This is a genomic window from Micromonospora sp. WMMA1947 (assembly GCF_027497355.1).
GTDB lineage: Bacteria > Actinomycetota > Actinomycetes > Mycobacteriales > Micromonosporaceae > Micromonospora.
Window position 1 is genome coordinate 5,808,427 of record NZ_CP114909.1, and the last position, 57,671, is coordinate 5,866,097.

General features: G+C 68.1%; 49 protein-coding genes and 2 pseudogenes (1 of these 51 running past the window's edge). 23 read left to right on the plus strand and 28 right to left on the minus strand.

Annotated features, from left to right (window positions below; translation table 11 throughout):
* Both O7604_RS27245 and O7604_RS27250 read left to right on the plus strand, forming a co-directional pair.
* Positions 1–278, plus strand: the 3' portion of a protein-coding gene (locus tag O7604_RS27245; RefSeq protein ID WP_281578235.1) for a CATRA system-associated protein. 2,542 nt of this gene lie to the left of the window's left edge; the window shows 278 of its 2,820 coding nt (coding positions 2,543–2,820); its start codon lies off the left edge, out of view; the stop codon is at positions 276–278.
* Between the two features lie 4 nt (positions 279–282).
* Complete coding sequence (locus O7604_RS27250) at positions 283–1,770, plus strand: CATRA conflict system CASPASE/TPR repeat-associated protein (protein WP_281578236.1); 1,488 nt, start codon at positions 283–285, stop codon at positions 1,768–1,770.
* A gap of 252 nt (positions 1,771–2,022) precedes the next feature.
* Here the strand turns inward: O7604_RS27250 and O7604_RS27255 are convergent.
* Both O7604_RS27255 and O7604_RS27260 read right to left on the minus strand, forming a co-directional pair.
* Positions 2,023–3,308: pseudogene (locus O7604_RS27255) on the minus strand (IS256 family transposase).
* 176 nt (positions 3,309–3,484) lie between these two features.
* Positions 3,485–4,253 (minus strand): annotated as a pseudogene (locus O7604_RS27260) (transposase family protein).
* Positions 4,254–4,445: 192 nt separating this feature from the next.
* Between O7604_RS27260 and O7604_RS27265 the strand changes: the two are divergent.
* The 3 genes from O7604_RS27265 (at position 4,446) to O7604_RS27275 (ending at position 10,441) form a co-directional block, all read left to right on the plus strand.
* Entirely contained in the window at positions 4,446–4,769 is a 324-nt protein-coding gene (locus O7604_RS27265; protein WP_281578237.1) for a CATRA system-associated protein, read from the plus strand.
* The gene (locus O7604_RS27270) at positions 4,766–6,361 is read left to right on the plus strand and encodes a CATRA conflict system CASPASE/TPR repeat-associated protein (RefSeq protein ID WP_281578238.1); all 1,596 of its coding nucleotides are present in this window, start codon (positions 4,766–4,768) and stop codon (positions 6,359–6,361) included. The genes O7604_RS27265 and O7604_RS27270 overlap by 4 nt, the downstream gene beginning before the upstream one ends.
* 105 nt (positions 6,362–6,466) lie before the next feature.
* Positions 6,467–10,441 carry a CHAT domain-containing tetratricopeptide repeat protein gene (locus O7604_RS27275; protein ID WP_281578239.1) on the plus strand — a complete coding sequence of 1,325 codons (3,975 nt, stop codon included), beginning with the start codon at positions 6,467–6,469 and terminating at the stop codon, positions 10,439–10,441.
* A gap of 111 nt (positions 10,442–10,552) precedes the next feature.
* Here O7604_RS27275 and O7604_RS27280 read toward each other — a convergent pair whose 3' ends face one another.
* The 3 genes from O7604_RS27280 to O7604_RS27290 are packed head-to-tail and all read right to left on the minus strand — an operon-like array spanning position 10,553 to position 11,759.
* On the minus strand, positions 10,553–10,834 hold the full coding sequence (locus O7604_RS27280; protein WP_281578240.1) for a hypothetical protein: 282 nt from the start codon (positions 10,832–10,834) through the stop codon (positions 10,553–10,555).
* Positions 10,831–11,163, minus strand: coding sequence for a hypothetical protein (locus O7604_RS27285; RefSeq protein ID WP_281578241.1), 333 nt, complete (start codon positions 11,161–11,163; stop codon positions 10,831–10,833). The genes O7604_RS27280 and O7604_RS27285 overlap by 4 nt, the downstream gene beginning before the upstream one ends.
* 2 nt (positions 11,164–11,165) lie before the next feature.
* Entirely contained in the window at positions 11,166–11,759 is a 594-nt protein-coding gene (locus tag O7604_RS27290; protein ID WP_281578242.1) for a hypothetical protein, read from the minus strand.
* A gap of 766 nt (positions 11,760–12,525) precedes the next feature.
* Here O7604_RS27290 and O7604_RS27295 point away from each other — a divergent pair.
* On the plus strand, positions 12,526–13,152 hold the full coding sequence (locus O7604_RS27295; protein ID WP_281578243.1) for a hypothetical protein: 627 nt from the start codon (positions 12,526–12,528) through the stop codon (positions 13,150–13,152).
* Between the two features lie 13 nt (positions 13,153–13,165).
* On the opposite strand, the gene O7604_RS27300 is transcribed toward O7604_RS27295, so the two are convergent.
* From O7604_RS27300 to O7604_RS27365, 14 genes are all read right to left on the minus strand, one after another.
* Complete coding sequence (locus tag O7604_RS27300; protein WP_281578244.1) at positions 13,166–14,530, minus strand: hypothetical protein; 1,365 nt, start codon at positions 14,528–14,530, stop codon at positions 13,166–13,168.
* The gene (locus O7604_RS27305) at positions 14,527–14,907 is read right to left on the minus strand and encodes a hypothetical protein (protein WP_281578245.1); all 381 of its coding nucleotides are present in this window, start codon (positions 14,905–14,907) and stop codon (positions 14,527–14,529) included. Before O7604_RS27305 ends, O7604_RS27300 begins: the two co-directional genes overlap by 4 nt.
* A gap of 108 nt (positions 14,908–15,015) precedes the next feature.
* Complete coding sequence (locus O7604_RS27310) at positions 15,016–18,468, minus strand: LysM peptidoglycan-binding domain-containing protein (RefSeq protein ID WP_281578246.1); 3,453 nt, start codon at positions 18,466–18,468, stop codon at positions 15,016–15,018.
* A gap of 20 nt (positions 18,469–18,488) precedes the next feature.
* Complete coding sequence (locus O7604_RS27315) at positions 18,489–18,911, minus strand: TadE/TadG family type IV pilus assembly protein (RefSeq protein ID WP_281578247.1); 423 nt, start codon at positions 18,909–18,911, stop codon at positions 18,489–18,491.
* Positions 18,908–19,342: a TadE/TadG family type IV pilus assembly protein gene (locus O7604_RS27320; protein WP_281578248.1), complete on the minus strand. Its 435-nt coding sequence runs from the start codon at positions 19,340–19,342 to the stop codon at positions 18,908–18,910. Before O7604_RS27320 ends, O7604_RS27315 begins: the two co-directional genes overlap by 4 nt.
* Positions 19,339–19,680, minus strand: a complete 342-nt coding sequence (locus tag O7604_RS27325) for a TadE family protein (RefSeq protein WP_281578249.1) — start codon at positions 19,678–19,680, stop codon at positions 19,339–19,341. The genes O7604_RS27320 and O7604_RS27325 overlap by 4 nt, the downstream gene beginning before the upstream one ends.
* 83 nt (positions 19,681–19,763) lie before the next feature.
* Positions 19,764–19,964 (minus strand): hypothetical protein, encoded by a 201-nt coding sequence (locus O7604_RS27330; protein WP_281578250.1) that lies wholly within the window; start codon positions 19,962–19,964, stop codon positions 19,764–19,766.
* Between the two features lie 33 nt (positions 19,965–19,997).
* Positions 19,998–20,855, minus strand: a complete 858-nt coding sequence (locus O7604_RS27335; protein WP_281578251.1) for a type II secretion system F family protein — start codon at positions 20,853–20,855, stop codon at positions 19,998–20,000.
* Positions 20,852–21,757, minus strand: coding sequence for a type II secretion system F family protein (locus O7604_RS27340; RefSeq protein ID WP_281578252.1), 906 nt, complete (start codon positions 21,755–21,757; stop codon positions 20,852–20,854). The genes O7604_RS27335 and O7604_RS27340 overlap by 4 nt, the downstream gene beginning before the upstream one ends.
* Positions 21,754–23,322, minus strand: coding sequence for an ATPase, T2SS/T4P/T4SS family (locus O7604_RS27345; protein WP_281578253.1), 1,569 nt, complete (start codon positions 23,320–23,322; stop codon positions 21,754–21,756). Before O7604_RS27345 ends, O7604_RS27340 begins: the two co-directional genes overlap by 4 nt.
* Positions 23,276–24,082, minus strand: a complete 807-nt coding sequence (locus tag O7604_RS27350) for a ParA family protein (RefSeq protein WP_281578254.1) — start codon at positions 24,080–24,082, stop codon at positions 23,276–23,278. Before O7604_RS27350 ends, O7604_RS27345 begins: the two co-directional genes overlap by 47 nt.
* 1 nt (position 24,083) lies before the next feature.
* On the minus strand, positions 24,084–24,761 hold the full coding sequence (locus O7604_RS27355) for an SAF domain-containing protein (protein WP_281578255.1): 678 nt from the start codon (positions 24,759–24,761) through the stop codon (positions 24,084–24,086).
* A complete protein-coding gene (locus tag O7604_RS27360) occupies positions 24,758–25,651 on the minus strand; it encodes a hypothetical protein (RefSeq protein WP_281578256.1) in 894 nt (297 codons plus the stop codon). Before O7604_RS27360 ends, O7604_RS27355 begins: the two co-directional genes overlap by 4 nt.
* The gene (locus O7604_RS27365; RefSeq protein ID WP_281578257.1) at positions 25,645–26,223 is read right to left on the minus strand and encodes a hypothetical protein; all 579 of its coding nucleotides are present in this window, start codon (positions 26,221–26,223) and stop codon (positions 25,645–25,647) included. The genes O7604_RS27360 and O7604_RS27365 overlap by 7 nt, the downstream gene beginning before the upstream one ends.
* Positions 26,224–26,791: 568 nt before the next feature.
* Here O7604_RS27365 and O7604_RS27370 point away from each other — a divergent pair.
* The 5 genes from O7604_RS27370 to O7604_RS27390 all read left to right on the plus strand — a co-directional run bounded on the left by O7604_RS27370 (position 26,792) and on the right by O7604_RS27390 (position 30,801).
* Complete coding sequence (locus O7604_RS27370; protein ID WP_281578258.1) at positions 26,792–27,313, plus strand: hypothetical protein; 522 nt, start codon at positions 26,792–26,794, stop codon at positions 27,311–27,313.
* Between the two features lie 2 nt (positions 27,314–27,315).
* Positions 27,316–27,888, plus strand: coding sequence for an ImmA/IrrE family metallo-endopeptidase (locus O7604_RS27375; RefSeq protein WP_281578259.1), 573 nt, complete (start codon positions 27,316–27,318; stop codon positions 27,886–27,888).
* Between the two features lie 5 nt (positions 27,889–27,893).
* Positions 27,894–29,132, plus strand: coding sequence for an MAB_1171c family putative transporter (locus tag O7604_RS27380; RefSeq protein WP_281578260.1), 1,239 nt, complete (start codon positions 27,894–27,896; stop codon positions 29,130–29,132).
* Positions 29,129–30,001: an oxygenase MpaB family protein gene (locus tag O7604_RS27385; protein ID WP_281578261.1), complete on the plus strand. Its 873-nt coding sequence runs from the start codon at positions 29,129–29,131 to the stop codon at positions 29,999–30,001. Before O7604_RS27380 ends, O7604_RS27385 begins: the two co-directional genes overlap by 4 nt.
* A 248-nt stretch (positions 30,002–30,249) precedes the next feature.
* Complete coding sequence (locus tag O7604_RS27390; protein ID WP_281578262.1) at positions 30,250–30,801, plus strand: A24 family peptidase; 552 nt, start codon at positions 30,250–30,252, stop codon at positions 30,799–30,801.
* Positions 30,802–31,027: 226 nt separating this feature from the next.
* Here the strand turns inward: O7604_RS27390 and O7604_RS27395 are convergent, their stop codons facing one another.
* The 3 genes from O7604_RS27395 to O7604_RS27405 all read right to left on the minus strand — a co-directional run bounded on the left by O7604_RS27395 (position 31,028) and on the right by O7604_RS27405 (position 37,571).
* Positions 31,028–35,497 carry a hypothetical protein gene (locus O7604_RS27395; RefSeq protein WP_281578263.1) on the minus strand — a complete coding sequence of 1,490 codons (4,470 nt, stop codon included), beginning with the start codon at positions 35,495–35,497 and terminating at the stop codon, positions 31,028–31,030.
* Between the two features lie 644 nt (positions 35,498–36,141).
* Positions 36,142–37,200, minus strand: coding sequence for a C40 family peptidase (locus O7604_RS27400; protein ID WP_281578264.1), 1,059 nt, complete (start codon positions 37,198–37,200; stop codon positions 36,142–36,144).
* On the minus strand, positions 37,197–37,571 hold the full coding sequence (locus O7604_RS27405; RefSeq protein ID WP_281578265.1) for a hypothetical protein: 375 nt from the start codon (positions 37,569–37,571) through the stop codon (positions 37,197–37,199). Before O7604_RS27405 ends, O7604_RS27400 begins: the two co-directional genes overlap by 4 nt.
* Positions 37,572–37,908: 337 nt before the next feature.
* On the opposite strand from O7604_RS27405, the gene O7604_RS27410 reads away from it, so the two are divergent.
* From O7604_RS27410 to O7604_RS27455, 10 genes are all read left to right on the plus strand, one after another.
* Positions 37,909–38,274 carry a hypothetical protein gene (locus tag O7604_RS27410; RefSeq protein ID WP_281578266.1) on the plus strand — a complete coding sequence of 122 codons (366 nt, stop codon included), beginning with the start codon at positions 37,909–37,911 and terminating at the stop codon, positions 38,272–38,274.
* 423 nt (positions 38,275–38,697) lie between these two features.
* The gene (locus O7604_RS27415) at positions 38,698–39,036 is read left to right on the plus strand and encodes a hypothetical protein (protein ID WP_281578267.1); all 339 of its coding nucleotides are present in this window, start codon (positions 38,698–38,700) and stop codon (positions 39,034–39,036) included.
* Between the two features lie 101 nt (positions 39,037–39,137).
* Positions 39,138–40,478, plus strand: a complete 1,341-nt coding sequence (locus tag O7604_RS27420) for a hypothetical protein (protein WP_281578268.1) — start codon at positions 39,138–39,140, stop codon at positions 40,476–40,478.
* The gene (locus O7604_RS27425; protein ID WP_281578269.1) at positions 40,475–41,965 is read left to right on the plus strand and encodes an SCO6880 family protein; all 1,491 of its coding nucleotides are present in this window, start codon (positions 40,475–40,477) and stop codon (positions 41,963–41,965) included. The genes O7604_RS27420 and O7604_RS27425 overlap by 4 nt, the downstream gene beginning before the upstream one ends.
* 21 nt (positions 41,966–41,986) lie before the next feature.
* A complete protein-coding gene (locus tag O7604_RS27430; protein WP_281578270.1) occupies positions 41,987–43,429 on the plus strand; it encodes a hypothetical protein in 1,443 nt (480 codons plus the stop codon).
* Entirely contained in the window at positions 43,426–45,261 is a 1,836-nt protein-coding gene (locus O7604_RS27435; protein ID WP_281578271.1) for a type IV secretory system conjugative DNA transfer family protein, read from the plus strand. The genes O7604_RS27430 and O7604_RS27435 overlap by 4 nt, the downstream gene beginning before the upstream one ends.
* 27 nt (positions 45,262–45,288) lie before the next feature.
* Positions 45,289–46,437, plus strand: a complete 1,149-nt coding sequence (locus O7604_RS27440; RefSeq protein WP_281578272.1) for a toprim domain-containing protein — start codon at positions 45,289–45,291, stop codon at positions 46,435–46,437.
* A gap of 254 nt (positions 46,438–46,691) precedes the next feature.
* Positions 46,692–47,057: a hypothetical protein gene (locus tag O7604_RS27445; protein ID WP_281578273.1), complete on the plus strand. Its 366-nt coding sequence runs from the start codon at positions 46,692–46,694 to the stop codon at positions 47,055–47,057.
* Entirely contained in the window at positions 47,024–47,860 is an 837-nt protein-coding gene (locus O7604_RS27450; protein ID WP_281578274.1) for a caspase family protein, read from the plus strand. The genes O7604_RS27445 and O7604_RS27450 overlap by 34 nt, the downstream gene beginning before the upstream one ends.
* Positions 47,857–49,434, plus strand: coding sequence for a hypothetical protein (locus O7604_RS27455; RefSeq protein ID WP_281578275.1), 1,578 nt, complete (start codon positions 47,857–47,859; stop codon positions 49,432–49,434). The genes O7604_RS27450 and O7604_RS27455 overlap by 4 nt, the downstream gene beginning before the upstream one ends.
* Before the next feature lie 76 nt (positions 49,435–49,510).
* Here the strand turns inward: O7604_RS27455 and O7604_RS27460 are convergent, their stop codons facing one another.
* The 6 genes from O7604_RS27460 to O7604_RS27485 all read right to left on the minus strand — a co-directional run bounded on the left by O7604_RS27460 (position 49,511) and on the right by O7604_RS27485 (position 55,092).
* Entirely contained in the window at positions 49,511–50,020 is a 510-nt protein-coding gene (locus O7604_RS27460) for a DUF4913 domain-containing protein (protein WP_281578276.1), read from the minus strand.
* Positions 50,017–51,195, minus strand: a complete 1,179-nt coding sequence (locus tag O7604_RS27465) for a hypothetical protein (RefSeq protein ID WP_281578277.1) — start codon at positions 51,193–51,195, stop codon at positions 50,017–50,019. The genes O7604_RS27460 and O7604_RS27465 overlap by 4 nt, the downstream gene beginning before the upstream one ends.
* On the minus strand, positions 51,176–52,618 hold the full coding sequence (locus O7604_RS27470; protein ID WP_281578278.1) for a relaxase: 1,443 nt from the start codon (positions 52,616–52,618) through the stop codon (positions 51,176–51,178). Before O7604_RS27470 ends, O7604_RS27465 begins: the two co-directional genes overlap by 20 nt.
* A complete protein-coding gene (locus O7604_RS27475) occupies positions 52,615–53,031 on the minus strand; it encodes a hypothetical protein (RefSeq protein WP_281578279.1) in 417 nt (138 codons plus the stop codon). Before O7604_RS27475 ends, O7604_RS27470 begins: the two co-directional genes overlap by 4 nt.
* 430 nt (positions 53,032–53,461) lie before the next feature.
* Positions 53,462–54,295, minus strand: coding sequence for a PIN domain-containing protein (locus O7604_RS27480; protein WP_281578280.1), 834 nt, complete (start codon positions 54,293–54,295; stop codon positions 53,462–53,464).
* A 161-nt stretch (positions 54,296–54,456) separates the two neighbouring features.
* A complete protein-coding gene (locus tag O7604_RS27485) occupies positions 54,457–55,092 on the minus strand; it encodes a hypothetical protein (protein WP_281578281.1) in 636 nt (211 codons plus the stop codon).
* A gap of 448 nt (positions 55,093–55,540) precedes the next feature.
* Here O7604_RS27485 and O7604_RS27490 point away from each other — a divergent pair, with 448 nt between their 5' ends.
* Together O7604_RS27490 and O7604_RS27495 are read left to right on the plus strand one after the other, a co-directional pair.
* On the plus strand, positions 55,541–56,143 hold the full coding sequence (locus O7604_RS27490; protein WP_281578282.1) for an SLATT domain-containing protein: 603 nt from the start codon (positions 55,541–55,543) through the stop codon (positions 56,141–56,143).
* Positions 56,140–57,429 carry a hypothetical protein gene (locus tag O7604_RS27495; protein ID WP_281578283.1) on the plus strand — a complete coding sequence of 430 codons (1,290 nt, stop codon included), beginning with the start codon at positions 56,140–56,142 and terminating at the stop codon, positions 57,427–57,429. The genes O7604_RS27490 and O7604_RS27495 overlap by 4 nt, the downstream gene beginning before the upstream one ends.
* The last annotated feature ends 242 nt before the right edge of the window (positions 57,430–57,671 follow it).

A 57,671-nucleotide genomic window follows, 5' to 3' on the forward strand; every position in this document is an offset into this window, starting at 1 on the left:
GGCTCGATCGGCAGACAACTGTCGCCGCCACAACGATGTTGCGGGAGGTCCAGACGTGGCTTCTCGATCCGACTGGCTGGGGTCTGGTGGAGAGCGCGTTGAGCGCCGCCCTGGATTCGGTTGAGACCTTCGACGCCCCAACGCTGCGAACCGCGCTCGCTGCTCTGCGATCGTCCCGGGCCCAGCCTGAAGCCACCCAGCACATGGCCGCGCCAGCGGTAGTTCGTTTCCGGATCAACCGACTCGCCGCCGCTCTTCAGCAGGCCACTGAGGGGTGACTGCATGGCGCCTAGCATCATTGATCCGGAGCTCGTAATTCACCTCTTCGCCTCGATGACCAGCCCTCGCGCTGCGGAGGCCCACACAGAACTCCAACGTGTCTGGTTACGGTGCCAATCGGAGCTCGCCATGGACGCGGAAATCGCAAACTTCTCCTGCTCTTTACCATCAACTGTCAGGGATACAGCGACGGTTCCCGAGGGGGTGATTGCGGCTCAACAGCGGCGTGACGGCTACCTCCAAGGGGTTGCTCGCCGGTGGGGCGACGTCCTAATGGTGTCGATCATAATGTCGGACGCGGATGACCGTCACGTCGCAGGCTGGGACCGTCTCAGCAGACGATGGGACGAGGTCGTCGACGTGCGGCCGAAGGCCCTGCTCGGATCTGTGACTATCTTCCAGGCTGGGATTCTCGATTCGGAGGATCGGCTCGCACATGCCGATGCCCAGCTTGCCCGAGCCGCCGCCGCACTGCTACCGACATCCGGCGCAGGCAGAGCCGCTACGATGTTCGACGCCTATGCAGAGACCAGCTTGGGTTCACTAGTCGGCCGGGGAGGGCCCCGCCCGGCCGGGGAGGACTTTTCCTGGTGCGACAGGCCCATCCGGGCCATCCCTGGCTTCGGCTTCTGGGAGAGAACAGCGCCACCGACCCAATCTCGTCAGCTGATGCTCCTCGCCCCAGCGAATGACCGCCTCCAGCTGACGGCTTGGTCGTGGTGGGACGGCGACCCCACAAGCACCCCTCCGCTCGCTCGTTATCTGATGCACGCCGCATACACCAGGGACATCCTGCGTCCACATCTTGGATCTCTGGCCCTCGGGCCCCGAAGGGAAAGGCTTGAGCGCGCGCGAAAGGGCATGCTCGATGCTCTCCAAGTCGACGATGAGGAGCATCTTTTCCCGACGGACCGCACGGTGGTCGAACGTGTTGAGGATGGGCTGACTCGGATCGGGAAGCCGAGCCTGCCAGCCTCACGCTCAATGTCGCCGCCGGAGGCACGGCGGCAGGTATTCCTCGTCTCGGGCGCTTTCCCTGAGGCAGCTCAGCGCATGCGCGGCTTTTTGCGACGGCTCGGACTCAGACCGCTCGAGCTCGAGGACTGTGTACGGGAGACTCGCAAGCCTACGCCAAGCCCTTTGGAGGTGTCTCTCGCCGGCGTGCGGATGGCCCGGGCGGCATTAGTCCTACTGACGTCGAACCAGAGGTATCAATCTTCCGCCCACGAGGAGGGCAGCGGTCTGCACCCGGACGCCGAAGTGACGTTCCAAGCCGGAGTCGCCATCGCCCTTCGCCCGCAGCAAACCGTCTTCGTGGTCGCGGGTCGAGTCACCTTGCCCAGACACTTGACCGGTCTTGAGATCATCACGCTCGACGATACAGCGCTATGCAAAAACATGATCGCACAGCGTTTGCGACTCGCCGGGTGCGATGTGAACACCAGCGCCGCCGACTGGCTGGAGCCCGGCCAGTTCGACTTGAAGGCATGACTGGTCAACAGCGGCGCATACCCTGAACCGTTCCAGGTCACCCCCTAGAGAATGCTGTCCATCGCCGCTGGACCTCAACTGCGGCCACGGTCGCTGATCGTCGACCTCTCCAGCCTCTGACACGGCAGCGACTGCCCGGGTAGACGTCATCTTGATCCAGCGCTCAGGTACCAACTCACACAGCATCCAATCTTGCAGCACGCGGGGCGCATGGGTCTGTCAAACGAACGGTGTAACTCGGGTTGTTGATGGCTACTTGCGGCCTGCGGACAGGCGTCCTTCGAAGGCGATGTCGAAGGCGTTCAGGGCTGGTTTCCAGCGCATGGTCCACCGCCGGCGGCCCTGCCCGGTGGGGTCGAGGCTCATCACGGCGAGGTAGACGCATTTGAGGGCGGCGGCCTCGTTGGGGAAGTGGCCGCGGGCGCGGACGGCGCGGCGGATGCGGGCGTTGACGCTCTCGATGGCGTTGGTGGAGCAGACGACGGTGCGGATCTCGGCGTCGAAGGCCAGGAACGGCACGAACTCCGCCCATGCCTGCTCCCACAACCTGACGATCGCCGGATACTTCCCGCCCCAGGCCTCGGTGAACTCGGCGAACCGGGCTCGGGCAGCCGGCTCGGTCGGCGCGGTGTAGACGGGCTTGAGAGCTTTGGCGATGGCGTCCCAGTGTTGCCGGCCGGCATACCGGAACGACGCCCTCAGCAGATGGATGACGCAGGTTTGCACCACCGCTTCGGGCCACACCTCGCCGATCGCGTCGGGCAGCCCTTTGAGCCCGTCGCAGACCACCATGCACGCGTCCGCGACGCCGCGGTTGCGCAACTCGGTGAGGACCTGCAGCCAGAACTTGGCGCCTTCGCCGCCGTCGCCGGCCCACAGGCCGAGGATGTCCCGGGTGCCCTCGACGGTGACGGCCAGGGCCAGGTAGATGGGCCGGTTGGCGACCTTCCCGTCGCGGATCTTCACGTGCACCGCGTCCAGGAAGATCACCGGGTAGACCGGGTCCAGGGGCCGGTTCTGCCACTCGGTCATGCCCTCGATGACCTTGTCGGTGATCGTTGAGATCGTCTGCCGTGACACCTCGGCGCCGTAGACCTCCGCCAGGTGGGCCTGGATCTCCCCGGTGGTCAGGCCTTTGGCCGACAGGGAGATGACCATGTCGTCAACCCGGACAACCTGCGCTAGCGCTTGCGGACGATCTGCGGTGTGAACGACCCGTCGCGGTCGCGAGGCACGTCAATCTCGACCGGGCCGACATCGGTGAGCACCGTCTTGGCCCGCACACCGTTGCGGGAGTTCCCGCCGTTCTTGCCCGCCGGGTCGCCCTTGTCATAGCCCAGGTGATCGGTGATCTCACCCTCGAGCGCTGATTCCAGGACCCGCTTCGTGAGCTGCTGCAGCAGACCACCGTCCCCGGTCAGCTGCAGACCCGCCGCACGGGCCTGCTCCACGAGCTGGGCGACGAGCTCCGCGTCGAGACCCTCCGCCGGTTGTCCCGGCCCGTTCTTCGCCACCGCGGCAGTATCCACCGCGGCCATCGATACATCAGACATCAGGTGCTTGCTCCTTGATCAGGAGTTACACCGTTCGTCTTACAGTCCCGGGCGCATCGCTGGCGGTCTCGGCGTGAGAGTCGTCGCGGCAGTTCATGGCAATTCACGGTCGTTTGCCACGTCGAACCGGTAGGCCACCCAAAGCACTGACTGAGCCATTTTCAGCGTGAGTAGCGGACGTCTTCGGCGACTTGGAGGACGAGGATGGCCTGCATGATCGAGGTGGTTCGGCGGGGGCAGTAGCGGAGCTTGGTCAGGATTTTTCAAGTCTTGAGGGCGGAGAGGGCGCGTTCGCCGAGGGCTCGGATATTGTCGTGGTGCCGGTTGACGGACTTCTGCCTTCGGGAGAGGCGGGGTGCGGCGGCGTTTGAACGGGGCCCAGATGGCGCCGCGGGCGCCGTGGTAGCCCTCGTCCGCGAAACGTCAGCACGTTGTTGCTGGTCAGTGCGTCGATCAGGCCATGGGTAGGGGCGGCGGCTAGGTCGTGAACGGAGCCGGGCGAAGCGGGCGACGCCCAGATCAGCCGCCCGGCGGCATCGGCCAGGACCTGCCCGTTCACCCCGTGGCGCTTGTGCTTGCCAGCGTAGTCGGGCCGCTGGTCGGCGACCCGGTCCATCGGGATCAGGGTGTCGTCGACGATCGCGTACGCCAGTCGGGTAGCTCGGGGCATCGCGGTGTTGAGGTCGTTGGCGCAGGCGGCAAGCAGGTCGACGGCCTCGCGCAGATACCGCCACACGGCGGTGACCGACACCTAGAAGCCGGCCGCGAGGCGGGCAAGGGTGTCGCAAGTGAACCAGGGCCATCAGCGCCTGCTGCCCCGCGGGCAGTCTGCGCCAGCGGCTGCCGAGCGCGGCGCTGGCCGCGGATCAGCTCGGTCAGGCGAGTCAGGCTGCGCGTGGACAGTGGGATGTCGGCAGGACAGGTCAGCAACGAAGCCCCAAGCCGCGCGGCCGTCCTTGGTCGACTGATCTCCTACCGTGCGCCTTGTCTTATCTGGTGCGACGACACGCCCTGTGACTCCTCAGGCAACCTTGATCACGATGAAAGTGGCTCACTTCTTCCGCTTCAGGACCCGGCCGCTGGTGCGGCTGCCGCATGCCGCCCGCCATTAGGATCGGCTTCATGTCCGACCGCTCGCTTCCGCCCGACCTGTTAGACGACCTCCGCAACTTGCTCGACGACATGAACATGTGGAGCCTAGACCCCTCAGGCTGGGCGTACGTCGACACGCTGCTCGGACAGGTGAAGGTCGCCTTCTCAGCCGGAGAAGCAGATGCGATCCGGAAGGCCGTGGCTGACCTAGAACTAAGCGGACCGACTAGGGCAAAGAGCGCGGACAGCGGCGCGACGGGTAGGCAGCCGCCGAAGACCCGCGACAAATTGGCTTCACTCAAGGACACGCTCAACGCCCCGAAGCGGACCGGCCCAGGGAAAGCCCAGCGGTGAGTCCGGCGGCCGCTGACCAGGAGCTGGTAGTTCACCTCTTCGCTCGCGGGGACGGTCCGTATGCCGAGGCGGCCTATGGTCAGCTGAGGGAGGTCTGGCAGCGCTGCCGCGACGTACTGGGCATGACTGCCCTGCTTGAGCGCTCGGGGCTACCGGCGAACCTGCCGGTGGCACTCGGCGACCTCCCCCGGGACCCTGGCGGCGGGGAGCTCGTCGTGGCCGCGCAGCAGCACCCCGACGTCCTGTACCAGGCGATCCTGCGCCGATTCGCCACGATGATCAACCTGTCGGCTGTGCTCTCCCCCAGCGCCTTGAGGGCCGACGCGCCCGGCTGGAGTGAGCTGTACCGCCTGTGGAAATCGGTTGCCGGGCCCTGGTCGGACCTGTTTCTTGGGGCGGCGTACCTGTTCCTCGGCAAGATCGAGCTGTCTGACTCGGTCGACCCTCGACTGGCGGAGGGGGTGGCACCCGATCTCCCGGTCACCGGGCCGGGCGGCTGGTGGCACGACGGGGTGCTGACCACGGGTGGCTTCGCACTGTGGGAGCCCGGCCTACACGGCTCCGACGGCCGCCCGGAACGCTCGTTCCTGATCCTCGCCCGTCCGGACCGCGACGACGCGCTGAGCGACTGGACGTGGTCGAACGGCTTACCGGTCTTGCCGCCGCTCGGCCACCACCTCCGGCACGCTGCCGCGGTACGCCACCAGCTGCGAGTGTGGCAGGAGGCCGACGACATGCGCCGGGTCCAGCAACAGCTCGACACCGCCGGTCCCAGCGACCTGCCGGCGATCCAAGCCGATATCGCGTACTGGCGGGCAGCTCTGCGCGACGTGCGCCAAAGCATGAAGAACACGGAAGCCGCCATGCGTCTCGCCTTGGGCCCTGATGGCCGCGCCAACGCCGGTCCACTCGTCGACGACCTGTCGCTGGTCGCATGGCTCCGACGCGGCCTCAAGAACGACCTGGCCACCCTGGAAGTTGCCGCCGACCGGGCCCACACGCTTACCGGTCTCCGACCCACCTCGCACCCCACAGGAGAGTCTCCACCGATGCCCAACCTGCGCGACGTCTTCGTGATCCACGGCCGCGACGACCAGGCCCGCCGGGCCCTCTGGAGCTTCCTGCAAGCTATCGACCTGCACCCGCTCGACTGGGAGGAGGTGGTGCAGGAGACCGGCCGGCCCTCGCCGTACATGGGCGAGGTCCTGGAGAAGGCCTTTCAGACCAACCAGGCCGCCGTCGTTCTGATGACTCCAGATGACGGCGCGGTCCTGCACGAGAGCCTGCGTGACAAGGGCGATCGATCTTTCGAGAGCCAGCTCACGGGCCAGGTCCGCCCTAACGTCCTCCTGGAGGCCGGCATGGCCCTGGGCCTGCAACGCGATCGCACGGTCGTCATCGAAATTGGCAGGCTGCGCCCGGTCTCCGATCTGGCAGGCATCAACACCATCCACTTCGACGGAACGGTCGTCAGCCTCCACAAGATTGCTCAGCGCCTCCGCGCCGCTGGGTGCGCCGTCAACACGACGGGGACCGACTGGCTGGACGTGAGCCGCTTCAAGGACCTAGCAGCGTACGACCGGACGTTTTGAGCGCGCCGCAAAATGCCCGGAGAACGAGCAGAGCTATGGCAGCAGCTGGCTGTCGCGTACCAAGCGATTGCCGGGGCAGCTGAGTTGTCGGTTCGACGCGATGTCTTGGCCTGGTTCAATCAGGTCTGGCCGCGACTGCGGCAGGATCTCGAGACCTTGTCCGGCGACGACGCCGTGATGGCCATGCAGACGGTGACGCCTTTCCTGGCTGGGCTTGAGGACTGGGCGGCTTTGGCGGAGCTCAGCCGTCGTGGCCGAGCGCTGGTTTCCCGCTCTGATCAGCTCCGAGACTATCTCATCTTCACCCACCACCTTGGGATCTCACTTCAGAGGCAGTACGACGCACGGGGTGCCGAGCAAGCATTCGAGGAGGTCGCCCGCCGAGCGGATGCGGCAGGCGACCTCGGCCTGCGAGCCAAGGCGCTGGCTCACCAGGCACAGCTCCGCCGCGAAGCGGGCGAGCCCGGTGAAGCAGCTATCTTCTTCCACAGGGCCGCGGAAGCCTATCGCCTCACCACCGACGAACTCGGCGAAGCCCGGACACTCGGTGACCTGGCCACGGCGGTGCACGCGCTCGGAGATCAAGCCAGCGCTGTGGAGTACACCCAGCGCGCCCGAACATTGTTCCTCATTCATGGCGCCTACCTAGCAGCAGCACGCGAAACCCAAATACTAGGCGGCATTCGAGCAGCGGGCGGTGACCTCGACGGCGCCGTGGCACTGTTCGACGAGGTGATTCACCTCGCCAGTGCTGCGGGCAGCCTGGTCGCCGCAGGAAAGGCCGCTTACGACGCGGCACACCTTCTCGCAAAGTCCGACAGCCTAGACCACTGTGTCCGGTATGCAGCGTTGGCCGCCGAATGTGCCGGCGGCCTCGACGAAGGACTGGACCGCGACGTGGCCGAGATCCTCGATTATGTCCGCACTGAGGCTGCTGTCCGTCAGCTCGCCGCCGCCGACTCGGACGGGGCTGCGGACCACCTCATCGCGACGCATCCGGAGCTCCGCACCGTCATGGGACTGGCCCTCGCACTGCGGGCCGAATCAGGCTTCCTGCATCGCATCGCCGAGCACCCGGATTCGGCAGCACGGGAGTTCGTGGATAGCCAGTGGCGGGCGATAGTGGAACTCGCCCGCGGATCCATACTTCCCGATGAGCTGCCAGCATTGATCAGGCAGCACAGTTTGACCGTTTCCGAAGACCAGGACGACGTTCTGGAGCGGATCCTGGCGATAACCCCGGCCGCCACGTTGCCCGGCGTCCGCGGTCGTTACCTTGTGTTACTGGCCCAGCGAACGTCCGACGACCAGCAGGTGATCCAACTTGCGACAGAGGCGGCGACCCTGCTGAACGCAGCCGGTGCTCGAACGCTCGCTGCCGAAGCCCTCATCGAGGCGGGCATGGCCTGGCGACGCTTGCGCACCGGTGATCTGCGATACAACAAGGATCAGGCGCTCTCGGCTCTGCGGCGCGCACTGCGGATGCTGCGTCGCCGAATCGACTCTATCGAATGGAGTCGAGCGATGGTCGCACTAGCAAACGCGTACCTCGAATACCCGGTGGACCGGCGGCGCAACCTGACCCGCGCGGTCCGCCGGTTTGCAGCGGCGCTTACCGTTCTCACACCCGAGAACTACCCCGAGGGCTACGCCACTGCTATCGCCGGCCTAGGTCTGGCACTATCTGATCCCGCCATGGCAGACGACAGCCAAAATCTGGAGGCTGCCCGCCGGCATCTCGAGCAGTCCATCCAGATACTCGGTGACCCGGCAACCAGGTCAACTGTGTTTCTCAATCTCAGCCACTGTTATCGCCGACGGCAGGTGGGAGATCAAGACGCCAACCACGACCTCGCGCTGCTGTACGCGCGGCAGTCGTACGAGCTCTCCCAAACGATCGGGCTACACCTGCAGACAGCAGAGGCGGCGACAGCGACGGGCGATTTGCTCGCTACTAGCGCCCGACGCTCCGACACCAGCGGATGGATCGAGGCCGTCAATTGGTATCGACGGGCACTCGAGTCTCTTCCGGTCGAGGAGGCACCTGCGGCCCATGCGGCGGCCGCTGACAACCTAGCCAACACTCTGTCGCAGGCACCCGGCGGGCTGGAGTCTCTATTCGACGAGATCGTCGCGCTGCATCAGACCGCCATCGAAACCTTCCGCTCGCTGGGCGACTTCGGAGAGGAAAGCCGGGCCCGCTACAACCTCGCCCACACACTCTCCCAACGGTCAGCCGCCGACCACGACGGTGTCATCGAGCTGTTCGAGGAAAGCATGGCGGGGCGTCCGATCAGCGAGGTGCCGGCGGAGTGGGCGCAGTCGGCCACCGCGCTTGCCCAGGCTCTGTTCCGCCGAAACAAGCCCGGTGACGTGGATCGTGGCATGGCGCTCCTAGAGCAGGCGAGCGCCGTCGTGCCGCGTGAGCAGGCGGACCAAGTGGAGGCGGTCCAGGGACGCGAGCTTGGGCGGCGCGGCGAATGGCCAGGCGCCGCCCGCCTCCTGACCCAGGCCGCCGCTGCCGCGGACTCCCGCTATCTCGCCACGGTGCTCTCGGCCGGCCAGGAGGCAGTCCTGACCCGGACCGCCGGGCTTCATCGCGAGGCGACGTACGCTCTCTCCCGCGCCGGACAACCCGCTGAGGCGGTGACCCTGATTGAGGGTGCCCGTGCCCGGGAACTCGGGCGGATCCTCGAACGGGACCGCTCAGATCTGACGCAGCTGGAGGCTGCCGCACCGCGGGCAGCCATAGCGTTCCGGGGTGCCGCGCGCCGTCTCATGGAGGCGGAAGCGTACCAACGCGGCAACCTCACGTTGGACTTGGACGAACGCCGCCGGCTACGAGGTGGTCTGGCAGACGCCCATGCTCAGTTCCTCGCCGCGACCGAGGCGGCCCGGGCCGTGCCGGGATTCGCCGAGTTCGGCTTACCGCCCTCCAACACCGCACGGCAAGCGGCACACGTAGGTGTGCCGCTCATCTACCTGATCACAAGCGAGTTCGGCAGCGTCGCCCTGCTGGTGAAGGATGACCATCCGGTCGAGGCCATCTTCGGACCGCTCACCGAGAACGAACTGGTCGAGGCGCTGCAAGCTGCGCAATCGCTGACCGCCGACCCTGCTCTGCTGCCCCGCCTCCTGGATCTGCTCGGCGAGCGGTTCCTGAGCGAGGTGGCACGGCGTCTCGTCGACGCCGGCATTCCGGAGGTGGTGCTGGTGGCCACCGGTCTGCTCGGCGTACTTCCGATCCATGCGGCGCGGTACCGGCGGGCCGGTCAGGCAAGGCACCTGCTGGATGACGTCGTGATGTCGTTCATCCCGTCGGCCCGGTCGCTGCTGGCGGCTCGACGCCCTGACGAGCGGCACCCCGACGCGCGGCTCATCAGCGTTGCTGAACCATCGTCGACGCAGAGCACCCTGCCGCACGCTGCGGCCGAGACGGCCTCTGTCCGACGTCTGTTTCCGGGGCTCGGTACCGAGCTCGCCGGCCCGGATGCCACCAAAGCGGCGCTGATCCAGGAGCTGGCCGGAGCCACCCACGTCCATCTCGCATGCCACGGTACTTTCGACCTCGAGGAACCGCTGCGGTCCGGCCTGGTGTTGGCCGATGACAGCATGCTCACGCTCCGGGAACTTTTTGACGAGCGGCCACTGGACGGGGTGCGCCTTATTGTCGCGTCGGCGTGTCACAGCGCTGTGAGCGATATTGCGCATGCGCCCGACGAAGCTATCGGTCTCCCAGCGGGTCTCGTGTACGCCGGCGCGGCAACCGTTGCCGGCACCCTATGGAGCCTGAATGACCGCTCCGCTCCCCTTCTCGTCAGCCGCTTCTACGCGTATCACTTCCGGGGAGACCCGGAGACTGGATCGGGACCGATGCCTGTAGCGACGGCCATGGCCCGTGCCCAGACCTGGCTCCGCGACTCAACCACAGACCAGCTCAACCGCTTCGCGGAGGAGACAGGCCTGCCTCGGGTGAGGGCTGCTGCTACATTCGCGAACCGCCCCGAGCACTGGGCACCGTTCGTGGTGGTCGGCCCGGGAGCCTACGACACTCCGCAGCCATCCGAGGCTGATAGGTAGGTTGCAGCCGTGCCGCTCTACTGAAGGCAGGCCTTCGGTTCCTTTGTCAGGTCATAGGGCTGAAGTAGTAGGTGACTGGCTTCGAGGACAATTCGCAGGAGAGGTGGCCAGTCAGACCGATCTCCGTACCGCCGCAACTCCGCAGGCCACCAAGAACGTAACCGCGATCAATCCGATCCGCAGCCAGGGCACATCCCGGGTCGGCCGCACGCCGATCGACACCGCCAAGCCGAGCTGTGCCAGCAGAGCGAGGCAGATGACGACGCTGAGCGACCGGTAGGTGTTTCCGAAGTCCGACCAGAACACCCAGGTGCCGTAGACGGCCGGGACCACCATCAACAGGCTCAGGCCGATCAGCGGGACGGCCAGTTTCCATCGCATGCCGGCGTTCACCGCCGCTCCTCCCGGTCTTCGGTGGTGGCACCACCCCGCGGCTCCACCTCGACAGTCAGCGCTGCGCCCGCGTAACGAAGCAGCTGCGCCTGCTGCTCCCAATCGGCGCGCTCCTCTCGGCTGAGGGCCTCCCGCTCGCGCAGCGACGCCGCGAACGCGTCGTCCAGCGCCCGGCCGTGCCAGGAGAACGCCGCCGCCGTACGCAGGTCCGCCTCGCCACTGAGGACGGTGTGGGCCAAGGAACCCAGCGGGTCGTCGCGGCCACGGCTCCTGGCGAGTGTCGTCAGGACCGCGCGGGCCAGTGGCTGGCGGTGAATCTCGTCGGTCATGCCTATCCCTGCTGTCCGGGGTGCTGATAGGGCTTGAGGTCGGGAAGCGCGGCGACGGCCGCGCCTGCCTGAATCATGCCAATGGTGCCGGCGATGCCCTTGAAGGTGGCCTCGGCGTTGCCGTAGAAGGTCGAAATCTCGTTGTAGAGGTCGTAGGCCTGCCAGGCGTAGTAGGCGGCCACGCCGTAGCCGATGACCGGTCCGACCCCGGTCTCGATCGTCGCCGTGCCGACGGCAGAGGCCAGGTTGATGACGATCAGCACGTCGATGAGCTTGGTGATCAGACCACTGACCACGTCGAAGAGCTGCTTGGCCGCCTCGGCCGCCTTGGTGTAGAGCTCGGCGTACTGGTCACAGGTCGGGTGCAGGGCCACGGCGGCGGTGCCGAGCTTGAGTTGGAACTCCTGCTCGCCCTCCGCAGCGTTCCCGCGCCAGACCTCGGGTACGTCCCCGGCGGTGGTGACCAGGTTCCGGCCGACGTCGAGCAAAGTGTTGCCGATGATTCGCCAGGCTGCGGCGCAGTGGATGTAGGCGTCCCAGTCGCCGCTGAGTTGCTTCGTCCAGTCCTCGAACGGGTCGTATCCGAACAGCCACACGCTGACCTGCGCAGCCAGGCGGCGGGGCTGACCAGATCCGCGAGTGGATTGATCTTCCACATCTCCACCGCGGTCGCGTAGTTGGGCGGTACCAGCCTGCTCGTCGGCTCGGTCACGTCCGCGAACGGGGCGCGAGGCGCGCCAGGCCAGAGGTCAGGGCGGCCGGTGCTGAAAGCGCTCCGCATCGCGGCCGGGTCCTTCGCGCCCGGATAAGTCTGGTCGAGCCGGCCCGCCGACTCCGCGTCGGAGGTGGCGTATGCACGCTGAGCCAGGTTGACCTGGGTGGCAGCACCCTGCGCCACCGACTGCAGGCGCTGCAGGCCTTCTGTCATCCGGTCGTAGACCAGCTGGTGCGGGCTCGCGAAGATGACCAGCAGACCTTCCACGCCGAAACTGAGGTCGCAATGCCGCTTGACGTAGCCGAGCGTGTCCTCGACATCCCCTGACGCCCGGTGCAGCACGTTGTACAGCCCGTCCATGCCGGCCGGATCTACGTAGAAGCCGCTCATGTTCCCCCGCTGAACGTTCGGCTCTTTCGCGAACACGAACCGTACTGGACGGTGATCAAGAGCGTCAACGGACACATGGCGAGCAGTCAGCCACCCGACACGAGGGGTAGTGCCGGGGTGGACGGCCGTACCTGAATCGATGTGGGCCGAAAGCAGGAGGGGTGCCGAGACGCTTTCAGGACCGACGCGGCCCGGCTGCGCACATACAGTCGAGCTGCCTTCTACCAACGGTGTAGAGCGCAGGGAGGACGGTCTCGTTGAAGCCCAGAAGGGTTAGCCTGCTGGATCTGGGGTTGGATTCCTCGTTCGACGCCGCGATGACCTTCGTGCAGTCGACCCTGCAGAACATCAATGCCGGCAGCGAGGAACCAGTCGTCGACATCGACTTCGTCCGCTCACGGGATCCGGACACCGTGCTCTCCGCCTTCACCGCATCGTGCGACGTTCTACACGTCATGGCGCACGGGGACCACACTGTCACGCCGACGTTCAGCAGCACGGACGGCACCATCGAGATCTCATTGGAGCAGCTGGGAGAGGTCGCGGCGGGCCAGGGCAAGGGGATCTCGACGAGCGCCATCATCGCGGACGGCTGCAAGACCGGCACCGGCGTATGGCAGAAGGCGGTGCGGGACTGCCTGCAGGGAGAAGTCACCTACATCGGCACCTCGGCGATCATCGGCTGGCACGAGAGCGGCGTCTTCTGCTCCGCGTTCTACGGCGCCCTGTTCCGCAACCGGGGGCGGGGCATGACACCCGCCGAGCAAGCTCGGGATGCCGCCGATCGCGCCATCCGGGCGTACACCTTGCTGACCGACAGGAACTGTCCGTTCAAGGTCATGACCCTGAAGCCGAGCCAGCGAGCCCGTACGCTGCTGGGTTAGTTCTGCTCAGCGGTCAGCGCGTTCGGCCCCGACTACGTCCCGGCAATCCATCGGTCGCTGCTCGAGCCTGCGTCTGGGCCATCAATGCTCTTGGGCGGGGCGGGTTGGGAAATGCCCGAGACGCAGTCTCCGGGCCGTCGTTGCCTGGCTGATGCCGCTGCGCCAGCCCACGATTTAAGTCCTGGACCACGTCGTCATCGCTGACGGCCGGTCTCCACCGCTCGGCGGCACGGAAGATGAGCGAGCCGGCTGGACGCGCCAACGGCATCTCGGCCTTGACGAACAGCTCCCCCCGTCGGAGGGCGGCGGACAGCCCCCGGTGGAGAGTGGCCGCCAGGAACGGAAGTTCGGAGCTGAGGCGTACGGCCTGCTTTTCGCCCAGCTGCGCGCCCTCGCTGCAGCCGACCGCCGTCTGTGACCGCGCCCAGCGAAGGACTTCCGCCAGCTCAGCGGCGGCGTCGCGGGCCGGACCGACCGGCGGGGTGGCCCTCAGGTCGGCGGCCGCGATGGCCGCCTGCCGCCAGCCGCCCACCATCGTCGGGGTGCCGTCGCTGATCAGGATGTGCGCGGCGAGTCCGAGCTGGGTTCCGAGCTGTAGATGGGACCCCGTGATCTGCCCTGGGTTCTGCCACATCCAGCTCCGCGCGGCGGCCACAGCCCCGATCGCGTCGTCGACGGTACGGACGCTGGGGGCGGGGTTCAGCGGGGAGCGTGCGAGGTCGAGTCCGTTCAGCGGAGGTTGGTCTCGCCCAGCGGCGATCAGTTCGCGGGCGATCACGCTGAGGCCACTGCTGGCGGTCCACCTGGCGGTCTCCGCCACCGGTCGGTAGATCTCGGTCAGGTGACCACGCCCGTGGCTGAGCCATCCGGGCAATGCGAGATCGACCATGACAAGCCTTGACGTGAGACTGGCGACGTCGGCGATGCCCGACTGAACACCGCCACCCGCTCGAATAGCGAGCCCTTCCGGTGTCCGGGGACCTTGGCCCGGAGGAACGTGGCTGGCGAGGATGTCGCCGATCACGCCGACGGCGTCCGCAGCCCGGTGCAGCGAGCGTGCCGGTTCGGCGGTCACTGGCGCGGCAGACGGCGGAAACTGCCGCTCGACGATCGTGGCGGCCCGAAGCCCGACGTAGAGCTGGGTCAGCCGCTGCCCGCGTCGCCTCAGGATGGTCGAGGCGCCGGCCCGATCCGGCACCTCGGGTACCGGGCGGCCACCGACCAGCAGTTCGGTCGCTCGGGCCAACTGTGTGTAGACCGCAGACCTCGCTATGACGGCGGCGTTGATGTCGGAGGCGTTGTCGGCGGGCCGTCCCATGGCCGATGCCGCCGCGCATAGGGCCTGATACGCCTCCCGGTGCCAGTGGCCAACGGTCATGCCAGAGCCGCCGCCGCACGTCGTAGCTGCTGGGCGCCGGCGTCGTGACTAAGGCGACGAGCCAGGTCGTCTCGATCGTCGACCGCCAGACGCTCGTGGTACCGCGCAAGCTGCTCCACCAACGCCGTCAGGGCCAGTCGGGTCTCGGCGTCATCGCGGACCGGTGCTGCAGCGTTGACGACCACGTCGTCGTATTCCGAGTAGAGCCTCGCGCGGATGTCGAGCAGCTCCAGGCCGAATTGGTCCCAGGCGAGGTCACTTCCAGCCAGGGATTTCCACGCCTCGATCGCCAGCTGGACGGCTCCCGCCGCCGCAGTGTGGTCTGCAGCGTCCGCGAGGCGAGCTCCGACCTGCCTCGTTGCCTCGATGTATTCCATGCCGTCAGCTTTGTTCGATGTCAGCAAGGCCGTCCACTCCGTTCAGTCGGTTGTTCAACATGCCGGTTCCCGGATCGCCACGCCCCCGGTCGGGTAGGCGCAGTCGTTCTATCCGGCGCCGCTGGTCGCGGCGAGCAGGTCGGGCAGGAGCTCGCGCAGCAGGGCATACGTGACCGGTGCAAGGTCCTCCGGCACCTCAGCCTCGCGGACCCGCATCAGCTCCCCAAGGAGGTTGCGCAGCTCTGCGGTGTGCCCCTCGGCGTGGGCGGCTCGCAGGATGTCGTGCCAGGGCCCGTCATCGCCACGCTCCGGGTCGGCGAGCCAGGCTTGCTGTACGGCCCACCGCGCGCCGGTGATGTCGCCAGCGTCGAGGTAGAGCCCGGCAAGTTCGTGGGCCGTATCCACAATTGCGGAGGTGAGATGGCCCGGGTAGATGTCCGACTCGGGCAACCAGGTGAACGGGTTGCGGGCGCCGGCCGCGTACGCGCGCTCAGCACCGTCGAGCGGCACGCCCCGAACGAGCTCCAATGCGGCTCGTAGATCTTTGACTCCGCCGGCGCCCCGACTCTCGCCGCGGCTGCGCAGACGGCGGAAGAGGTGCCAGTCCAGCAGGTAGCCGGATTCCAACCGGTAGAGCCGATCGGCCCCCATCTCGGGCAGCCAGGCAGTGCCGTCCGGGGTTTCGCCCAGCCATCGACGGGCCCGGGTGATGGCCACCCGGCGGCTGGCGTCCTTGACCTGCTGGTCGGGCCACAACGCGTCAGTGAGCTGCTCGGCCGATGCTCCACGGACACCGCGCTGAGCGAGGTAGACGATGAGCTCCGCGTGGAAGCGGCGGCGCTGGTCGGGCACCGGGCCGGGTGCCTCAACCGCGACCGCCCCGAGGACGCTGATGCGGGGACGGGTCTTGTCCTGCTCCCGCCACGCCCGCAAGTCCGAATCGAGCTCCGGGTCGGCTTGGCGGCGTCGCTGGCGAATCGCGGCGGTGACCTCGCGCCGCGGGACGGTGGTGACCGTACGGGTGCGCTGGATGTGGGGCACAGCGACGATGGGATCCGGCGAAGCCGACGTGTCGGCAGAAGCTGTATCCGCGTCATCGAATCTCTCTGCCGTCGCGGGCTTCCCCGCAGTAAGCAGGTCGAGAACGGAGCCGGCGGCGTCGGTGCCGTCCGCCCAAGCTTCCGGCTCGGCGGCCAACGGCGTCCGCTCGTCCGTGGCGGCCCGCGCCTGCGTCATGATCTCGATGAGCGGTTCCAGCTCACGTACGGGCAGTCCTGCTGCGGCTCCGTCTACGAGGAGGAACGGCAGGGCGAGGTGCAGCTGGCCGTCCTCGTCGATGATGGCGGTATTCGGGCCGGCGGTCGCGTGGGCTCTAGTCGTGCTGGCCACTGCGACGGCGCACCGGCCGGCGTCTTGCAGCTCCTTGCCGAGCTCATCGAGAATGCCCAGGTCGTCTTCGTCCGGATCGGCTACGAGCAGCACCTGAGGCACCCACGCCTCGCCGACGTCGATGATGCGACCGGCGAAGGTGTCAGCTGCTCCGGATGCATTCAGGGCTCCTCGCACGGCCCCGGCCCGGCGCCGCAGTCGCGCGGCTGCCTCGCCGACCGACGAGACCACACGCACACGGTCCGGGTTGAGAGCGCTCAGCAGTTCGGTCTCCCGCACCGGGAAACCGGTGACGACGACTTCGACCTCATCCGACCAGGCGTTGCAGGCCAGTTCGCAGGCGAGGTAGCGCAGCAGAGCGAGTGTGCGCTCACTGTCACCGGCGATGGTGAGGCTGCCGAGGCGTTCGAGATCGAGCAGCAGGTGCCGACCGGGCTGCGATCCGACGGCGACGAGGGTGGGCAGCGGCGCCAACTGCTCGGTGACGGCGGGCACGGTGGCGTTTGCAGGCAGGGTCCAGTGCCTGCGGTCGTCGCTCCACGGAGCGGGCGGCTCTGGGGCGGGCTCGGTGAGCACGACAGTGACGGCCTGGTCGACGATCCATGCGGCGGCGATGTCGGGTAAGGGCTGTTCCCGTTCGGCCAGTGCGGCAGCGAGGCTGCGCAGGGCGAGGTCGAGCCGGTCGACGTCGGCCGGCTGCTCGGCCACGCGCAGCGCTCGTTCCGTGGCACCCCCGCGAGGGTGCGGGAGCCGACGGCCGGGCCGACGGTGCTGGCGTTGGCGGCTTCGGCGACGAAGCACTGCGGTGAGTAACAGTGCGGAGAGCAGCCCTGCGCCGGCGAGCGATCCCAGAACGATCGCCTCGTCGGAATCGCCGTCTTCCGTTCGCTGTTCGAGGTGGTGGTCGGAATCTGAGGTGGCTGAGTCGGCGGTCGGACGTGCCGTCGCCTGCGGCGCTGACGCCATGGGCGGGCTGGCCGAGGCAGATGGGGTTACGGCAGGGGACGCGCTCGGGCGATCCGGCGTTGCCGAAGCATGCGGGGCAGATGAGCGCTGCTGGTTCTCGGCGCCGTCAGGTGGACGGGGCGCGGTCGGCTGGTCGTTGCCCTTCGGAGCGCTCGGGACCGGCTGGGTGCGTCCACCGGCCACGATCCGGCCTTGGGCGTGGTCGGCGGGGCCACGGTCGCGGGCATCCTCAGGCAGGGCGATGCGCCATCCGCGCTCGATGTGGTGCGGGAATCGGTGGTCACGATGTTCGAGATCCGGGTTGTTGGCGGCGATCTCGGAGTATCGGTCTGCGTCACCGAGGAAGCGCTCAGCCACACCGGCCAGCCAGTCGCCCCGCGCCACCTCGTACACCAGCGGTCTGGTCCTTGCGGCCGGTGGCGCCTGCGTCGACGTGGTCAGGGCGGCCGGGGAGGTGACCACTGGAATCCGCAGCGTCCAACCGGCGTAGACCCGGGTGTTGCCTAGCTGGAGGCTCCGCCCGTCCGGCTGTGCGAGACCGTTGTTGACCTCGGCCAGGCGCTGCCAGGACAGGTTGTACCGCTCGGCGATGTCGAGCAGGCTCTCCCCACGCTCCACCGAATGCTCGAGGTAGCCGACGGCGGCCGGGGCGTCCATCGGCACGGCCGTAAGCGGTGCCGACGCTTCCGGAGTCGCGTGGTCGGGGGCAGCCACGGCAGGGCTGGCGATGGCGGCGGGCACCGCGGCCGATGCCAGGGCTGGCGCGGCGAGCGCCCCGAGAATGGCGGCCACCAGCGCAGCTGCGGCACGCTGCTGCAATCGGGTCCCGGGGATCCGGGCAGTGTTGCGCGGGACCCGTCCATGCCGTCGTCCCCGCAGTTGCGCGACGGTCTCCATGACCAGTGCGACCAGGAACGTGACCCAGGTCCACGCGGCCAAGACCGCCGCGACCCAGCCGATCAGCGCCAACGTCTGCAGGAACAGGTCTCCGTTGTCCCGGCTGCTGAGCGCGTGCCAGATCTGACCAGCCGCGGTGCTCGGATCGTCCGCGAGGGCGGTGAGCCACCCGCCGATCCGGGGCAGTGGATTGCCTGCGGCCCAGACGAAGAGAACCGGCAAAGCGACGACCACCGCGACCACGGCGACGGCGCCGATGCCGGCGAGGACCTGCCGGCCACGGCCGGTCGTGGGTGCGGTGCGTGCCACGGCTGCTCCTTCTCGGGCTGCTATTGAGCGATCAGGGTCGCGGTCGCCCGGCCGGTGGCCGTCGTGCCCGATCCCCCGCCGAAAAGATCGAGCAGGATCGGGTTGTAGGTGACGGTGACCGTGACGGTGAGCTGCTGGGCGCTATCGACGGTGACGCTTCCGGAAACCCCGTCGAGGTCGCCGAGGTAGGCCTGAACGGCGGTAGCGGCGACCAAAGGGTCGATCTCCTTGGTGCCACCATCGATGGCCTGGCCGGCCTTGATGGCCTGTCCGCCAGCGCGGGCCGCCTCGGCGGCGATGTTGTCGGCGCGTTGGTACGCCCGCACCTTGGCGCCACCGTCGACGACGAGGCCGATCAAGGCGAGAAAGGCCGGCGCGAGGACGGCGAACCAGATGGTGACCCGACCATCGTCGTCGCCCAGCCGGCGCTTGAGGGCGGTCATGCTCTGCTCCGGTAGGTGTCCAACGGGCTGGTGAAAGAGGCGCTGAGTGGCACGGTGCCCGGCATGCCGGGCAGCGCGACGTCGGAGAAGGTGGCGGTGCAGGTGACCGTGGCGGTAACGGTGGCGGGTTGCCCGACGGGAACGCCGAAGCCTGCGGTGGAAGCCGTGACGTTCAGGCCGGTGCAGCTCAGCCCTTGGGCGTCAAGGGTCGAGTTGGCCGCGGCCAGCGCCTGCGCGTTCGCCTCGCCGGCGGTACGGGCAAGGGAGGCCGTGCGGGCGGCGTCGTAGGCGGACGCTTCGAGCGCTTGGCGGGCGAGGTTCACCCGGCCACCGATGACGGCACCGGCGAACAACGCCAGGATGGCCGGCGCCACGACCGCCATCTCGATGCTCACCGAGCCCCGCTGACCGCGAATCCCCCGGGATTTCATGGGGCTGTGGGCCGCTCGACGGGACCGTGCGCGGACTTGGTGATCGTCCAGCTGAGCCCGGGTAGCACCGTAATCGCCTGACCGGTAACCGTCACTCGTACTTCCGTTCCGGTGCGGGTGACGACTACCTGTTCGTTCTCCAGCCCGGCCCCGCCAGCCGCTAGGAAGGCTGTGGCCCGCGCCTCGCCAGCTGCGGCGGTGGACTGGTAACCACGGGCGGCGTTGACCCCTTGGGTGGCAGCGCCCAGCGCGATGGACTGGGCGAAGAAGATCAACCCCGTCTGGACGACGGCGAAGGTCAGCAGAATCATCGGCAGCGCGACGATGGCGAACTCCACCGGTGAGCTGCCTCGGTCCTGGAGACACCAGCCGACCCGCCCGCGCCTCGCTCGGCGCGGGCGGACGGTGCGCTGTTTCCGGGTCACGGCTGGGTTGGGATAAGGGCGACCCAGCCGTTGGCGACGGCGACGATCGCCCCGGCGACGACCACGGCGCCGGCTACGAGGATCGCGGTGATGACGGCGGTGCCGACCGGGCTGTCGCCTCGCTCGGCCTCCGCTGGATCGGTCAGGTGTTGCCAGCGCGTTGCCAGGTAGGCGAGGACGGCGTGGATGGTGTGCATGGCGGTTCCCTCCGTGTGTGGGTGTTTCCGGGGTCAGCGGATGAACAGGCGGGCCATGAACGGGTAGCCGATGAGGACGAGGAGCACGAGGATCAGTGCCGCAGCGGGAATGTCGAGCTTGTTGGTGCGGAGTTCGGCCTGGGCGAGCGCCTCGGTGCGGATCCGGTCCCGCATCGAGTCGGCTCGGGCGCGCAGAGTCTGGTGGACGTTGGCACCCTCGCTCCCGGCGGTACGCATGATGTCCGCGAGATCGCCCAGCTCGATGACCTCGATGTCGCGGGCGAGAACCTTCAGTTCGTCCCAGGGGGGCCGCAGCTGCAGCTGGGCACTGAGCAGCGCTTCCCGGATCCGGGCGAAGACCCAGCCGTGGCAGACGCTGGCTGCTCGGTTCAGGGACTCCACCGGACCGTGGCCGCCGAGGACCTGATGGGCGGCGAGGTCCAGGTAGGTGCACATGGCTCGGCTGAATTCGGCCCGGGCGACGGCGGCCTTGGACACCACTTCCCGGTGCGCCAGTGCCGCGCCGGCCAGCGCGGCGGCGATGGTCCCGCCCACGGGGATGACGACGGGGATCGGCAGCCGCAGCACCGCAACCAGGATGGTGATGAGTGCGGGCAGGATGAGGCAGAACAGCGCCGACAGCCCGAGGGTGAGGAAGTACTGGTCGGTGCTGCGGTTCAGCAGCCGCAGGTCGGCGTGCGGCACCGCGAGGCGGCGTCGCAGCCAGCTGATGCCGGCTGGCGTGTTACTCGCGGTGGTCAGCGGGTGGAGCCGTCGAAGCGCGGGGCCCAGCGCCGGCGGGGCGGGGATCAGCTGTACGACCAACAGGAACACTCCGAGGCCGGTCATCGCACCGGCGATCACCATGACGGTGAGGTAGCCGTTGTTCATGCCGCCGCTCCCAGCGTCTGGGCCCCGGCCGGCGGTAGCAGCCGCTCCCGCTTGGGCGGCAGGCTGAGCTTGCGAACCGCGGTCATGAGCACGACGTACAGCGCGGCGAGGAACAGCAGAACCATCTGCCCGAGCACGCTGCTGTACGGCTGCAGGTAGTGCGGGTTGATCGCTCCGTACGCCAGCAGCAGGATGGTCATGCCGGTCAGGAACCGGACGGCGAAGCGTGGACCCTCGCGCTTGGCGTCCACCGTCGAGCGCATTTCGATCTCGGCGGCGATGGATCGGCTGATCCCGGTCAGCACCTCGTGCAGACCGTCTCCCCGGTCGGTGACGTGCAGCATCAGCGGGGCGATGACCTGGTCGGCGGTGTAGTCGTTGAGGTCGTCGGCCATCTGCTGCAGGGCGCCGATCGGGTCGCCGCTGCCTTGCAGACGAGCCGCCAGGTCGCGGACTTCCTGCTCGATCAGCTGCGGTGCTGTCGTAGCGGTCGCGACGACCGCCTGCTGCAGGCCGATACCCCGGGCGACGATGTCGGCCAACCGGCGAGTCCAGGCCTCCACCGCCTCCAGCCGGGCGATGGCCTGCTTCTCGGCGCGACCAGCGGCGAACAGCCACGGCACGCCGGGCACCGCGATGCCAATGATCATCCCGGCGGCGGGCCAGCCGGTCAGCAGCCAGGTCAGCGCACCGGCAGCGGACGCCGTCACCACCTTGATCTGATGAGCACGTTGTTCCCGACGCGTTCGTCCAGGGCCGGTCCACCATCGGTGGGCCCGCTGTTCCAGCACCGACGGCGGCCGGGGCGGCCGGGTAGTCCCCGTGACGCCGAGGACACCCACAACCGCCCCGGAGACGGCGAGCATGCCCGCCAGCACGGCGGCAAGGTCGAGTAGGCTCATGGCCGCCTCGTCAGCGTGTCGAGACGGTTGGTCCAGGCGCCGCGGTTGTGCTCCCCCTGCTGGATGTAGCCGGTGAGTTGGCGTGGGTCATAGCCGACCCGCAGCAGGGGTTCGAGCAGCCGCTCCGGCAGGTGCCGGGGTACGGCTCGTCCGTCCCGGCCCGGTCCGAAGACCTGGGTGGTGACGAGCTGGTCGCCGCTCATCCCGCCCACCTCGAGGACCTCCGAGACGTACCGGTGTTTGCGCCCGCCGAGCTTGGTCTCGTCCTCGACGCTGACGTACACGATCAGGTCGATGGCACCCGCTGCCATCCGCCGCGCCAGTTCGGCGGTCATCTCGGGTCCGTGCTGCAGTGCCAGCTCAATGACGCGGTCCATCACGGCGCGGGGGTGCCGGGCGTGGATGGTGCAGAGCGACCCCTTACTGGTGGCCATGGCCTGCAGCATCGGCACGATCTCGCGGGACCGGACCTCGCCGACGATGATCCGTTGTACGGACATCCGTAGGGTCAGCGGAATCATGTCCATGATCGTGACCTCGCCGGCGGGCCGGCCGTCGGGGCCTCGGGATCCGTGGCCTTCCCGGGACTCGAGGCTCATCGCCCATCGGTGCCGTCCGGTGGTGTGCAGACCGAGCTCGCGAGACTCCTCCAAGGTGACGAACTGCTCCCGGTCGGGGATCTCCCGGGCCAGACCGCGCAGCAGGGTGGTCTTTCCGGCATCGGCCAGTCCGGCCACCATGATGTTGAGGCCGGCGGCCATGGCTGCCTTAAGGAACTGACAGATCAGGTCGTCCATGGCGCCGTACCGATCGCGGAGGTCCTCCAGGCTGACGTCCATCAGGGTGTGCCGGCGGATGGCCGCGTAGGGCCGTACCGAAACCTGCATGAGCACGGTCAGGCGGCTACCGTCGGGCAGTTGCATGTCCAGCCACGGCTTAGTCGAGGACAACGACCGCTCGGTCGCTCCGGCACGCATCGCCAGGACCTGGAACATGTCGATCAGTTCCTTGTCGGTCTCGGCGACCGGCTCGCCCACCGTGATCCGCCCGTCGGTGTGCTCGATACGCACGTTGTCGCAGCCGAGGATGTGAACGTTGACGATGTCCGGACGATCGAGCAGCTGCTGAAGGCGCCCCAGGCCGAACATGTCGGCGGCGACCGCGTCGAGCAGCGCGTCTTCCTCCGCTTGCGAGATCGGCTGACCGGCCTGGTGCAGGGTGTCGACGTGATCGCGTACCAGCCGGGCGGCGATGCGCTCCGCCTCAGCCTGACGGTGATCGGTGGAAACGTTCGGGGTCTCCCGAAGTGCCACGGTCAGTTCCGCGCTGACCCGGGCGCGCAGCAGTCGCACCGCGGTGTAGTCGATGCTCACCGGCCCCGGCTGCTGCTCAGCTGCGGCTGCCTGCTCGGGGTTCGGCCGGGAGACAGCCGGGGTGCCGTTGGTCGGCCAGCGGTGGCCGTTGGTGGCGACCCGGTCGACCGCTGCCGGCCACGTTGGGCCGCCGTGCCGGCGCTCATCAGGCACGGCTGATTCCTCTCGATGACGTAGGTGCCAGGTGCGCACGCCGCCGCGCAATCGCGTCTCGTACGGCCGGCTCGGCACTGGCAGCGGCGCGCAACAACCGCTGGCTACCTCGCAGCCGGCCGCCACCGTCGCTCAGCACCTCGGCGGTCCGCCGGTCGTCGGGGAGCTCGATCAAGGTGGGCAGCTGCAGCCGCTGTTCGATGTCCCGCCGGCTGTAGGGGCCCTCGCCGATCAGGGCCAGGGCAAGGGCTCCCGGCCCTTGGCCGTACTGGGTCAGCTCCCGCCGCAGCATCTCCGCTGCGCCGGCGGCCGGGGCGATGGTCCGCAGGGTCGCCGCGCACACCACGAGGAGCAGGAGGTCGGCGCGGAACAGCAGCGGCCACGGCGGTGCGCTGGTGGCGAGCCGGCCGCAGTCGGCGATGACGTCGTAGCCGGGCTCGTGGCGCTCCAGGTCAGCGAAGAATGCGGTCAGCGCCTCCCAGGTCGGTCGGATGGTGCCCGCCTGGACCGGGTCGTTGATGCCGGGCAGGACAAGCCGCTGGCCCGAATTCTTCGCGTCGAGGTCGACGAGCTGGTGAGCGAAGGCGTCGGCGAGCTGGTCACGCAGGGCCGCTGCGGCCAACGGCAGTAGGCCGATGGGCGGAATCTCGAGGCTGGACAGGTAGCCGCTCAGGACGCTGCCGCCAGCAGGATCGCACTCGGCGAGCACCGTACGTCCGCTCCAGGCCAGGGTGCAGGCGAGCGCCGTGGTGGTGACGCCGGGTGAGCCCTTGGCCGAGACCATCGCGATGATCGCCACGTCAGGTCCCCGCCGTCAGTGCCACGACGATGCGGCCGGCGGCCGCGCGGGAGGCGACGAGCGGTCCATCGCGCTCAGCGACGGCGACGTTGAGCAACGTGGTGCCCTCCTTGGCGCCGGCACGCACGTCCACCACGGTGGCCTTGATGCTGATCGGCGCGGCGCTCTGCTGCTGGTTGGAGACGGGACCGTCGTCGGCGGTCACGACGAGCAGCACGTCGGCACCGGGCTTGACCCTCTCGGCGGGCATGCGCTCCTGCGGCAGGCTGAGACCCACCAGCTGCTGTCCCTGGCCCGGTACAGCCGTCTCGGTGAGCTGCGCTTGCGTCAGCAGGGTGCCGGGTACCAATGCGACCGCCGCGAACTTGCCGACGACGTCATCGGCGGCGCTGGCCCTGATCGGCTTGAGTGCCGGGTCGACGGTGATCCGCACCGTGGTGAGGTCCGACCGGTCGATGACGGAGCCGACCTCGACCGTGGTGCTCACCGCCAGGTACTCGGCCGTGGTCCCGACCTTGCGCAGCACGGCGGTTGCGATCAGCCCGCCGGCGGCCACCAGCGCCACCGCCAGCCAGACCAGCGCCGGCCGCCAGCGGCGTTGCGGAGCGACCCGGGGAATTGCGTACGGGGCAGCGACCGGCGAGGCGGCGCGGGTGGCCTTGGTTGGCGTAGTGGTCATGAGGTGATCACCTGCAGCTCGTCGATGTCGATCGTGGTGGTGGAGGACAGATCGATGGACTGGGAGCCGGTGTTCCCGCCTCCGCCGCTCCACGTGATCAGCCATGACGTGGTGGCTGTGACGGTGAAGCGGCCTCCGGCCCGGGTGCTGCTCGGGTGGCGGTAGCCGTCGTAGCCGCAGTCCGGAGACCTTTTGTTGCCGTAGGAGGGCTGAAACGGGGTGCCCGGCTTGGTGCAGGTGACCGAGTTGCCGTCACCCATGCTCCAGACGATCTTCTGAGCCCGGGCGGTGGCCGTGACCGACCGACCCGACACTGCTGCAGTCCGAGTGATGGGTCCCCAGGTGCTGGGACTCACCCTGTTCCAGAGCCAGATCGGCAGTCCGACCAGACCGGCGCCGTTGGGCTGCGGAGCAATCCCGATGTTGGGGCCGTCGAGGTTCATCTGGGCGATGGCTCGTTGGGCGAGCTCCTGGTAGGACGGCAGGATCCCGGCGGGTGGGTCCGGCGACCAGGTCGCCGGCGACTGCGAGGCGATGCCCCCGTAGACGCCGCACGTGCGGATGCTCCAGTAGCCGTCGGTCCGGCCTCCGGACGGCGGCGGGACCCGCCTGACGTAGCAGGACCCGTCCCACACGCCGAGCTCGTCGACCACACATGGCACGGCTTTGCCGTCGTAGGTACAGCCCTGTCCGGCACCACCACCGCCATTGCCGTTGCCACCGCCGCCGTTACCGCCGCCCCCGGTGCCGGGCTTCTCGACCACCCAGTAGCAGTTGCCCAGCGCGTCGCAGTGCTCGTAGTCGGCATGCGCCACGCTGGGTGTGAGCACGTTGCTGGCACCGACCGCCAGGAGCAGGGCCGCCACCACGACCGCCCTCCGGATCAGCATGGCCTCTCCCGCTGGGCGTTGACCTCCCGAATGCGCCACTGGCCGTCGTCAAACAGTTCCGCCTTGGCGATCACCACGTACCTCGTGGCCTGGCCCTTGGTGCGTACCGACTTGCCGGTCTTCTTGGAGACCACGTCCCACTTCCCGGTGTCGAAGCAGTCCTCGACCTCGGCGGTGATGGGACGCCGGCTGGTGTCGACCTTGCTCAGGGTGGGTGCCGAGGCCGGCTCGCCCTTCGTGACGAGCCCCTGCTGGAACTTGATCAGCAGGTCCTGGCGCACCGTCAGCAGCGCCGGGTTGGCCACGAACCTGTCGAGCTTGGCGTTGTAGTCGCCCTTGTTCGAGGCGGTGACGTAGATCTGTACGTAGTTCCGGTAGGCCGCAAGCGCGGCCGTGCCGGCTTCGGCGTCCTCGGCGTTTACAGTTGGTGAGACGGAAGTCGATGCAGTCGTCGAGGTGGGGCTCGGCGCGCCGGCAGGCTCCTCTCCTGTGCAACCCGTTGCCCCTGTAAGAAGCGAGACCGCGAGGCAGCCAAGTCCTACCCTGAGGAACGTGCTAGCAGTGGCGATCAAGGTTGTGCCTCCTTTGGTGACCGGCGCGGCTGCAGCCTCTTGGTGACGGCTGTTCAACGTTCAGCCTGCCGGTCCGCCGGCAATCCGGTCGTACCGCCGATGTGTCCGAAGGGTGGCCGTCGCGCCAGCCATGTGGATGGCTGGCGACGGAGCAGGTTCGCCTCTCCGTAGGCCACCCAGAGTCACTGTCGCTGGGCCGCTGGCAGGGAGTAGGTCCCCTACCGGCCGGCCCAGCGACCCCCTCTCCTCAGCGGCGGCCGGACAGGGGTGCCGATGGCGATATCCCCTGCTGACGGTCGGATGCGTCAGCGAGCAACGCGGGACACATCCCCCCGTTGCGCCCCTTATGAAGTGGCTTCCTCTCACTGACGGCTCCCCCCGTTCAGACGGCCGGACCGAATGCGGCGCCGGCCCCGCAACGGGCGTTGAGCGTTTTGCGTCTGCACTCAACGCCCGTTGCTCCAAACAGGAGCGAGCATACGCTCACGTTCCGTGCATGTGTCAACATCTGTTTTGCTGGCGCTTGTATCTGCGACACTGTTGTTTAGTCGCTGGAGGGTGAAGAGTCATGGTCGACGATGGGCACGTTGAGCAGGAGTTGCCACCCCTTGACACGCTGGCCGCCAGGCTGGAGTACCTGTTCGACAAGATCCGCCCGACCACTGAGGAGCTCAGCGCCTCCGATGAGCCGGGCCGCAGGTACACCAACAAGGAGATCGCCGACAAGATCAACAGAACGGCGGCCGAGACCGGCGTCACGATCAGCGCCGCCTACATCGGAGAGTTGCGCCGCGGCGTAGCCAGCGATCCGCGTACCTCGCACGTGCGTGCCCTGGCTTTCGCTTTCGGGGTGAACTCGGGCTACTTCGTGGACGACGCGGCCGCGCGGCGGATACAGGAACAGATCACGTTGCTCAGCGAGCTGCGTCGGATGGACGTCAAACAGGTGGCCCTGCGCCAAGTTCTCGCCGACAACGGATTATCTGCAGGGGACACGCAGCTCATCGAGCAGATGGTGGCCCGACTGCGGGCCGTAGCCGAGGGCGCCAGCCCGGGCTCAAGTGGTGCCGCACCGGACGATCGAAGTTAGCTGTGCTGATCCTTCGGTGGCAGTACGCCGACGAGCGGGGGAACGCTGACGTGAAGTTGCACCGACTACGCAAACGCTGCGAGCAGATCGCCGCCGAGGTGGAGATACCGGAGCCGTTCGACATCCAGACGCTGTGCAACCTGCTCGGCCAACGGCGTGGCCGGCCCATCCACCTGGTGCCGATCAGGCTCCCGGCGCACACGGTATGCGGGATGTGCGTGCCGACCGGCGAGTTCGACGCCATCTTCTTCGAGCAGGACACCTCGCCCCTGCATCAACTGCTGATCATCGGGCACGAGTTGGGCCACCTGCTCGCTGGCCACCGGGCCACCGAAGTCCTGGACCCGGACGCCTCCCGCCTGCTGCTGCCCGACCTCGACCCGCAGCTGGTCCGGCGCAGCCTCGGCCGGAGCAACTACGCAGCCGCCGAGGAGCGCGAGGCCGAGATGATCGGATCGCTGCTGCTGCGACGGGCACGCGCTGGCCGCGACGAAGGACAGGACTCGCCGCTGGACAGCCGTTATGCCGAGTTGTATGGCCGGCTGCGACACTCGCTGGAACACCCCGACTGGTAGTCGAGATGGATACCACCCTGTACGCCGTCTGCGCGGTCGCCGGCTGGTTCGCCTTCGGCTACATGCTGCGGCTCCAGCACCGGCAGCCCGGCCGGGTCCGAGGCGCGATCTGTGTGGCACTCGGGGCCTTCGCCGCCGGGATCACCCTCGCCATCCCGCCCCTCGCAGCAGGCATCGACGACGCATCCGGGCTACCCAACCTGGCCAAAGTCATCTCCCACGCCTGCGCTATGACGATCGCTGCGAGCGCCGAGAACATGCTGCTTCACCTCGCCCTGCCACCGGCGAAGGCCGCAGCCCGGAGCCGGCTCTGGGTGTGGGTCACCAGCGGCGCGTTCCTCGCGATGGCCGGACTGTTCGCCTACACACTCACCTACGACGCCCCGGTGCTTCTGACGGTCGAGTACGCGCGAGATCCCGTCGTGACCGCCTACCTGCTGATCTTCATGCTGGTCGGCTTCTTTGCCTACTGCACCGACATCACCCGCCTGTGCTGGCGCTTCGCCCGCGTCTGCGGACGCCCTTGGCTCCGCCGCGGCCTCCGCATCACCGCCGTCGGTGCAGCCTTCGCCCTGCTCTACAGCACCAACAAGATCGTCTACCTCATCGCTTACTGGACCGGCTACCAACCTTCTGGCGAGAGAGAGATCGCCGCTGTCCTGGTGACCATCAGCGCGTTGCTCATGATGGTCGGCCTCACCATGCCGGCATGGGGCCCCATCCTCACGATCACTCGGCGCTGGGACGACTTCCGCTCCTACCGGCGACTCGAACCGCTCTGGCGGGACCTCGTCAGCGCCCTGCCCGAACTCGAACTCGATGCAAGCCTGCGCCGACCGCTCGGGGCGGTCCGCGACATCGACTACGCACTGACCCGCCGGGTGGCCGAGATCCGCGACGGCCGTCTCGCGCTCCGCCCGTACATGGACGCCAAGGTGACGGAGCTGGCCGAGCAGTTCGCCGAGCAGGCCGGTCTGACCGCCGACGAGCGGCGGTCGAACGTGGAGGCGGCGCACCTGGCTTGCGCCCTGCGTCGACACCAAGCCGGCGTGGTCGCGGCGGTCCCCCAACCGGCGGACGATCTCCATCGCCCAGGCGGTGGCTACGCCGGCGAGATCGCATGGCTGATCCGGGTCACCGCCGCCTATGCCCAATCCCCCGTGGTGGCCCGGACGCTCGTCGCGGCCCGGCTCGCAGCCGCCCAGGACTCCCCGCACTCCGTGGTTGGAGATGCCCAACGATGAGAGCCCGCTACGCCAACCTGACACGCATCCGCGCTCTGGACCCTGAGCGTGACTACCTGGCCATCTACCAGACCATGCTGCGCTACGAGTTCCCCTGGGACATGAAGCTGGGGCTGAACCTTGCCTTCAACCGGTCCTTCTCCATCCCGGCCATCGCCGCGGTGCACACCGCCACCGGTGAGCTGACCGAGCGCACCCAGAAGCGCATCGACGACACCGGCCTCCTGATGTACGAGATGGTGCTCAACGGGTTCGACCAACCGCGCGGCCGGGACGCGCTGCGGCGAATCAACCAGATCCACCGCCCGTACGACATCCCCAACGACGACTACCTCTACGTCCTCGGCTGCTTGGTGGTAATCCCCACCCGATGGCTGCAGCACTACGGCTGGCGGCATCCCTGCTGCCACGAGCGACGGGCCACCTACCTGTTTTATCGGGAGTTGGGCCGGCGGATGGGCATCACCGAGATCCCCAGCTCCTACGAAGAGTTCGAGACCTGGTTTGACGCCTACGACGCCGCGCACCTGCAGCCCAACGACGACGCGGCCGCTATCGAGCGAGCCACCCGGATGCTGATGCTCACCCGCATCCCCAAGCCGCTCGCACCGCTGGGCAACGCGCTGGTCAGCGCCATGTACGACGCGCCTCTCCGGCGCGCGATGCGAGTTGACGCGCCCGCGTGGCCGGTCCGGGCTGGCCTGCATGCTGTACTGAAGCTGCGGGCGGGGCTCCAACGGTGGTTCGGCGCGCCGCGGACCACGGCGCTGTTCGCCAACGGGATCAAGGCCAAGAGCTATCCCGACGGGTACGAGATCAGCCAGCTCGGTCCGCAGCAAGACCATGTGCCTCGTCGACCCAGCGCATGAGCAGCCGGCCAGCGCTGGTATCGGCGTCACGGGGCCTTAGGGTTCCTCATCCGCCCAGCAGGGTTGAGCTGGTCATGCTCGGTCTCTCTGTCACACCGCTACTGCGGTGGCTGGTCGTTCGCCTGGCCGTCCCAGCGAGCCATATCAGCCGGCGGTCCTGCGAGGGCTGCGGCGTCGAGGTGAGTCCGGTCGGACCCGGCTGGGCCGCACTGCTACCGAGCGGTCGATGCGGCCGCTGCTGGCAGCGGATGGGCGCCCCGCCGTACCTGCTGGAGCTCTGCGCTGCAGTCGCGGTCACCACCGTGCTCCTCGCCGCTCCCACCATGCCGGTGTTGCTGGCCGGCCTGTGGTGGGCCGGCTGCGCCGTCCCGCTCGTGTTCATCGACGCTCAGGTGCACCGCCTGCCCAACGTCATCACCCTGCCGGCGGCGGCCGGCGTCTTCGCTCTGCTCACCGTCGACGCAGCGGTCACCGATCGGTGGGAGCACGTGCTCAGCGCGGCGATCTGCGCGGCCGTCGCCACTACGGTGTTCGTCAGCACGGGGCTGATCCTGGGCAAACGCGGTATGGGCCTGGGCGATGCCAAGCTGATCCTCTCGGTGAGCGCCCTGCTGGGGTGGTGGGGCTGGGGCGCGGCGTTCGGCGCGGTGTTTCTGGGCTTCGTGGGCGCGGGCTTCGTGGGCGCCCTGCTATTGTCCAGCGGACGTGTGCCGCGTGGTGCCCAAATCCCGATGGGCCCCTTCTTCATCGCCGGCGCGGTGGTGATGATCGCGCTCACAGCTTGTGCACCGGCCGGGTAGCTGGACCGACGTGGTGTGTCGCAAAAAAACATACAGGGCGGCGATCTCGCCTCGATCGCTTTGTAAAAAAATAGCGCTACTGGCTGTAAGAGCTGCCGATTCCTGGCACCGCTTCGCTCGAGATCCTGGCATTTTCCTACGACTCGCGCTCACGTCCGATACGACCACGTTCACGCCGCGACGAAAAGCTGCCGTTCGCAGTCCTCAGTTCTCCATCACCCGCCCGTCATGACTCGAACGTGAAGCGCAGCGCCTTGGCGTCGCGGATGCCTCCCAGGTTGACAGAGCCCTGCGGGAGCACGCTGAGGTGATTGAGTGGATCCGTGATGATCCGGACCTCCGGGGCCCTGCCGCCTTGCTCGACGTTTCCGACCACGACGAGAAAGAACTTCTCGGTTTCCTGCGCACGGCGGAACTCGGAGCTGGTCAGCGAGATGGTCTCGGGGATCGGCCCGGCGTAGACCTTGAGTTCGAAGAAGTTCTTCAGATCGTCGATCGCGTCAGCGCCGACGTTGCGCTGGTGCCGGATGTCGACAATCTGTTCCTCGTCGCCGCCGAGTACACGCCGTACCAACGCTAGCCCGGCAGATTCGCGCTCGTTCTCGGTGTAATTCTTGGGATCTCGTCCGCCATCCACCGACGGCTTCTTGGGGCTCGACGCGTCGGGGTCGCGAGGCTTACCGGACGACGTCGTCGACCTTTTGCCAGTGGGGGCACCGTCTCCGGCAGGCGCCCCACCGATGATCTCGCCGTCCTCGTTCTTCAGCTTCAGGCTGTCGGGGTCGACCAACTGTCTGGTCGTCGTCGGCTTGGCCTCGGTAGCCTTGGTCGCGGTTGCCGCCTTGCTGCCCTTGGCGTCTGAAGCGCCCTTGCTTTTTGAGCGTCGATTCTTGCCCTGCTCGGCCAACTCCCGCAGGAGTTCCTCACTGCGCTCGTCACGCTCCTTCTTACGCTCGGCGTCCAAGCGCGCCGCCGTCGTGATCTCCTCCTCGCGGTGCCCTTCGAGGGCGAACGACCAGGCGGCTACCCAGTCGTGAGCGATGCGACGGGCGTCGCCGTCGAAGACGGATGCGATGGCGTAGGCACCCGAAGTCGGGGAGCCAATCGCCCCTTCGTCAGCGACGTAGAATACGCCGGCGGATAGGTCGAGCCAGGTGTCAAGCTCGACGGTTTCGTCGAGGCCGTAGGTTGGCTCGACCAACCGGACCCGGAGCCGAGGCCACTGCTTGATGCTGACTGCCTCCAGCTCGCCCCACGAGACGCGCAGGCTCTGCTCAGCCTTGGGGTCGCTCAGCGCAAGGTCGGCCCGGAGATTGGCGACAGCGCGGGAGAAGACCTGCGTGAGTTCAGCCTGGTAGGTCGCACCGTCCGGGTCGAGCACTTGCCCGTGGGGAGCGTCGAGTCGTGCCAGCTTGTATGCGTCAACCAGCGGATCGAGCTGGGCCAGTGACCCGCCGGGGCTCCAGATCGGCACTCGACCCTTGAGCACCTGAGCGATCAGCGCATTGCGCGTCGCGTAGACCGGTCGCTTTCGCTCCCACCGATCACCGACCCAGACAGCCGCCTTCCTAAGCTTGGCCAGTTCGCTCTCAGGCGCTCCGATTAGCAATCGAAGTGCTTCGAGCATGATCAGCTTCTCATCGGGCTTCAGCGACTTCTTGCGGGCAAGTTCGCCAAGTACGCCGCGCCCGTCCCGGCCGGTTGGTCGTTGGATGGCAAGCAGCGCCCACAGCGCGTCAGTGCCCGAGACTGATGGCACGAAGTCGCGCATGTCGCCGAAGATTGGAGGACCAGCAAGCACCACGCTCGGTCGGCGCCAGCCGGCCCGGGTTGCGATCAAGCCGTCGCCGCGACCGAAGGCGTTCCGGGCCGTGCTTGCCGGCTGCCCGCCCAATCGCTGGCCGCGGACCTGGGCAGCGAGCGCCTGGTACAGCGGAGCCGCCAGGTCCTCAGCCGTCTCGGACTTCGAATTGGTCTCGGCGCGTATCTCCTCGAGCTTCTGGATCAGTTCGGTCACCGTCGGGTCGCCGGCGACGCCGATGCGAGCGAGAACTTCGCGGTAGGCCTCGTTGTCGAGGGCCGGGCTCAGGTACCGGTCCGGGTCGTCGCCATAGAGCGCCATGGTCGCCGAGCTCTTGATTCGGAGCTGGTCGGGCGCCGTCGCCTTGCCCTTCTCGGACGGCAACCACGCGATCGAGGCAGCGCTGCTGATCCACCAGGCATCGACCGTGCCCGCGTGCACCCAGCCGTAGTGGGCCGTGGCCGCTGTAACGCTCGCATGTCTGCTCAGACGATCCCAGGCCCGCGCGAGGGTGCCGAGCACCGCCCCCGCTCGCCGGCGCCGTTGGCCCGGGTTCTTCTCCTCTGAAATGCCCTTCAGGACCGCATCGAGATCCGGCGCGATCCAGTCGCCAAGGGTGTAGGTCGCGTGCATCTGCCACAGAGCCTCGCGACGGCGCGCGGGTGATCCGGTAGCCGAGGCAGGTACGCCGGGGCTGTTGTTCGAATACCGCCATTGGTTGGCCGGGTGGCTCTTGATGCGTGGCGCTACCTCGGCACCAAGCAGGCGGAACAAGCGCTGGGCGCCGATGCCGTCACGGCCGCCGTCGGTCCGGATCTTGTCCGAGTAGCGTCGGTCGATCCAGATCAGACCCGGCGTCTTCCCGGCAGCCACGAACCACGAATTGGCCTCGCGCTCGATAAAGTAGGCATCGCACGGACGGGCATGGACACCTTGCCGCTGACCATTCGCGTCGTGCACGACAGCATCGACCTTGACCGCCCGGCCAACGCCAGCGCCGAGCGCTGGGCGCTCGGCCTCTGGGATCGCTTCGAGTGCCCGACGAAGCCCGTCGACCTGCGCATCGGTCAGGGGACGTTCCAACGTTGTTCCCGCCTTGCCAGCGCCGGCCAGGACGAGCAGCGCGTCCGCACTCGTCGCCGACGACCGCAGCCACTTCCTCTCCTGGAGCCAGTCGCGGATCACAGCCCAGCGTGGCTGACCCGTGAACGCCGGATGCAGTCGCGTCCCGACCTCCAGCAAGTCCCACACCGTGTCGAGATCTGCCGGGAGCAGGACCGCCAGGCCCGTGCGGCTCGACGGCGGTACCCGGTCGCCGTTGTCGAGCACCAGGCAAGCTCGTGAGTCGAGGGCCGCGCCGAGACCCGCTTCGACCACGACCGCCAGTAGGTTGGCGACGAACTGCGGCGAGCGCTGGCCGTCATCCAGCAGGGCGCTGGCATCTTCCACGCTCACCAGGGTCGGCGTCGCGGCTCCCACTCCGCTGAGGTCATCGAGCACCTCGCGCCACCGGTCGTCGTCCGACCTGGCCGTCTCAGCTAGGATGCCTGGCTGCTCCGAGACCAAGCGGACGTCTTCGGGGGAGAGGACCGCAGTGAGTTCGGCTGCCTCGTAGGCGAGGTCGCGTAGCGGGTACGTGGTTCCGGCGTCGTCGAGGGTCAGGGCTGCGGCGAACTCGATCCGCGCCCGGTGAATTAGGTGCTCTTCAAAGCCGGCGCGGAGTGGACCGGTGGTTCGCCCATCTGCCTCGAACTCCGCCTTCGTCGGAATAATTGCCCAGCCCTGTGCTGGCGCCAGTTGGAAGACGTCGAGCGCCGCGTCGCGCCAGAGATCGCTGAGCAGCGGTATGAGTTTCAGATTCCAGTCGCCGTCTGAGGCGATGTCGCGGCGAGACGGCTGGGGATCGAACTGCGCAAGCAGCCGGAACGGCAGACCAACCTCGCGAACTGGCAAGCCGACATGGATATGCCCGGTGTCGCCCTCGAACAGGGCGAACGCGAAGGCCAGCGGTGTACGAGCCCCCTGTGCCTTTCCGAACCGCTCCGCCCCGTCGGGTGAAGCGGCGTTGCGGTTGTAGACCAGCCACTGCCGGCCGTCTGCGGCTGTAACTCGGCGCCGAGAGGTGTGGCCACCGGAGAGCTCCAGTACGTCCTCGGGTCCGTACGCGAGCTGCAGTCGGACGATCTCGCGCCGGGACTCGTCGACCAGCCGAACCGTCGAAAGGTTGCGGAGGAAGAGCAGACCTGCATCATCCCATTGCTTGAGCCACTTCGCGGCGTCGTCGCTGCTGACATCGCCAGGAGAGAAGGGGATGACGAACGTCGTCAACGAGCTGTTGGGCCGCGGCCAGCCGATGTGCTCACCCAGCGGCCGGATCGTGTGGGAGGTGAAGCGCACGCGGAAGTGGCCTTGGTAGACCTCGAGGACGTCTGACAGCGCGTGCAGCGTTTTGAGTCCGATGCCGAAGCGGCCGAGCTTCTCATCGTCGGACGCCTTGAGGCTGAGCCACGGGATGGCCAAAGCCCAGACGTCATGCAGGGTGAGCGCGGCACCGTTGTGCGAGAACAGCAGCCGTGATCTGGGGCTGTCGACCGCGATAGTGGCTTCGGTTGCGCCGAGGTCGTCCGCGTTCTGAATGAGCTCAGCCAGCCCTTGAAGGCGGTCATCGCTGAGGTAGGCGGCGCTGTCGCCCGCCCGCTTTAGGGCGGACCGGATCGACTTCGGCAGGCTGTGTAGGCGCTCGACCAGCGCGATGACGCCCGCATCGGCCGCCGCCTCGTCCTCGGGTAAGAGGGCGACCGTGCGTGGCGTCTCAGGGTCATGATCGGCAACGAGGTGGGCGACCTCGGACGCTTCGTGGGCAGCAAAGATGTGAGGCGTCAGCCCACTCGCCATCTCCGCTCCATTCACGTTGATCCAGCCCTTGCCTCCCCCATCTTCTCGCACCGCACCGACAAGAAGATGGGCCTTACGGGTACGGATGACCCGCTGAAGCCATGAGCCAGATCGCTTCGACCGACAACCTCGCAAGCAATTTGCGGGCGAGACGAGCCCGACTCGGCGAGGAGCCCCGCTAGGCCATAAAGGGCAATCTGTCCCATATCAAACTCCCCGCCTCCGGCCCCCTTCAATCATTGATTCTAAAACCGCAGGTCAGAGCTACTCTATTGACGCAATCGAAACACCTGGCGATCATGGAGCATCGACTGCCCGCGTCTGGGGGCGGGAGCACACCCAGAGAAGGGGGCATACTGTGGCAAAGGGTCACAAGTGTCCGAACTGCGGCAAGAACACGCTTCAGCCGTACACCACCAACCAGTTGAGGTGCTCCAACTGCGCTACGACGGTGAAGAAGAATCGACTTCTCTGAACCTCGAGCACCTGCTCCGCTGCATGGCACCCTCCGAGCCAGGCATGACCCCCGCCGCATACTACGACCCACAGCGACGCTTAGCCGACGCACTACTTTCGGCTAACTGAGGTTGTAGTTGAATCAGAGGGCTGCTGCGCACGCAGGATGCCTAAAGGCCCGACCTGACTTACCGCTGCAGCGGCCTGCGGATGGCAGCGACCCGCCGGCTCCAGTTGCTGACCGCAACGACCTTCACGACGTCGCCGGTCTTGGGTGCCTGGACAAGGTACTGCCGCCCGCCGCGGTCCATGCCGATGTACATGCCGACATGGCGGGGTCGGGACATCGTGCCGTCGGAGCCTGGGATGAAGATCAGGTCACCGGGCTGCATCGCTACCAGCGAGGGGACGGCGACGCCGGTGTGCACCTGGTCTGCAGTGACCCGGGGGATCTGCACGCCGCCTTTGGCCCAGGCGGCCATCATCAGCCCGGAGCAGTCGTAGCTGTCGGGTCCTTCGGCGCCCCAGACGTAGGGCTTGCCTCGCTGAGCAAGCGCGAAGGAGACCACGGTCCGAAGTTGCGGGTCCGTTGGCAAGACGAAGCCTTCTGGGAGGCCCGCGTCGTCCAGCGGTGGTAGCCCGTCGCCGCCGTCGCTGGTACAGACGATGTCCAGCCCGTCGCTGATCATCGCAACCAGCTGCTCAGCCTCTGGCTGCCACTTCGCGTACGCGTCGGGGAAGGCTGAACGCTGCACGGCCTGCGCGGCCTGGGTGAGCGGCATGGTCTGCCAGCCGTCGACCTCGACCAGGTGCTCGTAGAACTTTCGGGCGGCGTATTGGGGGTCAAGGATCTGTTCGGGGGTGCCCCAGCCCTGGCTGGGTCGCTGCTGGAACAGGCCGAGTGAGTCATGGTCGTTGTCCGCGCCGAGGTGGCCGAGATTGCGCAGGGTGGACTCCTGCATCGCGGTGGCGACGGCAATTTCCCAGCCGTAGCGCGGCACGTGCATCTCGGCGCCGACGGCGACGATGGTGGCGGCGTTGCCGACCTGCTCTGAGGTCCAGGAGCCTCGGGTCGGCCAGTCCCGTGGCGCGGCTGTCGCGCCGGGCGAGGTGCTGGGCGGGCCGATGGTGCAGGCCGTGGCAGGGCTCGCCCCGAGTACCGACAGGGCGACGAATACGACCAAAGCCAGCGGTGCCAGGAGAACGGTTGCGAGCCCGCCGGCGAGGATCAGCCACCGGCGGCTCATCGCAGGCCTGCCTGGCGGATCTCGTAGCCGCTGACCCGCCAGCCGGGACCGTCCGGGCCGCCTCGGCGCAGGGCGCAGTCGATGACGCTGTGCTCGGTCCAGCCACGCCAGCCGTCCTCGCCCACGGCGGTCGCGGTCACCCGGATCGTGCGCCGCGCGGTGATCGCGCTGTCACCCGGCTGCAGTAGGTCGGCGAAGGGCTCCACGACAGTGTCGAGGTGGACGCGGTGACCAGCCCAGGTCGCCCAGCGGCCGTCGCGGTCGGCGGCGGCGCTCTGTCCGGCCAGCGTGCTGCTGGCGAAGCGCATGGCCCGCTGGTAGGCATCGCCCGGGCCCGCGTCGCGGCGGGTGTCGGCGCTGTAGAGGGACATAACGAACCTTCGGCACACCTGCCCGGCATCGGCGTACGAGAAGCCGGGCTGTGTCGGCGGCGGCACTGGAGCGGCCACGCCGAGCGGCCCGGGGCTGGCCGGGGGCCTGCTGGTGCTCGGCTTGACCGACGTCGGCTGTGCGCCAGCAGCGCAGCCGGTAACGGCTAACGTCAGTGTCACCGCCGCTGCTACTCGAATTCGCGCGTCCATGGCGATGACGTTGGTGGGTCGCCGGGGCCGTTACCGCTGCCGGCCGCCGCTGGTAACGGCGGTAGCAGGGGCGACTACACCAGCGCCAACGCTAGCGTCAGCCCCGCCTGGTCAGGGTCCATGGCAGATGCCCGACTGGGGCGTCCTGACCTTCAGGAGACCTGCTGTGCTTGCTCACTACCTGACCACCGCCGCTGCCCTGCTGGACGGGCAGATCGATTCCGCGGCGAAAGTGTTGGCTGCTCCCACTCCCCCGCCGGCGGCCCCGCCCGGCTTGGAGGCGACCGGGAACCTGTTCATCGGCTGGATGAAGTGGATCCTCATCGTCGCCGGCGTCGGCGGACTGCTGGTCTGCGGAATCATGATGGCCGTCGGTCGTCGTAACCGCTCGGCGTTCGCCGCCGACGGCGCCGCCGGCATTCCCTGGGTGTTGGCCGGGCTGACGTGTGGGGCGGTCGCGGCCGTCGTGGTCGGCGCGGTTCTGCCGGGCTGATTGCCATGACCTATGACGTCATCACTCGTGCCCGCCGCACCACGCGCCGCAGGCTCATCGCCGTTGGTCTGGCCGCCGCGGCGGCGGCCGGTGCCGTGACGGTCGCGGTAGTGGCCAGCACTGACCCCAGCCGGTCTGTCACCTTGCCGGCGGATCCGGCACCGAATCGCCCCGACATCGGTGCGGCCGCCGGTGGGCGGGCGGACCTGCCGAGTGACCTGGGTTGGGCCGACGTGGCGGGCGTTTCAGTGCCGGTCTCCGGCCAGTCCGGTCCTCGCCTCACAATCGGGGGGCAGGCCCGCGGGTTCGCGCACGACAGCGCTGGCGCGGTACTCGCCGCGGCGCACATTATCGTGCGCGTCAATCCGCAGGTCGGTCCGGCCGTCTTCGAGTCCACGCTCCTCAGACAGGTAGTCGGGCCCGATGCGGCCGCAATGCGGGTCCAGGTCGCGCAGGCGTACGACGAGCTACGCAGCCAGGCAGGCAGGCATCAAGGATGGCCAGCCCATCGGGCGCCTGTACGCCAATCTGCGGGGCTATCGGATCCTCAGCTACACCGACGACGAGGTGATCGTGCGGCTGCTGACTGAAGCGCCGGACGCCTCCGGCAGCTCTCTGATGGTGAGCACCGAGGTGAGCGTGCGCTGGACCGGGTCGGACTGGGCGCTGCTGGCACCCGCCGGCGGGACCTTCGACCAGGCCGTGACCGCCGCGTCGGACTCCGACGTCGCCACGTTCCTCCCCTTCACCGCAGGCGGGTGATTCTCGTGCCGTTGTGTAATCCGTTCGTTCCCGTCACGTGCACCGGCGTCATCGTCGACGGAGTCAACGCCCCAGGAGCTGTCCGCGACTCGATGGTCGACATGATCCTCGATGGCCTGGCCGGTGCGGTCCGGGAGGCGATCCAGTGGGTCGCTGCTCTGCTCACCAGCTGGACGCTCGTCCCGTCGAACAGCCTGTGCCCGACCAGCGGCTCGGATCCGGGTCAGTGGGCCGCTGACTGGGTGGTCCAGTGCAACGACGCTGCCGGTCCGGCGCAGCAGTTGCGCGGGTTCATGTTGCCGATCACGATCCTGGTCCTGGTCGGTGGCCTGGTTTGGCAGGGCATCACCATCGTCATCAGCCGCAAGGGCGAGCCGCTTCTGCAGGCCGTACGCGGCGTGTGGAACACCGCCCTCTGGGGCAGCATCGGTGTCGCCGGCACCCACCTGGTCCTCAAGGCCGGGGACAGTTACTCGATGTGGCTGCTCGACGAGGCGATCTTCAAGGACTCCGACAAGCCACCCAACGAGGCGATGAGCGCGGCGCTCGGCGGGCTGCTGCTTCCTGGTGCGGCGGTGGCCCCGTTCGTGATGATCCTGGTTGGTGTTGTGGTCATCCTCGCCGCCGTGGCGCAGACCATCCTGATGGTCTTCCGCGAGGGCTCGGTGGTCATCCTCGCCGGGCTCCTGCAACTCGCAGCGGCGGGGTCCGTCACCCGAGGCACCACTCAGTGGCTGCACAAGACTCTCGGTTGGTCGCTGGCGCTCGCCCTGTACAAGCCGGCAGCGGTGTCGGTGTACGCCACCTCGTTCGTGATGATGCGCGGCAACGGGCGCGACTGGCTGATGGGCCTCGGCATGCTCGCCCTGTCGGTGATCGCCCTGCCCGCGCTGATGAAGTTCTTCACCACCTTCACCGGCGGCGTCACGTCCGGGGGCGGCGGCCTCGGCATGGCCGGCGCCGGCGCAGCCGCGGGCCTGCACGCCGCGTCGTCGGTGCGCGGAGCGATCGGCGGTCACAGCGCCGGCGACCACGCCCGCTACCTCGACTCGCGGGGACCCGGTAGCGGCGAAGGGGGCGGTAACGGTCCGACCGGGGCCATGCCGGCCACCTCGGCGCCCTCGCCTACGGGCGGACCCGGCGGAGGTGCGACCGGTAGCACGCCGAAGGTGGTGAACGGTAACGCGGCCAGTGGCGGCCCGCCCGGTCCGGTAACGCCCGCGACCACTGTGCCGGCCGGTACCGGCGCTGCCGCATCCACCGGTGGTAGCGCGGCGGCGGGCAGCGGCACAGCCGCGGCCGGGGCGGCAGGAGCGGCGACCGGGCCGGTGGCACCGGTCGTCATCGGCGCCGCACTGGTCGCTCAGGCCGGGGTCACGGCCGCGAAGGCAGGCGCGAACGCCGCCGGCTCCGCGATGCGGGAAGGGAGCTCACCGACGTGAGCAGCGATCAGGCGCAGGTACGCACCTACGGAGGCTGGCGACGGGCGCGGGGCATAGGCCTGTTCGGTCTCGGACCAATGCAGACCTTCGCCGTGCTTTCGGCGATCACCGCGCTGATCGTCTCCGGATCCTTGGGGCTGCAGGCGCTGGTCGCCGCCGCCGGACCGTGTGTGCTGCTCGTGGTTCTGCTCGTGCTGCGGTGGGACGGGGTGCCGCTGTCGGCCGGGATCGCCCAGCGGGTGCGGTGGCTGATCGGCACCAGCCGCGGCTACACCTCGTACCGCTCAGGGGTGATGGTGGCCGGCGAGCACGCCTGGCAGCTACCGGGCGTGCTCGCACCCACCACCCTGCTGACCGTCACCGACGAGAGCGGCGACGGCTACGGGGTGGTCTACAACCAGCGGCTGGGAACCATGACGGTGACGCTGCGCTGCGCGGCCACCTCAACCTGGCTGGCCGATCCCGACGCCAGCACGGCGTGGGTGGCCAACTGGGGCGGCTGGCTGGCGAACCTGGGCTACCTGCCGATCGTCGGCCACATCGCCGTCACCGTGGACACCGCGCCAGACCCCGGTTCACGGCTGGCTGACCACGTCAGCCGCCGGATCGTCCCTCACGGGCCGGCCTCGGCCCGGCGGGTGCTGCGACGGTTGGTGGAGGTGTCTCCGGCGGCCGCCGCCGACGTGGAGACCCGGGTGTCGGTGACGTTCAAGCCCGGCGCCTCCCCCAGCAAGCCCAAGAACCTCGACGAGGCCCTGGAGGAGATCAGCCGAACCCTTCCAGGCCTGCAGGACTCGCTGGGCAGCTGCGGCCTGACCGTCCTCGGCCGGGCCAGCGCGGACAACATCTCGGCCATCGTCCGTACGGCGTTCGACCCGGCCGGCCGGGGCGATATTGCCCGGCTGGCCGCGGCCCCCGGGCTGGACCTGAGTCGGTGGGTGGACTGGGAGACCGCCGGGCCAGTGATGGCCGACGAGCACCTCGACCGGTACGTGCACGACTCCGGCACGTCGGTGTCGTGGGCGTGGCACGAGGCGCCGCGGCAGCACGTACACGCCGACGTCCTCGCCCGGCTGCTCGCCCCGGGTCCGTACCCGAAGCGGGTGTCGCTGCTCTACCGGCCCTTCCCCGCCGGGGAAGCCGCGCGGATCGTCGAGAGTGAGGTCAACGCCGCGGCGTTCCGGGCGGCGTACAACCGGGCGCAGAAGCGCGACGAGTCCGCACGTGACCACGCCGACCGGGAACGAGCCCTGCAGACCGCGCGGGAAGAGGCGACCGGGTCCGGAGTGGGTCTGATGTCGCTGTTCGTCACGACCACCGTGGTCTCCGCCGAGGACTTGGGCCGGGCCGTCGCCGACGTGGAGTCCCGCGCCGACGTGGCCAAGATCCGGCTACGGCAGCTACGCGCCAGCCAGGCCGCCGGCTTCGCCACCACCCTGCCCTGCGGCGTGTGCCCGCCGCAGCTGGCCCACCACTGGCCCCGCTGACACCACGATCAGGAGGAACCGATGAAGAGCACCGTCGTAGACGCGGCCGGGCCGGCGCCGGCATGGGGTGTACGGACACCCGGCACCGGCCGCGCCAGCCACATCTCCCCCGGGATGGAGTACCAGGGCACCACCGTCCAGCTCTGTGGGCTGTTCCCCTTCGTCGCCGGGTCCGGGGCACCCACTATCGGGGTGCCCATCGGACGGCACATGCTGTGGGGTGAGGTCGTCTGCCTCGACCCCCTCGAATGGCTCCGCGAAGGCCTGATCACCAACCCCGGTGTGTTCGTCCTCGGCCAACCCGGCGTCGGCAAGTCCACCGTGGTCAAACGGCTGATCACCGGCATGACCGGGTTCGGCACCAGCGCGCTGATCCTCGGGGACACCAAGCCCGACTACACCCGGCTCGTCGAACACCTCGGCGGACAGGTTATCCGGGTCGGACGCGGCCTGGACCGGCTCAACCCCCTGGACTCCGGCCCACTCGGCACCGCGCTCGCCCGAATGGGCGCCGCCGAGGTTCGGCAGCTGCGGCTGGAGATCCGCGGCCGGCGCATGTCCCTCCTACTGGCGCTGTGCGCCCTGGTACGCGGACAGGCGCTGAACAACACCGAGGAGATCATCCTCGGGCGGGCGATCGACGTACTCGCCGAGCGTCTTGACCGCGACCCGACGGTGCCCGACGTGCTCAGCCTGGTCGAAGCCGGCGCCGACGAGCTGCTCACCGCGGCCCGGGCGCGCACCGACGGCGAGTACCGCCGCCGCGTCGACCAGCTCGTGCCCACCCTGGCGCTGCTGTGCGAGGGCAGCCTGCGCGGGGTGTTCGACGGCCCGACCACCAAGCCCCTGGACCTGGACGCCCCGGCCGTGAGTGTCGACGTCTCCCAAGTCGCGGCCGCCGGCGACCAGCTCGTGGCCGCCGCCATGCTGTGCACCTGGGCGTACGGCTTCGGCATGGTCGACGCCGCATCCGTGCTGGCCGACCAGGGCCTGGCACCACGCCGGCAGTACCTCGGCGTGATGGACGAGCTGTGGCGGGCCCTGCGCGGCGCATCAGGGCTGGTCGAACACGCCGACGCGCTCACCCGGCTCAACCGGCAGCGCGGCATGGCCAGCGTGATGGTCACCCACTCCCTCGCCGACCTCGACGCCCTGCCCACGCCCGAGGACCGGGCCAAGGCGCAGGGCTTCATCGAACGATCGGCGATCAAGATCCTCGCCGGGCTGCCGCCTCGGGAGCTGAACCGGGTCAACGAGGTGATCAAATTGTCGGGACCCGAGCGGGAGCTGGTGGCGTCCTGGGCCGCGCCAGAAGCCTGGTTCGCCGGCTCCGTACATCCCGGCCGGGGCAAATACCTGATCAAGACCGGTGAACGCAACGGATTGCCGGTGTCGCTGACCCTGGTCGGCGAGGAATGGGAGCTCTACGACACCGACTCGGCGATCCGGCAGGCCCAGCCATGAGCACCCGACCGGTCGAGCCGCGCGGCACCACTGGCGGGCCCCTCACCCCATTCCTGCTGCTCGGGCTGGTGTGGGCGATCATCGCCCTGATGTGGCTGTCCTGGCTCGCCGGACAAGTCGCCGCTGCCGTGACCGGGCGTCCCGCCACTGGTCCCGGTTTCGGGTCCGCGTACCTCGAACACCTGCTGCATACCGACTGGGCCGCGCTGTGGCCCGGGGTCTCCCCCACCGCCGTGGGGCTCGTCTACGCGGTGCTACTGCTGGTGCTGGTCGGCCTGGTCACTCTCGCGGCGGTGTGGTGGCAGGAGCGCAAACCCGACGCCGATGATCCACTGCCGTCGCTGGCCGGACCGACCCAGGTACGGGAGATGACGTTGCCGGCGGTTGCCGCCAAGGCCCGCCGCCTTCGGCCCGGCCTGGCCGACGTGTCGGTGAAGGAGATCGCGGCCGAAGCGGCCGGGGTCGTGCTCGGCGCGCACCGGCGGCGGCGCGGCTCGGGCCCACGCCTCTACTCCTCGTGGGAGGACGTCATCCTGGCGGTGATGGCACCCCGCGCCGGGAAGACGACCGCGCTGGCCGTACGGTCAATCCTCAATGCGCCGGGGGCGGCGCTCGCCACTAGCAACAAGCCCGACCTGTGGGCCACTACGGCGGCTGCCCGGGCTGAGCATGGCACCGTGTGGGTGTTCGACCCGCAGTCCATCGCCCACGTCCCGCAGGGCTGGTGGTGGAACCCCCTCGCAGCCGTCGAGGATGTCGAGGACGCCCACCGGCTGGCCAACCACTTCGTCCAGCAGGTCCGCAACTCCCACAGCAGCGACGACTTCTGGATCCAAGGCGCGCTGGACCTCCTCACCTCGCTGATCCTCGCCGCCGCGATCGAGGGCCGCACGCTGACCTCGGTCCAGGCGTGGCTGTCGAACTCCGCATCCCGCGAGCCGGCCACAATCCTCAAGAGCCACGGCTTCAGGGCCTCCGCCCGTGCCATGTCCGGCCGCCAGGCCGGCGCCCCGGAAACCCGCGAAGGGCTCTACGAGACCGCCCGCACCGCCGCAGCTTGCCTGGCCAACCCGACCATCATGGCCTGGGTCACCCCACCCGACCGGCCGCTGCCCGCATTGGACGTCGAGGCGTTTGTTGAAACCGCCGATACGCTTTACCTGCTGTCCAAGGACGGTGCGGGTGCGGCTGCACCGCTCGTCGCCGGCCTGACCGACCAAGTGCTGCGCGCTGCGGTCACCGTCGCCGAAGCGCACGGCGGCCGGCTCGACCCGCCGCTGGTCGCCTGCCTCGACGAAGCCGCGAACATCTGCAAAATCAGGGACCTACCGGAGCTGTACAGCCACTTCGGCAGCCGCGGCATCATCCCGCTGACCATCCTCCAGTCCTACCGCCAGGGCACCAGAGTCTGGGGCGAGCAGGGCATGGACGCGCTGTGGTCGGCAGCCACGGTCAAGCTGGTCGGCGCGGGCATCGACGACGCGCGGTTCGCCGAAGACCTGTCCCGGCTCGTCGGCGAGCACGACGTCACCGTCGCCTCCCGTACGCGCGACGGACAAGGGCACACGTCGTACCAAACTTCTGTGCGCCGCCAGCGGATCCTCGACCCGGCGCAGATCCGGGCACTGCCGAAAGGCTCGGCGCTGCTGTTCGCCACCGGCGTCAAGGTGGCCATGCTCAACCTGCTGCCCTGGTACGACGAGCCGAGCGCCGAGCGGCTGACAGTTGCCGCCGCCGCCTCCACCACTGAGATGACCCGCCAGGCGCAGCGCACCCGCGCCGCACGTCGCGTTCGCATGGTGCAACGCTCCTGGCGAGGTCCGGCCGCCTAAAGCTAGCGTGGATATCGGAGGTAGCCCATGGGTGCACCTCGACTCACTCCCCCGACACCCTCGATACGCAGCATCGGGCTCCACCCTCGGCGGCTGATCGCGGCCGTCGAGGCCGCGGGGACGTACTACCGTGCCCGGCTCGAACACGCCGACGGCCCACGCGCCTATCTCGCCGAACGCGGCCTCGGTGTTCTCGTGCAACGGGAGTGGCCGTGGCGGGTCGGGTATGCCCCACCGGGTTGGAGTTCGCTGTCGCGCCATCTGCGCGATACCGGCTTCACTGCGGAGGAGTTGGTCGGCGCAGGCTTGTCGACCCGCACTCGAAGTGACCCAGACCGACTCATCGACGTGTTCCGGGACCGGGTCATGTTCCCGGTGCGTGCCCCGGCCGGGCACGCCGTGGCGTTCCTCGGCCGCTCCGGCCCCGGCGCCAGCGAGGCCGTGCCGAAGTACATCAACAGCCCTGAGACGGCGCTCTATTACAAGGGACAGCTGCTGTTCGGTGTTGCGGAGCAGCAGGAGCGCATCGCCGGCCGATGGACCCCGGTCCTGGTCGAGGGGCCTGCCGATGTCCTCGCGGTGTGGCTGTCCTACTCCCGATCGAGCCGGACCGGAGCGGTCGCTCTCGCGCCGTGTGGCACCGCGCTCACTGACACCCAGGCCGCGATCCTCCGGCAGCTTCCGGGCGCGGCCCAAGGCTTGGTTGGGGCCTTCGATGCGGACCCTGCGGGCCGCGCAGCGGTTGCTCGGGCGTTTCAGTTGCTCCGGTATCCGCGCTTTCCCGGCCCGCTGCTGGCAGCGGAGTTCAGCGCCGGAGCCGACCCGGCAGACCTGGTGCGACAACCCAACGGCATGGCTCAGCTGCGGGCGACCCTGCAGCGACAGACGCGGCCCATGCTCGACGCGGTGGTCGACCCCCGCCTTGCCCGGCTCGTCGAACGGCATCCCCGCCTGCTGGAGGACATCGACGGCAGGTGCACAGCGGTGCGCCTTCTGACGCCGCTCTTGTATGAGGCGACAGATCCGGACGAGGCGATCCGAGTGGCCCGGCACATCGTCGCGCACGCCAGCGTAGGCGTCGACACTGTCGCGATTGCTGCGCTCGCGCACCTCGAAGCCGTAGTACACAGCCTCGATCCGCCTATCAACGCCGGTCCCGAGCTGGGTAGGCCCTAACGCAGGCACCCAACGACGGACGGCCAACGCATCGACCCGTCCTATCCCGACGGTCGAGTGATAGGCTTCGTCCCCGGCATAGGAGCAGGACCGCAGATGCAACGGTGCAGGTCGGGCGGTGATTGGTGGCGAAAGTGCGCCAAGAGTCGGGAGATGACGGGGCCGGGATACCGTACGGGCGACTAGCCGCGATTCGGACCGTCCGGAATGTTGCAGTCGAGCGAGTTGGTGGCCGCCCGGGATTCGATTGCCTGTTGGGCTACCTGGCGTGGGAGCAAGTCGGGCTGGCTGACCCCGGATTCGTCTGGTCGTTGTTCTTAGAGCCGGCGGAATTGGCGCAGCAGTTTGCCGCTAGGTATGAGTTGGCGGCGAACAGGTTTCACCTGATCGAGATCCTCCTTGTGCGCGCCCAGCAAATGCGCGACCAGGAAGCTGTGGAACTCGCAGGTCGCATTATGCAACGCATGCAAAAGATCCGGGCTGACCGCGGGAACGCCAGGCCGCTGCTATACCTCGGCACCAACGACGAGGGTATCGCCGCCGCTATCGCCATATACGACGACTTCTGGACCGAGAGGTGGGGAGCATGGGTAGATCCTTCATTCTCGCAGTCGGGGTAAACGCCTACCGATCGGCCGACATCCCGAACCTTAACTGGGCGGTCGCCGACGCCACCGCGTTCCACGACGCCGCCATCCGGGGCCGAGAAGGCAGTTCAGTTCGGTCCCGCCTCCTGGTCGAGGACGACGCCACCACTGCGAACGTCCGGGAGTCGCTGGGCGGCTGGCTGGCCGAGGCAGGGCCCGACGATAACGTGATGGCGTTCTTCGCCGGTCATGGCGCCCGCGAAATGAGGTTAGATGGCAACCCTATGGCCGCACCGGAGGCTTACCTGTTACCGTCCGACGCGGATATTGATCGTTTGTATTCGACCGGGATTTCTCTGACCCATGAGCTGCCAATTGCACGGGCACGGATTGGTGCCGGCAATGTCACGCTAATCTTCGACTGCTGCCACGCTGGCGGCGGCATCGGGTTCGCCAACGGAGTCCGCTCGCGCGGCATCGACGGCCCGATCTTTCGCCGCAGGCAAGCCCTAACAAATGCTCAGCTCAACGTTGCAGTGTCACTGCCGGGCGGTGGTCGACAGGACATCGGCGACGGCGTCGCGATTCTCATGGCATGCGGCCAGCATCAGCAGGCTTTAGAGTCTGACAACCTGGGCCACGGAATCTTCACGCACCATCTGCTCCGCGCGTTAGACCAAAGACCCAGCGGCGCACCGGACGCGGTACCGCTCGGCGTCGCCTATGCGCAGGTGGTGCAGGCCGTACTGTCAGACACGCAAGGTCGGCAACTGCCGGTGCTCGAAGGGCGCATGGCTGACCAACAGCTCTTCGTGGGCGGTTCCAAGCGGTCATGATGCCGAACGCGTCGCTGTTCAAGGTGCTGGCCGATACTCGCAGCGCGGACCAGGTGATTCGGCTGACAGCAGAGGCGCTACCCGACGGCACCGGTGGCCCAGTCACTACAAATAACATCTACCGGCATGAATGGGCTCACTACTTCCAGTACAGCGCCCTTCCGACCGGGTTCTTCTTGTCCCAGTACCGCCGCAACTGCTTTACCAGGCTCAAGGATTTGTTGCGCCAGCCCCGCAACGGCAAACACTTCGCGCTTGATCCGTTCTTCGAACAGCTCAGCAGCTTCAACGCGATCTGGGAAGCGTGGCCGCCGGACTGGTACTCAGCCTACACAAGGGCCGACACTCAAGTCGTGGAAGCGCATCTGACCCGTGCTGGAATCCTTGAGGTGCGGCTAGCCAAGCCTGACTACGTCATTTCATTACCACTCGGCCTACACGCCGTATACGAGGCAATGGCCTGGTGCGCCGCAGCGATAACGCACCAATTCCAGCAGGACATCCCACGCTCCGTTGACGCATTCGTCTACACGTGGCCGTTGTGGGTTCTCGCCGATGCCACCGGACGCGATCTAGACGACGTACGAAACGAGGAGCGCATAGCGCTGATGCCGTTTCTATTCCTCGCCTCGTGCTACGACGACCGAGTTATGCCCAACACAGCCCGGCTCCCCGAGTCGTTCGCGGCGATGAGCGCCGAGTTGAGCCGCCGCGACGTTACTGTCGGCAGGCTCACGTGGCAGCTGTTTCGCGACTACGAACGCTTCTGGAGCCGGGCACTGAACCTCGCAAATTGTGATGCATATCTGCGCGGCATTGGACTGCCAGCGCTGACACGCCTATTTGAAGAGACTATGCATGTGGGCCGCCTCAGCCTCTCCGAGCACAAGCGGTTCCTCGACAATCTCTCCAGCACCCTGCCACCGGACCATGCGCCGCTACTGCCAGACGTCCTCACAGAAGTGAACCTGATTGAGAACAGCCTGTATAATCTTGGCGTAGTTCTCGCGGATGCTGACCGCGCGCTGACCTGGCCGCTCCTTCTGGAACCGGAGCTCATTCCGCCAGTCTGCGCGCTGGAGACACCGAATGGCTATCAGTGGTTCTCCATTCGACACGAGAATGATACGCCAACAGACGTTGAGCGCTTGGAAAGCAGGGTAGTACTCCGCCAGCTTGCCGCAATCATGGAACACGTACTGATGCAGCTGTCGTTCGACACCCATGTCGCCTGCTATGGGCCGCTGGACTGGCAACAGCCCATCAACGCCTGCCCCGCCGCTTCGCGATGCATGGCGCTGCGGCACAAGAGGGGCATCGAGTTCTGTGTCGACCAGGCGTGGCGGGAACGGATCGGCGAAGTTGTACCGGCCGTGTTTAACTATCACGGTGTAGAGCCGCCTGAGGAACTCATTCCGGGAATCGGTTCAGCCATCCGTGATTACGAGGCCGCGTTGCGCGGCGAGTCGCCTCCAATGGACCGGGTCAACATCGATCTGAGGGCGCTCGGCCTGGGTCCCTACCTGACCCGCACAGACCAGCTCCGCGGTCACGATGGAGCTGACACTCCATAGCTGCCGCCGGTGGTTTGCTCGGCGGCGAGGTCAGGAGTCACGCCTTGGACCTGCTTGGCTCCGCGCCCGAGCTGTGTCAATCCCACCACCTCCACCAATGCTCAGGCGCAGGCTGAGCCGGCATCTCCGGGGAGGAAGAGTGTCGGTGCACTCCGAGATCAGTGCCTGCGGAACAGTCACGGAACGGGCCGTCTTCGCCGTACAGGATGGGCAGCTGGTGGTCTAGTTCTCTCAGCCAGGGCAGCATGCCGGTGATCTGCAGGCGGGCCTGCTCCCAGCCGTACCACAGGGCTGTCAGCCGGGTGACCGCTTCGTCGTGGCGCCACCATTGCTCGCACCAGTGCCAGCGAGTCATGCCGATTTCACCGACCGGGCGTGGGAAGGTCGGCAGCAGATACGTGGTCACCCACTCCTCGACCGTCGAGTACAGCGGCGGCTGATCACCCCCATCACCAGCGTGGCCGCGTTCGGCTTGGGCCTGCTGGAGGTCGACGACCTGCGCCGTTAGTCTCGCCACCTCTGCAGCGAGCTCATCGAGGTGGGTAGCCGCGTCGTTGCGGGCCTGCTGGGACGTGGTGGCGGTCATCGCGATCGTCCGCGCATCGGCACTGCGGTCGCTGTCACGGGTTGCTTGGCGGCGAGCGCCGCGTCGACCTGCGCTACGCGAAGCTTCGGGAAGGCCTGCACCCACGCGGGCGTCGCGAGCTTGTCAGCGTGGTGGATGGCGGCCGCGGTGGCGTCGGTGTAATCAGCACCGTCGTCGTGCACTACGCTCGCCGCCTGCCCGACTGCGTGCTCGTCGGCCACGGTACGAGGATCGTCCAACGCCCCGCCCTCCCGAACTCCCTCACCTCGCTCAGCAGCAGCTCTGCCTTGCAGATCACGGGCCAAGGCCACCTCCACGTGACTCTGCGCGAGTCGGATCCCTTCGACCGAGCGTCCGCCAGCGGTGCCGGCCAGGATCGCCTGGTTCATCTCTGCCGCGAGGTCACGAAGGAGCTGCACGGGTTCGCCCGCGGGGAGTTTGCCGCTGGCACGCCACTGGCGCTGTAGCTCGTCGAGAGCTTCGGGCCGTACGTGCTCGGCCAGTTTCATAGCCTCTTGGCGGACAGCGGCGTCGAAGTCGTCGACCAGCGCACGGCCACCCGGTGGCAGCGCAGCTGGCCCGTCCTGGCTAATCCCCGCCCGGTCGGGTGTGCCGCCGTGAGCGCGAGCGCGGTGGTGGCGGTGGCCGGCCCGGGCATCGCGCTCCCACACCTCCCGGGCGGCGGCACGCATGGCCTCAGGAATCGGCGTGCCGACCTGTCGATGGCGTTCGTAGGCGGCCATCAGGTCCGGGCGAAACTGACGTAGTCGTTGCTCGGCGAAGTCTGCTGCCCGCCGGGCTAGTGGGTCGCTGCTGGCGTGGACCGTCGCGGTTCGCCAAGTGGCGGCGGCCTCGGCGAAGGTGGCCTTGTTGACGAGCCAGTCACCGTCCAGCGACGCCGCCATCCGGTCACGGTCCGCGCGTACCTTGGCTGCCAGCCGGTCGGCTTCCCGTCGAGCCGCCGCGGTCGCCTGGTCACCTTGGGCCTGGCGTTCCCGCTCGGCGGCCTTGTTCTGGATACCGACGGCGGCCCACCGGGCACCGGCCTCGCCGATGGTCGCCATCGTCGCCAGCCCTTGCAGGAACTGCTGGCGGGTTTCGGTCATCGGGTCCTCGTGTTGCTGCGAATGCGACACGTGCACCTCCCTTGCCTGCTCAGCGGCCGCGCCCAGCACGCCGGCCGCCTCCCACTGTCGGGTCGGGTATTGGTGTGGGAGTTAGCGGCAGCGTTACCGCCGGTTGTCGGCCACCCGCTACCACTCGCAGCGCGTCGGCTGCAGCACGAGCCGCCTCGGCTTGGTGCAGGCGCTGCTGGGCACGCCGCAGCTGCTCGAGGGTGTCGGCGAGCCGGGCCAGGTCCAGCACCAGCGCGAGCGCGGCGATCGCGTCGTCGTCGCCGGAGATGCGACCCATGAGCGCTACCAGTCGCGACATGGCGCGCATCTCCTGCGAGCGGTTGGTGGACCGACGGATCCGCCCGTAAAGATCGCGGGCTGCGCGGTCGAAAACCTCGACGGCCCGGTGCAATGGCCCGCGTCGGTGACCCTCCATCGCGTAGGCCAGGCTGGTGAGCAGGTCGGCTGCGGCGACCGCCGTGGCCTGCGCCCGCGCCGGTTCGGTACGGGCGGCACGGCGGATGTCGGCGGCGGCTGCGGCGGCAGCCTTGGCGGCCTGGCGCAGCGCCTCGACGCGCTCGCTCCGGCTCACCGTCGGCGCCGCCGCCGGCGGTAGTGTCGGAATGCCCCACCGCAGCCGCAACCTGGGCAGCGACATGTCGGGCGCCAACCGGCCCCCGCCGAAGTACACCGGCTGCCCACCGGCGGTGCGTGCGCCGGGAAGAGCCACCGCGTAGCCGGTGATCTGCCGGGCATCGGTGCTGCTACGCCGGAGCCGGACCAGCACTCCTGCCTCGCGTAGCCGGGCGAAGAACTCCTCCTCCGAGCCAGCCGCGGCCACGGCCGTGCGTACGCGCCAGCGCAGCTCGTCGCGGGGCGTCTGGGCGCGGCCCACGCGACGGGCCTTGCTGACCTCGACCGGGTGGGGGCGGCGGTGAGCGGTGCGGTCAGCCGGCGGGACCCGGCGGCGCAGGTTGTAGCGGTGGGCGACGTTGTCGGTGGCCGTGACGCAGCGCGGGTAGTCGTTGCGCATCCAGTTGGTCCGCCCGTCCTCACGCACCAGCGTGGCGACGATGTGCACGTGGTCATCGGCGTGCCGCATGACAATCCACCGCAGGCCTGGATCGATGGCGCTGGTGGCGACGCCGACCTCAGTGAGCATTTGCTCCGCCATGCTCGCCCAGGTCGAGTCGCTGAAGGTGCGGCGCCGGTCCTCGGGCGCGAGCCGCATGCTGGCGTGCCAGACGAACTTGTTCGGCGGCCGGTCGCCCGCGCGGACTGGCTGCTCCAGCAACGCAGTCAGCGCACGGAAGTCCCGCTTACCGCTGGCGGTGACCTTCGGCTCCAGGTACGTCAGCGGACCCGCGCCGTCCCAGGCAGCCACCAAACGCGGGTTGACGTGTTCCTCCGCCTTGCCCGGGCCCCACAGGTAGCGCAGCAGCCCGCCGACCCGCGACCCCCGCCGGTGCACCCGCGTGATCACCGCATCCTCCGGTCGATCAGGAAGATCACCTCGTCGAGCCGGGCCATCGCTGCCGCACACAGCCGGACGGCCTCAGCGGCCCAATCGGGCAGCCGGCCGGTGGCGTTGAACGCCGCAGCTGCCTGGTTGACGTTGTTGCCGAACATCGCCACGGCGCGGCGAGCGGCGAACAACTCGTGCTGCAGATCGCGCAGGTCACCGGTCACACCACCGGGCGCCTGCCGAGCGGACGCGGCGGCGACGGCGGCCTTGGCGGCGTAGCCGGTTGGGGTCAGTTGCGCAGCGGCCGCCGCCGCGTCGATCGCGGCCTTCTCGTCGTCGGACAGCCTGAGCAACACGGCGTGCGTGCGAGCCGGTCGGTTGTGCGCGCGGTGCCGCACCTTTCGAGGCGGGGCGGGCTGATCGCTGTCCATCGTCGCCACTGTGCGTCCCAGGCGTTGCCGGCGACGTCAGCGCCAGCGGCTACCGGCGCCGGCCAGGGCGACGCGCGGGGCGCGGCCCGCCCCAATTGCCGATCTGCGACCGCGCCCGGTCGCAGATCGATAAGCAATGGCCATATCTTGCTGCGACCGCCGTCGAGCAGGACCTCGCGCAGCTCGACGAAGACATCCGGCAGCAGCAGACATCTGTGGCAGCTGGCTCACCGGGTCCACGCCTTCGTCGACGAACAGGAAGCCTTGGCCCGAGCCCGGCCACATCCAGCACGCCGGCCAGCAACGCGGCATCCCCACGACCGGCCTTGCCGCGAACGCCGCTGGTGAGCTGGCCGAGCACACCGCCGCCGCGCTCGCCGCCTACCGCGAACTCACCGGCCAACCCGCGGCCCAGCCCTCGCTGAGGGCGTCAGCTCTCGTCCTTCTTCTTCCGGTAGTCGTCCGGCAGCGCGCGGACCTGCATGTCCATGTGCTCGGCGCGCAACTGCATGCCGAGGTCGCCGGTGACGACGCGAGCGCCGCCCGCGCAGAGGACGTCGAGGTCCGTCGCGCAGCGCAGGATCGCCAGGTCGGCGTCCGGGCCGCGGTCCTCAGTCTGGGTCCACACCTCGAGCGTAGCCGTATGGTTGGCGCGAATCGACGCGGACTCTCCTGGGCGGCCGGCGAGGGTCTGCTGTAGAAAACGCACGGCTTTGGTGGCGCTCTCGGCGAGGAACCCGTTGCCGTACTTCTGCCGGTCGAGCTCGTCGACGACCCGCAGGGGCACGACGAGGCGCGCCGTCCTCTCTGTCTCCTTCCAGCCGCGCAGCACGCTGGGCCAGTCGATCTGATCAGGCCGCTGCCAGGTGTGGAAGACGTTCGTATCGAGGATCAGCGGCAGGCCCGGCCGGGCGGCGAGCTTCGTCAAGGCATCGAGTTCGGCGCGTGCCAGATCGAGCTCTCGGATCACGTCGCTGATGACCCGCCCGTACGCCTCGTTGCTCGCTCGGATGACCTCGGCCGGAGCCGGCGGCGCGGGCACCGGGCCGAGAGTCAGCAGGTGCCAGTAGGCGTCGCCGCGGACGGCACCTGCAAGGTCGGGCTCGGCGAAGCACGTGCGCAGCTGGTTGTAGGTCTTCTCTACGGCGCCGATGTAGGCGTGGAAGCAGCCGTAGGTCCCGCCCTGGGCGTTGACCCAATCGTTCTTGGCGGTGCGCAGCACCTCGTCAGCACGGTCGAGGGTGACCCCGGGAAGCAGTCTCACGTTGGCGATCCTTCCACCCCAGACGCCCAAGAGTCTCTACGTACACCGGTACGCCCGCGGCGACTTGGTCGCACCTAGACCTGAAGATAGAAGCTTTCCAGCCTCGACGCCCGCTCGCAGTTCCGGTGACCTGCCGTTCGGCGGCCGAGACCCGGCTTGATCTAGCCGGTGACGTCCTGAATGGCCTCGTAGAACTCGGGGTCGTTGGTTCGAGGTATCAGCGCGTTCCGGTTTCCGGACCACAGGTCTGTCCGCAACGGGAAGGTGCACGTGGTGCGCCATCGTCGCCGCCCCCAGCGTTGCGGCAGGACCAGCACCTCCACGCTGGCGCTGTAGGGACCGTCCCTCAGCTGGGTCTCGGGAGTGTCCCACTGGAACTCGATCACCCGCTCAACCGACTTGCGGCCCTCGACGGCAAACGGCATGGCGTACTGCCGATGCTTGTCCGATTCGGGGTAGACAGACCCGTGGAAGGCGATCCAGAGCATGCGTTTGGGCAGCGCCTTGTGGTCCGCGGAGTTCTCGCCGCCGGCGCCGCCGCTCAGGCGCAGCTTGATGTCGGCGACCACGAGGCAGGCGGGGGCAGGGTTATGGAAGACCAACGGTATGTCGAGCACGATCTTGTTACTGGTGATGGCGCCGCTGAACACATGCCCCGTCTCCACGCGCAGACGACCGCGGCGAACCTGCATCCACCAAAACGATGCGAGCGTGAAGATCAGCGCGGTAACGGAGATGGCCACAGGCGGAGTGATCCAGGCGTTGGTGGCTCCGAGGAGTGGAAGCGCGGCATCCATGTGCTGAAGTGTCTCGGGCGCCCGCAAATTGGTCGCGGAAGGGCCCGCGCCGTCGAGCTGCTGCTTACAGACCCCTGACCGGCATACTGCGCCGACCGGTGGTGTTGCGCCGACCCGGGCTCGGCGACCGGGACGCTCCAGGTCTACACCGGCAGCGCCATTGATACCGCCGACGGAAGCTGATCACTGAGCGCAACGTACCTGGAGAACTCGCACCAGTTGAATACGCGAGGCTGCCAGTCTCCCCGTACCCCACCGGGCACGGGCCCGCCCCCGCCCCCCGAGGCTGCGGAAGAGTTGCTCGGGCACTAAGGGTGTCGGTGATCCCATCCATACTTAAGTCCGAGTGCAGCGATAGTCAGTGACCGTCGCTCTTCCGCGGCACGTGTGGCCGGGAAGGAACCCACCGGGGGTGTGCACCCTCTTGGTCGCTAGCGAACGGGGAGAGATGGCGACAGACCCCGCCGTCAAGACAGAGCGAGACGAGTACCTGTTGGCCCAGGTGCGGGAGACGTTCGGTCGTGTGGTCTACGGCCACAAGACCCACGAGAAGCAAGCCGACCTATGCTTCCGGAAGCATTGCAGCCAGCAGGCTGCACTTGTCGTCTTCACGGCGGCCAGCGCCGGCACGTTCCTCGCGGCGCTGCTCGGGAACTTCGTGAGCCCGCAGATCGCCAGCCTCGTCACGTCGTTCATCGCCCTGATCGTCACAGCGCTGACCCTCGCGACGAAGAGCTTCAAGTTCGGCGAGGAGTCCGAGGCGCACCGCGACATCGCCTCGCGCCTGTGGGACGTGCGCGAGTCGTACCTGTCTCTGATCGCCGACCTGATGTCCGGCGCGACGTCGGCGTCCGATGCCCGTGAGCGCCGTGACAGGCTCCAAGAGGCTACGCGTACGGCTTACGCCGACGCGCCCAGGACCACATCCAAGGCATATGGCAAGGCGCAGGACGGACTTAAGAACAACGAGGAGCTGACGTTCACGTCGCGCGAGATCGACCTCTTCCTCCCGGAGGCCCTCCGGCTCAACGAGAGTGAGGCGGCCGCATGAAGGTCTCGGAGATCTTCGACACCCTTCTCGAGAACCTGAAGGTCGGCGACGCCAGCACCACGATCGCCGCGCGTCGGGATGAGATCACTAAGGCGCTGAACAAGGACTTCAGGTCGGTCGAGGGATCCACCGCGAACCGGCTAATGGTGGGCTCCTACGGGCGACACACGGCGATCCGTGGGGTGTCCGACCTCGACATGATCTACATCCTCCCGGCCAGCCTCCGCTCGAGCTACGACAGCGAGACTGGGCCGCGAAGGATCCTCAACCGCGTCCGGGATGACCTGAAGGCTCGTTATCCCAACACCGAGATCCAGGTCGACCAGTGCGTCGTGCGGGTCCAGTTCACCAGCAACAAGTTCAAGTTCGAGGTTCAGCCGGCCTTCGAGAACGCTGACGGCACCTTTGACTACCCGGACACGAAGTCCGAGAGCTGGAAGGTCACCAAGCCGCGCCACGAGATCACGGCGACCAAGGACTGCAACGATCGCACGTCGAAGAACATGCGCCACCTCGCTCGGATGGCCCGGGCGTGGAAGGACACGAACGGCGTGGTCATGGGCGGCCTGCTTATCGACACGCTGGTACATCGGTTCTTCTCGACCACCACCGAGTACGACGACAAGGGGTCTCTCTGGTTCGACTTTATGGTCCGGGACTTCTTCAAGTTCCTTGCGGAGGAGCCTGACAAGGACTACTACCTCGCGCTGGGCAGCAACCAGCGTGCCACGGTGAAGAAGCGGTTCCAGCCGAAGGCGAAGAAGGCATACAACCGGTGCCTCGAGGCTATCGCCGACGGGGGCAAGGCATCTGCGAACAAGAAGTGGCGCGAGGTGTTCGGTACGGCGGTTCCGCTTGAGACCACCAAGTCCGCCCGGTCGTTCAGCGACACGGAGGAGTTCATCGAGAACCTGTTCCCCGTCAACATCGGACACTCGGTGACGATCGACTGCGAGGTCACGCAGAACGGCTGGCGACCGACCCTGCTGCGGATGATGCTCCGCGATCGGACTCCGCTCCTCGCGAACAAGGGCCTCGACTTCACGATCATCGAGTGCAGCGTCCCGGAGCCGTATGACGTGAAGTGGAAGGTGCTGAACCGAGGGGACGAGGCCGAGCGCCGGAACAACATCCGCGGCCAGATCATCTCGTCGAGCCGCCCCGGCGTGAGGCACGAACGAACCAGCTTCCGTGGGGAGCACGTCGTCGAGTGCTACATCGTCAAGGACGGGATCGTGGTCGCACGGGACGTCATCGACGTGCCAATCAGCACCAGTGCGGCATAGCGCTACAGAGCGGTGATGCTCGTCGTTACTGGTCGGCGGTCGGAAAGCCGGGCTCTGTGCGGAGAGTCGGGCATACTCGCGTTCACCACCGACCAGGCCGCGCACGTGGGCACGTGGTACACCGCCCCCGCGCGGACCCGTCAGCCGCGCCACCCGCAACGATCTCGGCCAGCAGGTCCTCCGCGCCGGCGACTGCTGCGCAAGCTGCTCGACGATTGCCTGCGGATCTTGGGCCCCGATCA

Coding starts and splice junctions, on each gene's coding strand:
- O7604_RS27415 (WP_281578267.1), top strand. CDS start 38,698: ATGCGGCCGCAATGCGGGTCCAGGTCGCGCAGGCGTACGACGAGCTAC.
- O7604_RS27250 (WP_281578236.1), top strand. CDS start 283: ATGGCGCCTAGCATCATTGATCCGGAGCTCGTAATTCACCTCTTCGCC.
- O7604_RS27410 (WP_281578266.1), top strand. CDS start 37,909: ATGCCCGACTGGGGCGTCCTGACCTTCAGGAGACCTGCTGTGCTTGCT.
- O7604_RS27370 (WP_281578258.1), top strand. CDS start 26,792: ATGGTCGACGATGGGCACGTTGAGCAGGAGTTGCCACCCCTTGACACG.
- O7604_RS27315 (WP_281578247.1), bottom strand. CDS start 18,911: ATGACCGCCCTCAAGCGCCGGCTGGGCGACGACGATGGTCGGGTCACC.
- O7604_RS27320 (WP_281578248.1), bottom strand. CDS start 19,342: ATGAAATCCCGGGGGATTCGCGGTCAGCGGGGCTCGGTGAGCATCGAG.
- O7604_RS27360 (WP_281578256.1), bottom strand. CDS start 25,651: ATGCTGATCCGGAGGGCGGTCGTGGTGGCGGCCCTGCTCCTGGCGGTC.
- O7604_RS27390 (WP_281578262.1), top strand. CDS start 30,250: ATGGGCGCCCCGCCGTACCTGCTGGAGCTCTGCGCTGCAGTCGCGGTC.
- O7604_RS27490 (WP_281578282.1), top strand. CDS start 55,541: ATGGCGACAGACCCCGCCGTCAAGACAGAGCGAGACGAGTACCTGTTG.
- O7604_RS27495 (WP_281578283.1), top strand. CDS start 56,140: ATGAAGGTCTCGGAGATCTTCGACACCCTTCTCGAGAACCTGAAGGTC.
- O7604_RS27485 (WP_281578281.1), bottom strand. CDS start 55,092: ATGGATGCCGCGCTTCCACTCCTCGGAGCCACCAACGCCTGGATCACT.
- O7604_RS27330 (WP_281578250.1), bottom strand. CDS start 19,964: ATGCACACCATCCACGCCGTCCTCGCCTACCTGGCAACGCGCTGGCAA.
- O7604_RS27335 (WP_281578251.1), bottom strand. CDS start 20,855: ATGAACAACGGCTACCTCACCGTCATGGTGATCGCCGGTGCGATGACC.
- O7604_RS27475 (WP_281578279.1), bottom strand. CDS start 53,031: ATGGACAGCGATCAGCCCGCCCCGCCTCGAAAGGTGCGGCACCGCGCG.
- O7604_RS27395 (WP_281578263.1), bottom strand. CDS start 35,497: ATGGCGAGTGGGCTGACGCCTCACATCTTTGCTGCCCACGAAGCGTCC.
- O7604_RS27405 (WP_281578265.1), bottom strand. CDS start 37,571: ATGTCCCTCTACAGCGCCGACACCCGCCGCGACGCGGGCCCGGGCGAT.
- O7604_RS27435 (WP_281578271.1), top strand. CDS start 43,426: ATGAGCACCCGACCGGTCGAGCCGCGCGGCACCACTGGCGGGCCCCTC.
- O7604_RS27460 (WP_281578276.1), bottom strand. CDS start 50,020: ATGACCGCCACCACGTCCCAGCAGGCCCGCAACGACGCGGCTACCCAC.
- O7604_RS27340 (WP_281578252.1), bottom strand. CDS start 21,757: ATGAGCCTACTCGACCTTGCCGCCGTGCTGGCGGGCATGCTCGCCGTC.
- O7604_RS27420 (WP_281578268.1), top strand. CDS start 39,138: ATGATCCTCGATGGCCTGGCCGGTGCGGTCCGGGAGGCGATCCAGTGG.
- O7604_RS27300 (WP_281578244.1), bottom strand. CDS start 14,530: ATGACCGTTGGCCACTGGCACCGGGAGGCGTATCAGGCCCTATGCGCG.
- O7604_RS27430 (WP_281578270.1), top strand. CDS start 41,987: ATGAAGAGCACCGTCGTAGACGCGGCCGGGCCGGCGCCGGCATGGGGT.
- O7604_RS27285 (WP_281578241.1), bottom strand. CDS start 11,163: ATGACCGACGAGATTCACCGCCAGCCACTGGCCCGCGCGGTCCTGACG.
- O7604_RS27380 (WP_281578260.1), top strand. CDS start 27,894: ATGGATACCACCCTGTACGCCGTCTGCGCGGTCGCCGGCTGGTTCGCC.
- O7604_RS27455 (WP_281578275.1), top strand. CDS start 47,857: ATGATGCCGAACGCGTCGCTGTTCAAGGTGCTGGCCGATACTCGCAGC.
- O7604_RS27450 (WP_281578274.1), top strand. CDS start 47,024: ATGGGTAGATCCTTCATTCTCGCAGTCGGGGTAAACGCCTACCGATCG.
- O7604_RS27265 (WP_281578237.1), top strand. CDS start 4,446: ATGTCCGACCGCTCGCTTCCGCCCGACCTGTTAGACGACCTCCGCAAC.
- O7604_RS27385 (WP_281578261.1), top strand. CDS start 29,129: ATGAGAGCCCGCTACGCCAACCTGACACGCATCCGCGCTCTGGACCCT.
- O7604_RS27305 (WP_281578245.1), bottom strand. CDS start 14,907: ATGGAATACATCGAGGCAACGAGGCAGGTCGGAGCTCGCCTCGCGGAC.
- O7604_RS27355 (WP_281578255.1), bottom strand. CDS start 24,761: ATGACCACTACGCCAACCAAGGCCACCCGCGCCGCCTCGCCGGTCGCT.
- O7604_RS27400 (WP_281578264.1), bottom strand. CDS start 37,200: ATGAGCCGCCGGTGGCTGATCCTCGCCGGCGGGCTCGCAACCGTTCTC.
- O7604_RS27440 (WP_281578272.1), top strand. CDS start 45,289: ATGGGTGCACCTCGACTCACTCCCCCGACACCCTCGATACGCAGCATC.